47 protein-coding genes and 1 riboswitch (2 of these 48 cut by a window edge) are annotated in these 57,671 nt (G+C 53.5%); of the genes, 37 read left to right on the top strand and 10 right to left on the bottom strand.

The features are described from left to right. The 4 genes from MKY12_RS25550 to MKY12_RS25535 all read left to right on the top strand — a co-directional run. Window positions 1–667: the 3' portion of an SDR family oxidoreductase gene (locus MKY12_RS25550; protein ID WP_036727097.1), read on the top strand. It extends 110 nt beyond the left edge of the window; the window shows 667 of its 777 coding nt (coding positions 111–777); its start codon lies off the left edge, out of view; it ends in the stop codon at window positions 665–667. 185 nt (window positions 668–852) lie between these two features. Further along, window positions 853–2,340 (top strand): DEAD/DEAH box helicase, encoded by a 1,488-nt coding sequence (locus MKY12_RS25545; protein WP_209875967.1) that lies wholly within the window; start codon window positions 853–855, stop codon window positions 2,338–2,340. After that, window positions 2,337–3,083, top strand: coding sequence for an ABC transporter ATP-binding protein (locus MKY12_RS25540; RefSeq protein WP_036701580.1), 747 nt, complete (start codon window positions 2,337–2,339; stop codon window positions 3,081–3,083). The genes MKY12_RS25545 and MKY12_RS25540 overlap by 4 nt, the downstream gene beginning before the upstream one ends. A gap of 1 nt (window position 3,084) precedes the next feature. Next, the gene (locus MKY12_RS25535) at window positions 3,085–4,305 is read left to right on the top strand and encodes an ABC transporter permease (RefSeq protein ID WP_339250854.1); all 1,221 of its coding nucleotides are present in this window, start codon (window positions 3,085–3,087) and stop codon (window positions 4,303–4,305) included. 211 nt (window positions 4,306–4,516) lie between these two features. Here MKY12_RS25535 and MKY12_RS25530 read toward each other — a convergent pair whose 3' ends face one another. Next, window positions 4,517–4,630 carry a YjcZ family sporulation protein gene (locus tag MKY12_RS25530; RefSeq protein WP_209875980.1) on the bottom strand — a complete coding sequence of 38 codons (114 nt, stop codon included), beginning with the start codon at window positions 4,628–4,630 and terminating at the stop codon, window positions 4,517–4,519. Between the two features lie 153 nt (window positions 4,631–4,783). After that, window positions 4,784–6,085 (bottom strand): aminotransferase class I/II-fold pyridoxal phosphate-dependent enzyme, encoded by a 1,302-nt coding sequence (locus MKY12_RS25525; RefSeq protein ID WP_339250851.1) that lies wholly within the window; start codon window positions 6,083–6,085, stop codon window positions 4,784–4,786. Window positions 6,086–6,309: 224 nt separating this feature from the next. Between MKY12_RS25525 and MKY12_RS25520 the strand changes: the two genes are divergently transcribed. The 7 genes from MKY12_RS25520 (at window position 6,310) to MKY12_RS25490 (ending at window position 20,493) form a co-directional block, all read left to right on the top strand. After that, entirely contained in the window at window positions 6,310–7,095 is a 786-nt protein-coding gene (locus tag MKY12_RS25520; protein ID WP_036727103.1) for an AraC family transcriptional regulator, read from the top strand. A gap of 434 nt (window positions 7,096–7,529) precedes the next feature. Beyond that, window positions 7,530–8,279, top strand: coding sequence for a 2,3-diphosphoglycerate-dependent phosphoglycerate mutase (gpmA, locus tag MKY12_RS25515; protein ID WP_339250849.1), 750 nt, complete (start codon window positions 7,530–7,532; stop codon window positions 8,277–8,279). 315 nt (window positions 8,280–8,594) lie between these two features. Next, on the top strand, window positions 8,595–14,123 hold the full coding sequence (locus MKY12_RS25510; protein WP_339250847.1) for a S8 family serine peptidase: 5,529 nt from the start codon (window positions 8,595–8,597) through the stop codon (window positions 14,121–14,123). Window positions 14,124–14,132: 9 nt separating this feature from the next. Beyond that, window positions 14,133–14,954: a DUF1629 domain-containing protein gene (locus tag MKY12_RS25505; protein ID WP_339250845.1), complete on the top strand. Its 822-nt coding sequence runs from the start codon at window positions 14,133–14,135 to the stop codon at window positions 14,952–14,954. 19 nt (window positions 14,955–14,973) lie between these two features. Then, window positions 14,974–19,182: a fibronectin type III domain-containing protein gene (locus MKY12_RS25500; protein ID WP_339311421.1), complete on the top strand. Its 4,209-nt coding sequence runs from the start codon at window positions 14,974–14,976 to the stop codon at window positions 19,180–19,182. A 58-nt stretch (window positions 19,183–19,240) separates the two neighbouring features. Then, complete coding sequence (locus MKY12_RS25495; protein ID WP_339250841.1) at window positions 19,241–19,984, top strand: DsbA family protein; 744 nt, start codon at window positions 19,241–19,243, stop codon at window positions 19,982–19,984. Between the two features lie 2 nt (window positions 19,985–19,986). After that, on the top strand, window positions 19,987–20,493 hold the full coding sequence (locus MKY12_RS25490) for a DUF2569 domain-containing protein (protein WP_339250839.1): 507 nt from the start codon (window positions 19,987–19,989) through the stop codon (window positions 20,491–20,493). Window positions 20,494–20,666: 173 nt separating this feature from the next. On the opposite strand, the gene asd is transcribed toward MKY12_RS25490, so the two are convergent. Then, window positions 20,667–21,458 (bottom strand): archaetidylserine decarboxylase, encoded by a 792-nt coding sequence (asd, locus tag MKY12_RS25485; protein ID WP_339250837.1) that lies wholly within the window; start codon window positions 21,456–21,458, stop codon window positions 20,667–20,669. Window positions 21,459–21,548: 90 nt separating this feature from the next. Continuing rightward, the gene (locus MKY12_RS25480) at window positions 21,549–22,646 is read right to left on the bottom strand and encodes a YheC/YheD family protein (RefSeq protein WP_209875988.1); all 1,098 of its coding nucleotides are present in this window, start codon (window positions 22,644–22,646) and stop codon (window positions 21,549–21,551) included. Window positions 22,647–22,866: 220 nt separating this feature from the next. On the opposite strand from MKY12_RS25480, the gene MKY12_RS25475 reads away from it, so the two are divergent. From MKY12_RS25475 to MKY12_RS25455, 5 genes are all read left to right on the top strand, one after another. Beyond that, window positions 22,867–27,981 carry a WIAG-tail domain gene (locus tag MKY12_RS25475; protein WP_339311419.1) on the top strand — a complete coding sequence of 1,705 codons (5,115 nt, stop codon included), beginning with the start codon at window positions 22,867–22,869 and terminating at the stop codon, window positions 27,979–27,981. A 353-nt stretch (window positions 27,982–28,334) separates the two neighbouring features. Further along, window positions 28,335–29,180: a glycosyltransferase gene (locus tag MKY12_RS25470; protein ID WP_339250831.1), complete on the top strand. Its 846-nt coding sequence runs from the start codon at window positions 28,335–28,337 to the stop codon at window positions 29,178–29,180. Continuing rightward, entirely contained in the window at window positions 29,177–30,169 is a 993-nt protein-coding gene (locus tag MKY12_RS25465) for a glycosyltransferase family A protein (RefSeq protein WP_245368361.1), read from the top strand. The genes MKY12_RS25470 and MKY12_RS25465 overlap by 4 nt, the downstream gene beginning before the upstream one ends. Further along, window positions 30,166–30,903, top strand: a complete 738-nt coding sequence (locus MKY12_RS25460) for a glycosyltransferase family 2 protein (RefSeq protein WP_339250826.1) — start codon at window positions 30,166–30,168, stop codon at window positions 30,901–30,903. Before MKY12_RS25465 ends, MKY12_RS25460 begins: the two co-directional genes overlap by 4 nt. Window positions 30,904–30,950: 47 nt before the next feature. Continuing rightward, window positions 30,951–31,682, top strand: a complete 732-nt coding sequence (locus MKY12_RS25455; RefSeq protein WP_339250824.1) for a sugar phosphate nucleotidyltransferase — start codon at window positions 30,951–30,953, stop codon at window positions 31,680–31,682. Window positions 31,683–32,490: 808 nt separating this feature from the next. Here MKY12_RS25455 and MKY12_RS25450 read toward each other — a convergent pair. Next, complete coding sequence (locus MKY12_RS25450) at window positions 32,491–33,015, bottom strand: GNAT family N-acetyltransferase (protein ID WP_339311417.1); 525 nt, start codon at window positions 33,013–33,015, stop codon at window positions 32,491–32,493. A 185-nt stretch (window positions 33,016–33,200) separates the two neighbouring features. Between MKY12_RS25450 and MKY12_RS25445 the strand changes: the two genes are divergently transcribed. The 9 genes from MKY12_RS25445 (at window position 33,201) to MKY12_RS25405 (ending at window position 40,940) form a co-directional block, all read left to right on the top strand. Beyond that, the gene (locus MKY12_RS25445) at window positions 33,201–33,581 is read left to right on the top strand and encodes a nucleoside-diphosphate sugar epimerase (RefSeq protein WP_327196465.1); all 381 of its coding nucleotides are present in this window, start codon (window positions 33,201–33,203) and stop codon (window positions 33,579–33,581) included. 33 nt (window positions 33,582–33,614) lie between these two features. Beyond that, window positions 33,615–33,950: a hypothetical protein gene (locus MKY12_RS25440; RefSeq protein ID WP_036727122.1), complete on the top strand. Its 336-nt coding sequence runs from the start codon at window positions 33,615–33,617 to the stop codon at window positions 33,948–33,950. Beyond that, a complete protein-coding gene (locus MKY12_RS25435; protein WP_036701531.1) occupies window positions 33,947–34,234 on the top strand; it encodes a hypothetical protein in 288 nt (95 codons plus the stop codon). The genes MKY12_RS25440 and MKY12_RS25435 overlap by 4 nt, the downstream gene beginning before the upstream one ends. A 19-nt stretch (window positions 34,235–34,253) precedes the next feature. Beyond that, window positions 34,254–34,643 (top strand): hypothetical protein, encoded by a 390-nt coding sequence (locus MKY12_RS25430; RefSeq protein WP_036727124.1) that lies wholly within the window; start codon window positions 34,254–34,256, stop codon window positions 34,641–34,643. 189 nt (window positions 34,644–34,832) lie between these two features. Further along, a complete protein-coding gene (locus tag MKY12_RS25425) occupies window positions 34,833–35,360 on the top strand; it encodes a GNAT family N-acetyltransferase (RefSeq protein ID WP_235191942.1) in 528 nt (175 codons plus the stop codon). 156 nt (window positions 35,361–35,516) lie between these two features. Further along, window positions 35,517–35,615, top strand: a riboswitch (purine riboswitch). 61 nt (window positions 35,616–35,676) lie between these two features. Further along, complete coding sequence (locus MKY12_RS25420) at window positions 35,677–37,020, top strand: 5'-deoxyadenosine deaminase (protein WP_339311414.1); 1,344 nt, start codon at window positions 35,677–35,679, stop codon at window positions 37,018–37,020. A gap of 309 nt (window positions 37,021–37,329) precedes the next feature. Next, window positions 37,330–39,228 (top strand): LTA synthase family protein, encoded by a 1,899-nt coding sequence (locus MKY12_RS25415; RefSeq protein ID WP_339311413.1) that lies wholly within the window; start codon window positions 37,330–37,332, stop codon window positions 39,226–39,228. A 9-nt stretch (window positions 39,229–39,237) separates the two neighbouring features. Next, window positions 39,238–40,650, top strand: a complete 1,413-nt coding sequence (locus MKY12_RS25410; RefSeq protein WP_339311411.1) for a hypothetical protein — start codon at window positions 39,238–39,240, stop codon at window positions 40,648–40,650. 116 nt (window positions 40,651–40,766) lie between these two features. Then, on the top strand, window positions 40,767–40,940 hold the full coding sequence (locus MKY12_RS25405; protein ID WP_076082320.1) for an aspartyl-phosphate phosphatase Spo0E family protein: 174 nt from the start codon (window positions 40,767–40,769) through the stop codon (window positions 40,938–40,940). Window positions 40,941–41,094: 154 nt separating this feature from the next. On the opposite strand, the gene MKY12_RS25400 is transcribed toward MKY12_RS25405, so the two are convergent. Then, complete coding sequence (locus MKY12_RS25400; RefSeq protein ID WP_339311410.1) at window positions 41,095–41,871, bottom strand: AAA family ATPase; 777 nt, start codon at window positions 41,869–41,871, stop codon at window positions 41,095–41,097. Between the two features lie 262 nt (window positions 41,872–42,133). Between MKY12_RS25400 and MKY12_RS25395 the strand changes: the two genes are divergently transcribed. From MKY12_RS25395 to MKY12_RS25345, 11 genes are all read left to right on the top strand, one after another. Continuing rightward, the gene (locus tag MKY12_RS25395) at window positions 42,134–43,222 is read left to right on the top strand and encodes a DUF3880 domain-containing protein (protein ID WP_339250807.1); all 1,089 of its coding nucleotides are present in this window, start codon (window positions 42,134–42,136) and stop codon (window positions 43,220–43,222) included. Between the two features lie 32 nt (window positions 43,223–43,254). Beyond that, window positions 43,255–44,388, top strand: a complete 1,134-nt coding sequence (locus MKY12_RS25390; RefSeq protein WP_209876010.1) for a glycosyltransferase — start codon at window positions 43,255–43,257, stop codon at window positions 44,386–44,388. Window positions 44,389–44,585: 197 nt separating this feature from the next. Next, window positions 44,586–46,178, top strand: coding sequence for a glycosyltransferase family 4 protein (locus tag MKY12_RS25385; protein WP_339311409.1), 1,593 nt, complete (start codon window positions 44,586–44,588; stop codon window positions 46,176–46,178). After that, window positions 46,175–47,269 carry a UDP-N-acetylglucosamine 2-epimerase (non-hydrolyzing) gene (gene wecB, locus MKY12_RS25380; protein ID WP_036727134.1) on the top strand — a complete coding sequence of 365 codons (1,095 nt, stop codon included), beginning with the start codon at window positions 46,175–46,177 and terminating at the stop codon, window positions 47,267–47,269. The genes MKY12_RS25385 and wecB overlap by 4 nt, the downstream gene beginning before the upstream one ends. Then, window positions 47,259–48,245, top strand: a complete 987-nt coding sequence (locus tag MKY12_RS25375; RefSeq protein ID WP_036727136.1) for a polysaccharide biosynthesis protein — start codon at window positions 47,259–47,261, stop codon at window positions 48,243–48,245. Before wecB ends, MKY12_RS25375 begins: the two co-directional genes overlap by 11 nt. Then, window positions 48,242–49,081, top strand: a complete 840-nt coding sequence (locus MKY12_RS25370) for an SDR family oxidoreductase (protein WP_036727137.1) — start codon at window positions 48,242–48,244, stop codon at window positions 49,079–49,081. The genes MKY12_RS25375 and MKY12_RS25370 overlap by 4 nt, the downstream gene beginning before the upstream one ends. Continuing rightward, the gene (locus MKY12_RS25365; RefSeq protein WP_209876014.1) at window positions 49,078–50,073 is read left to right on the top strand and encodes an NAD-dependent epimerase/dehydratase family protein; all 996 of its coding nucleotides are present in this window, start codon (window positions 49,078–49,080) and stop codon (window positions 50,071–50,073) included. The genes MKY12_RS25370 and MKY12_RS25365 overlap by 4 nt, the downstream gene beginning before the upstream one ends. Further along, window positions 50,070–50,786: a glycosyltransferase gene (locus tag MKY12_RS25360; protein ID WP_036727141.1), complete on the top strand. Its 717-nt coding sequence runs from the start codon at window positions 50,070–50,072 to the stop codon at window positions 50,784–50,786. The genes MKY12_RS25365 and MKY12_RS25360 overlap by 4 nt, the downstream gene beginning before the upstream one ends. A gap of 73 nt (window positions 50,787–50,859) precedes the next feature. Continuing rightward, window positions 50,860–51,435: a class I SAM-dependent methyltransferase gene (locus MKY12_RS25355; protein ID WP_076082334.1), complete on the top strand. Its 576-nt coding sequence runs from the start codon at window positions 50,860–50,862 to the stop codon at window positions 51,433–51,435. A gap of 25 nt (window positions 51,436–51,460) precedes the next feature. Beyond that, window positions 51,461–52,183, top strand: coding sequence for a glycosyltransferase (locus MKY12_RS25350; RefSeq protein WP_339250800.1), 723 nt, complete (start codon window positions 51,461–51,463; stop codon window positions 52,181–52,183). Then, window positions 52,180–53,223, top strand: coding sequence for a glycosyltransferase family 4 protein (locus MKY12_RS25345; protein WP_339250799.1), 1,044 nt, complete (start codon window positions 52,180–52,182; stop codon window positions 53,221–53,223). The genes MKY12_RS25350 and MKY12_RS25345 overlap by 4 nt, the downstream gene beginning before the upstream one ends. Before the next feature lie 112 nt (window positions 53,224–53,335). Here MKY12_RS25345 and MKY12_RS25340 read toward each other — a convergent pair whose 3' ends face one another. Continuing rightward, entirely contained in the window at window positions 53,336–54,406 is a 1,071-nt protein-coding gene (locus tag MKY12_RS25340) for a glycosyltransferase family 4 protein (RefSeq protein ID WP_209876019.1), read from the bottom strand. 189 nt (window positions 54,407–54,595) lie between these two features. Between MKY12_RS25340 and MKY12_RS25335 the strand changes: the two genes are divergently transcribed. After that, a complete protein-coding gene (locus tag MKY12_RS25335) occupies window positions 54,596–55,339 on the top strand; it encodes a YhcN/YlaJ family sporulation lipoprotein (protein ID WP_339311408.1) in 744 nt (247 codons plus the stop codon). Window positions 55,340–55,567: 228 nt separating this feature from the next. On the opposite strand, the gene nagA is transcribed toward MKY12_RS25335, so the two are convergent. The 3 genes in view from nagA to MKY12_RS25320 are tightly spaced (each overlapping or abutting the next) and all read right to left on the bottom strand, a layout consistent with a single transcriptional unit that may run on beyond the window. Beyond that, window positions 55,568–56,761 (bottom strand): N-acetylglucosamine-6-phosphate deacetylase, encoded by a 1,194-nt coding sequence (gene nagA / locus MKY12_RS25330; protein WP_339250796.1) that lies wholly within the window; start codon window positions 56,759–56,761, stop codon window positions 55,568–55,570. Then, complete coding sequence (gene nagB / locus MKY12_RS25325) at window positions 56,749–57,477, bottom strand: glucosamine-6-phosphate deaminase (RefSeq protein ID WP_036727151.1); 729 nt, start codon at window positions 57,475–57,477, stop codon at window positions 56,749–56,751. The genes nagA and nagB overlap by 13 nt, the downstream gene beginning before the upstream one ends. Next, window positions 57,477–57,671, bottom strand: partial view of a MurR/RpiR family transcriptional regulator gene (locus tag MKY12_RS25320; RefSeq protein ID WP_036727152.1) — the 3' end only. It continues 684 nt past the right edge of the window; the window shows 195 of its 879 coding nt (coding positions 685–879); the start codon falls outside the window, past its right edge; its stop codon occupies window positions 57,477–57,479. Before MKY12_RS25320 ends, nagB begins: the two co-directional genes overlap by 1 nt.

The raw sequence follows: 57,671 nt of genomic DNA, 5'->3' as shown, positions 1-57,671 counted from the left end.
GTCCAGGGACAAGCTGCAGGCTGTTGCGGCGGGCATTCAGGGGGAGCATGGGCTGTTCGTCTGTGATGTGACCGATGAAACGGCAGTTAAGCATACCTTTGCGGAGATCCTGAAGCAATACGGCAGAATTGACATTCTGCTCAATAATGCCGGTTACGGCAAGTTTGCGGCTTTTACAGAGATGGAGTCTGAAGAGTTCGCCGACATGATGGATGTTAACTATATGGGAATTGTGCGCTGCACCAAGGCTGTCGTTCCTCATATGCTTACACGCGGCAGCGGTCAGATCGTGAATGTGGCTTCCATGGCCGGCAAAATCGGAACCGCACGCTCAGTGTCCTACACGGCCACCAAGCATGCCGTTCTCGGCTTCACCAATGCGCTCCGCCAGGAGCTTCGCAAGAGCGGTATTATTGTCTCGGCTGTGAACCCTGGACCTATCGCCACCGAATTCTTCAAGACCGCCGACCCTTCAGGCAATTATGAACGAAGCGTAAGCCGGATCATGATGACGCCGCAGCATGTGTCCGCGAAGATCGTCAAGCTGATGGACAAGGGCAAGGAGGAAGTGGATCTGCCCGGTCTGGCAGGCTTCGGCATCCGGCTCTATGGCCTGTTCCCGCGGCTGGCAGACAAGCTGACCTATAACCTGATGAACAGAAAATGACCAGAGAAGTATAGATCATAGTTACCGTCTGTGGCGTGAACGGCTTGTCCCCCTTTGGTATACAGGATGGTATGACCGTGTTAAATACGGCCCCAACTTAGATTTTATGGCCTTCCATTTGGTGGAGAGGCCTTTTTGGCATATAATGAACATATTATCTTAAGTGAAAAGGATGAAACCCTATTATGAATAAAGCTTCTTTTGCGGCTATCGGCATCCAGGAAGACCTTGCTGCCCGATTGTCTGAATTCGGCATCACTGAACCATCCCCTGTACAGGAGCAGACGATTCCGCTTCTGCTGGAAGGAAGAGATGTTCTGGCCGCATCCCAGACAGGAACAGGCAAGACACTGGCTTATCTGCTGCCGCTGCTGCAAGGGATTAACCCGGACTCGAAATCGGTGCAAAAGCTGGTGCTGGCCCCAACCCAGGAGCTGGCGATGCAAATTCTCCGTGAAGCGGAGCGCTACGGGGCACACCGGGGCATCCGGGCCATGGGGCTGATCGGCGGGGCGGCGATCAAGCGCCAGATTGACAAGCTGCGGGAGCATCCGCATCTGGTGGTAGGCACCCCGGGACGCATACGTGAGCTGATCGGGCTGCGCAAGCTCAAGATGCACGAGGTGAGCACAATTATTCTCGATGAGGCAGATCAGATGTTCCAGCTTAGCGGTGCAGGCGAAGTGACGAAGATCGTCAGCAGTGCGCTGCGTACGCGGCAGCTGGTCATGCTGTCAGCCACCATTGGACCGGAGACCCGTCTGCTGGCGAACCGGGAAATGAAGAATCCGGCGGAGGTGGGCATTGATCCGGAGATGATGACCGCAGCGAGCCTGGAGCATCACTATGTGGTGTGCGAGGAGCGGAACAAGATCGATATGCTGCGCCGGGTCATCCGCCACTACAAGCCGGAGCGGGCGATTGTGTTCGTGAACGCTACAGACGATATCGCAGAGGTGACCGCGAAGCTGAACCATCTGGGGCTTCCGGCTGCTGCGCTCTATGGAGATGCGGACAAGGTGACGCGCGCAAACGTGCTGACCCGCTTCCGGGACGGCAAGCTCAAGGTGCTGGTCGCCAGTGACGTAGCGGCACGGGGCCTGGACATTGAGAATCTGACGCTTGTCGTCAGCTTCGATCCGGCCTTTGACTCCGAGCACTATGTCCACCGTGCCGGACGGACCGGGCGCATGGGCAAACGCGGCTTATCCGTAACGATCGTTACGGAGCAGCAGACGTTCATCATGCGCAAATTCGCCCGCGAGCTGGATATCCAGCTGGACGAGCGGGCCATGGCCTTCGGCAAGGCGCTGGCGGAAGGCGAGCGCAGTGATTTAGGCGGCGGGGGCGGGAACGCCCGCCGCGAAAGCGTTGCCCCGCGCGGCGGCATTGCAGCGCGCACCGGCAAGCCGCAGGTGCGGACCTCGGCGGCTGGAACAGCAGCCGGAGGGACGGGCGGCGACGCGCCGGCAGGCCAGCCGGGCGCAGCGGCTGGCGGCAGTGGCGTTACGGCGCGGCGCGAGCAGCACCGGCCGGGAGTGAGCGCCGGCACGCGCAGCGCGGCGGGGCCCGGGGGCAAGGCCCGCAGCCAGGCGGAGCGGGATAAGAACCGCAAGAATAAGGGAGCCCCGAAATGGCTCAAGAACAAAACCCCGAGAGGTGACGGTCAATGAATACAGCTCCCGTATTGGAAATTACGGGCCTCAGCGGAGGCTACAGCCTGAATAAGCCGGTGCTGCATGACATCGGCCTGCAGGTGCAGCCCGGTGAGATGGTTGGGTTAATCGGACTGAACGGTGCAGGCAAGAGCACTACGATGAAGCATATCCTGGGACTGATGTCCCCGCATAAGGGTGAGATTACGGTACAGGGGAAGACGCGCAGCAGCGATCCTGAGAGCTACCACAGTGCGCTGTCCTTCGTGCCGGAGTCCCCCCTGCTCTATGAGGAAATGACGGTTCGTGAGCATGTAGAATTCACTGCCAGAGCGTATGGCGTGGAGCGCAGTGATTATGAATCACGCACCAGCCAGCTGGCTGCACTCTTCAATATGGAGGACAAGATGGATACCTTGTCCTCCCATCTGTCCAAAGGCATGAAGCAGAAGGTGATGATTATGTGCGCGTTCGTAGCGCGCCCGGCCCTGTATGTCATCGATGAGCCGTTCCTCGGCCTCGATCCGCTGGGTATCCGCTCCCTGCTGGATTTCATGCTGGACCTGAAGAAGTCCGGAGCTTCAATTCTGCTCAGCTCGCATATTCTCTCTACGATTGAGAACTATTGTGACCGGTTCATTGTGCTGCACGGCGGTAAGGTGATAGCGGAGGGAACCCTCGCCGAGATGACCGCGAAGGCCGGGCGGCAGGGCTTGAATTTGGAGCAGCTGTTCTACGAGCTGGTTCAGGGAGGGAAATGATATGGATTTGAAGGAGCTGCGCCGGCAGCGGCGCAGCCGGTTCACAGGAAGCCTTGTCCCTTATGTGGGATATATCATACAGAGCGGTGTCGCCATGGTGTTCCTGCTGGTGCTGATTATTTTCTCCGCCTGGTACACAGCGCTGCTGCGCGATATTCCGCCTGGCATACCGATCCGCTGGATTATGTTCGTCCTGCTGGTGCCCGCGGCGGTACACAGCAGCTTCCGGACGTATCTGCAGACCCCGGATACGATCTTCCTGCTGCCGCAGGGCCACCGGATGAGAGAGTATTTCGCCCCGTCCTGGGTCAGCGGCAATGTGTGGAAGATTCTGCGCCTGGCCTTTATCCTCATTACATTATGGCCGCTGTACATACGCACCGAGGAGTCACCCCGGGGGCTGCTGGCTACCCTGCTGGTGCTCATTCTGGTCAAGCTGTTATCCAGCTACGGGTTATGGCGGGAGACGGCGATGCTCTCCCGCCCCGCTGCCGCAGGCTATAACCTGCTGCGCTGGGCAGTCGGCGGTCTAATGGTCGGGGCATGGCTATGGCAGCCGTCCATGCGCGCCCTGATCTTCATCCTGATTCTGGCCGCAACCTATGCGGCCGCGCTGGCCGTTCCCGGCCGGCACGCTGTTCCGTGGGAACGCCTGATCACCATGGAGAAGAACCAGGGGACCCGGGCGCTGATGGTCCTCGGCTGGTTCGTCGATGTTCCGGGACGCGAGCAGCGGGTCTATGCCCGCCGTTATCTGTCACGTTGGGGCAGCGGCCTGAGTTGGCAGCGGGATTCAGCCTACCGGTTCCTCTTGACCAAAAGCTTCGCCCGGGGTGACGTCTTCGGCATCGTCCTGCGGATGGCTGTGCTGGATCTGTTCCTGGTGTGGATGATGAAGGACAGCTATCTCGGCAGCGGCATCTATGTATTCTTCCTCTTCCTGATGGGCATTCAGCTGACGGCGCTGCGCAAGCTGCACAGCGAATCGTTCTGGCTGACCGTCTACCCGCTGCCGGAGGGCAGCAAGGGCAAGGGAACGATCCAGTTTGTATTCCGGGCCCATCTGGTCCTGGCGCTGCTGACCGGATTGCCGCTCCTGCTTCAGTTAGGGCAGCGCCCGCTGGAAGTGCTGGCGACCTTCGCCTGCGGATTCCTGCTGGCGTATCTGTTCAAGGCCAACTCCACCCGCAAGGAAGCGCGTATGGATGAAGACGACCTGTAGAACAGATTGCAGCAGCCGACAAGGCGTGCCCGCAAGCGGGTGTGCTTATCACAAATGGCCTCAGACTCTCGCGGATGCGGAGTCTGGGGCCATTTTTAGAAGATAAGAATGTATAAAAGGGAATTCCCTCTTCATATCAGGTGGAGCAGGGAATGCTATAACACGTGGATCGGAGAGAGCACGCAGCTCCCTCCAGGGGACTCACTCCCTGTTAGACAAAGAGTGAACGGCTGATGATGACCAGCAGGATAAAGAGAACCAGGATCGCTCCAGTGCTTGTGAACCCGCCGCCGTATCCGTATCCGCCTCTAACTTCTTCGCTCATGTTCATTCCCCTTTCGCGTGTGAGTTGTTGTACTTGAGTACATCGTATTGTATGTGCGGAGGGCAGAACGTGTATAGGCCAATGCCGTAGCACCGGGCAAAAAAAATCAGCCCCGGCCTTCCGGGGCTGACGCAGGTATGCACAGGCGGATGATCAGGCCTTCTCCAAATCACGGATGCCCGCATAGACCAAATCGAACAGATCTTCCAGCTGATCCTCCTCGATACAGGAGAAGGCAATGCGCAGGTCGCTCTCGCCAAGGGCGATGGTGCCCAGGCCGTAGGTGTGAATCAGGTGAAGCCGCAGATTCTCCGCAGAGACGGTAAAGAGCTTCAGGCACATGAAGTACCCGGAGTTGAACGGATAATACGTCCATACATCATCGCCGTATTTACCGCTGTCCAGCAGTGCCTTCACTTTGTTGGCCCGGCCTTTCATGATGAGGAATTTCTCTTCCTTCTGGGCTGAGAATTCCGGCGCCTTCAGCGCGTCCAGCACGAAGGTCTGCGACGGATGCGCGCCGCTGGAGATGGTGGCCCGGATAATGCCCAGGGTTTTTTGTTCCAGCGCAGCCAGCAGCTCCTTGTTCTCCGAAGCGTAGGTGATGAAGCCGACGCGGAAGCCCCAGACGAATTCTTCTTTGGTGGCTCCGTCAATCTTGACCGCCAGCACGCGCGGATGCAGATTCGCCAGCTTGCCGAACAGGGATTCCTTGAGTGAATCCTCGAAAAAAAGTCCGAAATAAGCGTCATCGCTGACCACTACCACATTAACGCCTTCTTCGGCAGCACGCAGGATAGCGGCAACAATGGCCTCGCCTTCTGCAAGGCCTGGCGTATATCCGGTTGGATTATTCGGGAAGTTAAGGAGGACGATGGCTTTGCCGCGGTCCTTCTGGGCCAGCAGGGCATCCAGCAGCCCTTCGCTGTTGAAGCTCATGTCCTCCGTGAAGAGCGGGTAATTCACGGTTTCAGTCTGGCGGCGGATGCCAAAGGTCAGCTCGTAGTTCTCCCAGTTTTTGTCCGGATAAATGACGGCATCCCCTTGCTCTGCGAACAGATCGGCAACGATGCTAAGCCCGTGGGTCAGCGCATTCGTGACGATTGGATTACTGAAGGACTTGCCTTCAAGCGACGGATTCTCCCGCAGCATCTTCTCCCGCCAGACAGAGCGAAGCTCAGGCTTGCCTGCTGGAGGTGCATAGCCGTACAGGTCCTTGGGGCTGAAGGCGGAGAGCTTATCCTGGATTACGCCAAGGTGCATCGGCAACCCGTTCTCGGTAGCAATCCCGATGGTGGCGTTATACTTTTTAGCATGAGCCGTTGCCTCTGCGGATTGGCTCAGAATCCCCTCTTTGGGAAAATAGATCGCTTTACCGAGACCAGAGAGCATATTGTACACATGTTCATTGCCTGCCTTGATGCTGTCATTCAATTGTCCAGCCAGTGGATTCATCAGTTTCATCCTTCCGGTATTCTTCTGGGATATATACGCTAACATTGCCTAACATTATAACACCGCGGATTGCCCCCGTCACTTAGGAATGCTGCGTTTTCATAAATAGTTTTGGAAACGAAGCGGCGTCCCGTCCCCATGCGCAGCCCAGAAGATGTACAAATGGGAACCGGACAAGGTATTATGAAAAGTAAGCTTACGCTATATCTATAGGAGGGAATCATATGCTGCATGCATCGCCATCCTCTTTTGTAATCCTCCCGGCCCTGGCGAAGATTGTCTGTGAACCGGGCTGGAAGTGGCAAAAAAGAGAGAAGCCGCTGCAAAATTACGATTTATTCTACGTCTGGAGCGGGGAGGGGACTGTTGTGCGCGGAGGAGTGCCCTATCAGGTAGGGAAGGGAAGCTGCTTCCTGTTCCGTCCGGGGGATTATACCAGCGCCACACATAATCCGCAAAAGCCGCTTGTGCTTACATATATTCATTTCGATGTTGCCGAAGAGGTGACCGAGGTGCCGGCGTTCTACCACGAGCTAAGTGAGACGGTGGAGTTCGAGCATCTGCTGGCCCGTTATGTCCGGCTGTTCCTGGTGCAGACCTACGCTGCGGAGGAGGAGGGCCGTCTGATTCTGAAGCAGCTCATGATTCATCTGCTGCGGCAGGATCAGGCAAGGCCGGTCGAGCGCCATGTCAGCAACCAGCTGGCGGAGGTGATCCACGAGGTCGCCAACTATGTCAGCCAGCATCCCGGGGCGGCGCACCGGGTAGAGGATCTGGCCGCCCGTGCAGGGCTGTCCCCTCGCTATTTCTCGATCAAGTTCAAGGAGATCACCGGCTCCTCGGTCCAGTCCTATGTGATTCGCGCACGGATCGAACGGGCTCAGCATCTGCTGCTGTATGCGGGCATGAACGTCACGGAGGTGGCGGATGCGCTCGGCTACAGGGACATCTTCTTTTTCAGCCGCCAGTTCAAGCAGCATACCGGGAAGAGCCCATCGGAGATTCGCTGAAGCGGCGGGGGAGTATTGTGCTGAGTGTTATAGGTGCTTCGGGTGCTTGATGTGCTGTATGTGCTATGTGCGCCATCCGTGCTATGTGTGCTGTTATGCTACGGGTGCTTGATGTGCTATGCGTGCCATGTGTGCTGTGTGTGCTATGCATGCCATCCGTGCTATGCGGACCGTGAGGACCTTAATTTGCGAAAAAGGCACTTATTCCGCCCGCTGCGGACTCAGGGGCCGTTATTATGCAGATTGGGGCCGAAATGGAGGCGTATGGGCTAACTTAAGAGCATCTGAGTCCGCTTGCCCTGCGTGATCTGGCAGAATCACTGAAATAGCGGCTCTCCAGTCCGCAAGGCAGGCCTGAAGTTGAAGCGGACACTGCGCTGTGACAAAATAAAGGAAAGCACAGCCAAAATATACACGGGAGAAGGAGAATACTTATGTACGAAATAGTCCTGATACGGCATGGAGAGAGTGAATACAACCGGCAGAATCTGTTTACGGGCTGGAATGATCCTGATCTGACGGAGAAGGGTGTTGAAGAGGCGAAGAAGGCGGGCAAGCTGCTGAAGGATGCCGGATATACCTTCGATCTGGCATTTGCCTCGGTGCTGAAGCGTTCGATCAAGACGCTGAACTACATCCTGGATGAGATGGATCTGCTGTGGATTCCCGTGCAGAAATCCTGGAAGCTCAATGAGCGCCATTACGGTGCATTGCAGGGCCTCAGCAAAAGTGAAACCGCACTTCAATACGGTGAGGAGCAGCTCCATATCTGGCGGCGCAGCCTCTCGGTCCGCCCTCCGATGCTGGAGCCGGATGATCCGCGTTATGCCAGACATGATATCCGCTACAAGGAAGTGCGTCCGGGTGACATCCCGCGCGGCGAGAGCCTGGAGGATACCGTCCACCGGGTCGGGGATTTCTGGACCAACCGGATTGTGCCGCTCATCCGCAAGAAGGAGCGGGTTCTGATCTCGGCGCACGGCAACACGCTGCGGGCCCTGATCAAGTATATGGAGGATATCGACGAGACCGCACTGCTGGATCTCAATATCCCGACCGGCGTTCCGCTGGTCTACAAGCTCGACGACGATGTGAAGCCAATCAGCCGCTTCTACCTCGGCGAACCGGAAGAGGTGCAGCAGAAAGCCCGCGAGGTGGCGAATCAGAGTAAGGTTACGGAGTAAGGGGGCGGCGCTGCGCCCAGCTTAGCATAGAGGATGATAAAGGGAGTATTCCAGCCATTTAATGGCGTTGGGATACTCCCTTTTTTGACATTTGTGTGACAAACGTTTGTTAATAAATAGGGATAAGGGTCCGATAAATTACAATAGCCAGCAGCTAATGACACGTGTCTAAAGTAGTATCTTTTAACATATGTCATTATTCGACATCAATATACAAAAAAGAACAAAAATTATTATTGTTGAAATTATAGTAAAAGAATACTCTGTTTAAGTATGTAATCCAGATGGAAATTTATTTAATAGGAGGAAATTTTTTTGAAGAGGATAGCCATATTATTTTTAGTTTTATCTATCTTGACTGGAAATGTGAGCCAGATGTCTAGCTATGCTACTGCTAGCGGGGCTACTAAAGGTGGCGTTCTCACAGAGAATAAGCCAGCGCTCGAAACTGGTGATTTGATATCTTCGGTATCGAAGGAAACTAAGGACGCAGTGGGTGAAATATTATCGTCGATGACAGTAACACAGGATACTTACAGTAAAAATATGAGAGGGAAATACATAGTCAGCTTGAAGGAGAATTACCAGGTAAATGTATCTAGCGTAGTTTACAGTGTATATGAAGAGAAATACGAGTTAGGTCTGAAGAATAGTGCACTAGACCTGAGTCCCTTAGCGGAGATGAGAAAACAGCAATACGATCAAGATCTTGCGCAAAAAGTTAATTTATATCATGTGAAGGATCTGGAAAGTGCTAATGCTCTGTATATGGAGTTGCATCCCGAGGAAGTCAATCAGCTGCTTGCAAATCCAATGGTTGCTGCAGTAGAAGAAGATAAACCAATACAAATTGCAGAACAGAGAACACTCACCAAGGTAGAAGAGCAGCCAATTAAAGAATCTTCACAAACCATTCCTTGGGGAATTCACTCGTCAGGTTCATATATAACCAGACAAGCAGTAGGTTCAGGTGATGGCCAGATCAAAGTGGCAGTCTTTGATACGGGAATATCTAACCATCCGGACCTGAATCTTGCTGGCGGGGTTAGTTATGTAGAATCTGCGGATAGTTATGAGGATGATAAGGGGCATGGAACACATATTGCAGGTACAATTGCCGCCTCGGATAATTCCTTCGGAGTAGTAGGTATGGCACCGAATGCTGAGCTATATGCAGTAAAGGTAGCCGACTCTTCTGGCGACGGATATACAAGCTCGGTTATTCAGGGTATTGAATGGGCGATCAATCATAAGATTAATATCATTAATATGAGTTTTGTATCTGCGCAGTATAGTGAAATGCTGCACAAAGCCATTCAGAAGGCGACATCCGCTGGTATTATTATTGTTGCTGCAGCAGGAAATAATGGTTCCGGGGAAGACACCGTGCAATATCCTGCTAGATACCCTGAGGTTATTGCTGTTGGTGCGATAGAATCATCACACCACCGTACGGACTTCTCAGCTACAGGCGATGAACTGGATATTTTAGCACCGGGTTTTGGCGTGATAAGTACAACAATGAATGGAGAGTATGGTGTTTCCTCGGGAACATCCAACGCCGCAGCGCATGTCACGGGTGCTGTGGCATTATTGTGGTCTCACCATCCATCGCTGAACGGGCAGGAAGTTATTGATAAGTTATATGAAGCGGCAACCCCGCTCGAAACATCACATGAAGCCGGTCACGGAATTGTTAATATTGCCAAAGCAGAAGGGGTTATTACAGGGTCAATTGCCCCATTATCGGAAGAAAATCTATCAGGACTTAATACGATCATTCCTTCTATTCCAGATAGTGAAATAGGAATCGCCTCTTACGACCCTAAGAATGACGGTGCCTCTATCCATCCTGGGGATTCGGTTACAGTCTCCCTAAAGCTGGAAGGAGATGAGCATGGAGAGAACCCGCATCAAAAAGTTGAGGTGGAAGTTACTTCTGCCTCCAATCCGCTTCAGGTCATTGCAAGTAAAACGATAACTGGAGTGGCACTGGATAAGGATATTCCCTACACTTGGCAGACTTCTTCATCCACGCCTACCGGTACGTATAAAATAAAATACAAATTTCCTGCCGTACCTTCAGGATTATATGACTACCAGTTTACAGTTTATGTAACTGAAGCAGGTATAGGGCAAGATACTTTTGAACCTAATGATACCTTTATAACTGCAAAAAATGTATTTCCTAAAAACAGTTATATCTCTTACATTTCTTCAGCCAGTGATGTGGATTATTACAAACTGACAGCTGAAGAGACAGGACAAATCCCTATCGGATTAACCATTCCATCTAAAGTTGACTATGAACTTGATATTTATACTGCGTCCGGACTTCCCGTATGGAGCTCCTCCAATGGCACTGGCGTGGCAGAGCATGTAGATTTACAAATTACCAAAAATGAAGTGTATTACCTTAAGATCACTGGCTTCAGCGGCCAATTTAGCAACTCACCGTATACGTTGACTTTGGGATCTATTGAGACTCAACCGTTTGCAGTTCCTACTGGTCTGAAAACGGCAGCCTATGCTAATAGTATAAAGCTTACCTGGGATTCGATGCCTGAGGCAACGCTCTATAAACTCCGGATTAACGGTGTGGAGAAAGGTACCTCTAACGTTAATTCATATACATTTTTAAACTTGGTGTCTTCACAGGGGTATCTCTTGGAAGTAGCCGCAGTTTATCCTAAAGGCAGCAGCGCCTATGCCTCCGTTCAGGCTTCAACTACCTTGCCAGAACTAATTGTGTATCAGCCGCAGGATGTAAACCAGGCCTCTCTCAGCACACAGCTGTTCAGCTTTAAGCCAGCTACAACCGGAGTGTACCGGATTTTCACTAGTCCGTATCAAGGTAACGGTTCTGTAGTGGATACTGAACTCTCAATATATAACAATTTACAACTCAATAAGCAGCTTGCAGTGAATGATGATACGAATGATACGGTCTTCTCAGAGATCCGAATCAGCCTCATTGGCGGACAGACCTACTATGTCAAAGTAAATGGTTTTGATACAACTGCTTTGCGTACTAGAGTTACTGCAGATGTCATCAGCTCAAGCATTCCTTACATTCAGCAAGATCATCCTGTTGATATTAACGAACAGGCCGGGAACAGTAATGTATATGTCTTCGTTCCTGGAAATACTGGTAGATTCCGAATAAACACTAACCGTTACGGAGGAAGCGCTAGTTCAAAGGCTAACGATACGGATCTCTCTGTATATGCGAGTGTAGATATGGAAGAACCTATCACCGGTGGTCATAACGATGATAAAGCAGACTCCGTGTTCTCGGAGGTGACTGTGAATCTCAGTGCTGGTGTTCCATACTATATTCGTGTAAATGAAGCAAATGGCGGTAAAACTTATGCACGGTTGCTGGTAACGTCAGCTGGACAAACCGCGTTTACAGTACTGAAAAGCAGGACACCCATTGATTTATCCAAGGCAAGCGGGGAAGAAGCCTATCTGCAGTTTACACCTGCATCAACAGGCAAATATCGTTTCTTTACTTCCAATTATCAGGCGACTTCACAGTTAAATGATACCGAAATAGCTCTGTATTCGGATTCTGATTTAACGACATTGCTGGATGCTAATGACGATGCTACAGATTACAGGCCCTACGGAGAGCATTTCTCTAAGCTAGAAATGAATCTAACTGCCGGCGTCACCTACTACGTTGCTATAAGCAGCTTTGGTTCGGTAAATGGATTGCAGACAAGGTTTACAGTCGAGAATATGGAGCATAGCAGCCCAGGTACTGCAGCAAGTCTTCCATTTGGGGAAATTGTGACTACAGATTCAGATGGTGCTCCGCTCGCAATTTCATCTTTATATGATATGGATTACTACAAAATAGATTTGACTGCCCCAGATCAGGTCAGCTTATATCTGTCTCAGGGTGACGGCACCATTGAGGATTCCTACGGAAATATCAGGGGATACTTCAGTGCCGAGGGGCAGATGTCATTTGACCTGGATGCAGGGACATATTATCTGAAGATTCAAAGTGGTTGGGAAGGCCCGGCTTGGAGCTTCTCCAAGTTTGAATATGAACTGTCAGCAGATATTAATATTATTGAGTACACAAAGGGCGAAAGTGAGTTCTTGTCTACCTTGCGTGCTCTGAAAGCAAGCGCAGTGAAAAGCTTCGATGCTACGCCTGGCAGTAAAGGTTCTGTCAAAGTTCAGTATAAAAACAAGGTGAATAATACTAGCCTTAAAGTAGAGATTAAAACAGCCAATCTAGCAAATGGGTTAAGTGTTTATGAATATACCACGGGAGGAAGCTTCAACAAGGATACACTGACCGATATTATCTGGAATGGATCGGTTGATTCTAAATCACCTGATAAATATTGGTATGCAAATTATACAGACTCAATCTCAGGACCGCCTCAATACTGGGCAAAGGATGGTTTATATAAAATATTTGTATCACGTTTGGAAGGGAGTAAAAAGAAACAAACTCAGGAATTCCTAGTACAGGTAATCAACGATCCATTAAATGGATTAAATATTATTCCGCTGCCTCCAACTATTGAAAAAGGGAAAAAGATCACTTCGAAAACCAGTAATTGTAAGTCGTGTAAAAACTATTTTGAGCGTTATATTTTGCATCCAAATGATCATGCCTATGAATTGACATATGGAACATGGTTTGCTGAGGTTTACGGGATGACAGGTATCCAGCAATTTTCTGCTGGCGCATTAGCTTTAGCTACTTGTAGTGAAGGTAATGCAAAAGAGCGATTACAGTGTACCTTAAGTAATATCGGGATGATACCGATATTGGGTGAAGGTGCTGATGCCATTAATGGCGTGATTTACTTTGTAAATGGTGATTACCTTGATGCTTTATTATCAGCCGGAGCGGTTGTTCCATTCATAGGGAACTTTGTAACAGCAGGAAAGAAAATATCATATACCGCGACTAAACGTGTTGAATTAGTCTTTAAATTGAACCCTTGCGGGTGCGTTCCTGAAGGAACTGAGATCATTACCAAAGATGGGCCAAAGCCGATAGAACAGATTCAGATTGGAGATCTTGTATTAGCGAAGGATACAGATACCGGCAAGCAAGCGTATAAACCTGTCGTCAATTTATTTAGCAGAGAAAATACTGAGATTTATAATCTTGGAGTTCAAGGTAAAACAATTCAAAGCACAGGTAACCATCCATTCTGGGTGATAGGAAAAGGCTGGGTAACCGCTGATGAGTTAGCTCCAGGGGATTTATTAGAGACGCAAATAGGCGATACAGTTGTTTTGGAGTCTGTTGCATTAAGTGATACTTTATCCAAGGTATATAATTTTGAGGTAGAAGAGTTCCACACCTATTATCTCTCAGAGTTTGCTTTATTGACTCATAATTCAGCGGAAGCTTGTCAACTTTCTAATTATAGTAAAATTGTACCTAAAAGGTTAACAGCCAGAACCACGGGTGCACAATCTACTATTCTGGCTGGAGAAATTACAAAGGCAACAGGATTAGCCAAGCCTTTCAATTGGGCGGCACATCACATTATTCCGTATAAGCCTTCAAATGTTTGGGCTGTTAAATTGCATGCTATTATGAAAAAATATAATATTGATCTTAATTCATCAGCAAACGGAGTGTTTTTGCCCCCAGCTGGTAATAAAGCAGATGTATTAGTTATTGACGAATTTACAATTTCCACTCACACAGGTTCACATGGAATAAGCTATTATGAGGATTTATACAAAATGCTAAGCGTTGTTGAAGATGATGGTGTTGATGCAGTACTAGATACAATCAATGTGATGAGAGAAAAGTTGCTTACTGGTGAGTATAAACTATACAGAGCAAAGAATTAGGAGGAGAAAATGAGAGTATATAGTTTAAGATCCATTGAAGATTCCAGTGATTTAATGCTGGACAAGTCTGTGAGTGCAGAGCATCCTATAGAGTTGAAATTTAAAGGGCAATCTAAAATGCCGATGTGGACGCCACCGCTCTTGTACACTAATAATAAAAGGAAATACAATGATTTTCCAAGATACTTATCTGGACAACCAATTGTATCAGAGAAGGTAAAGGATATTTTATTTCCAATTCTTGCGGAAGAAGTTGAAATTCTTCCTTTAGCTCATCCTGAATTAAACTTGTTTATGCTTAACATCACCAATGTCATCGATTGTGTTGACTATAACCGCTCAGAAATTAAGCTTACTGGGAAAGGAAACTTTGCACGATTTATTAAATTTGTTTTTGACTTTTCAAAAATACCTGAAAAAACCTATATGTTTAAAATCAAGGAAACAGCTGTCGTCCAAGTTTTCGTAACTGAAGCATTTAAAGACCTTGTAGAACTCCACGGCCTTAAGGGCTTGGATTTCTCGGAGGTTTACGATTCAGCTTTTACTGCAGAAAAAGAAGAAGAACAGAAACAGAATTATCAAGCAGCTCTTGATTCTATTGAGCACAGCAAAGGGACTGAGTTTTCTTATGATGAGGCTCGTATTCTTATGGAGCAGGGAAAAGCGGTTGCCAGCGGAAAATGGAGAATGCAACTAGATGAGAATGGGGAATTGTGGATAGCAGATCTGACTCCAGCTTTGGTGTATGACTGGGGACAGCCGATTTATATTCCTCCAGTGTTGATGCTGTTACAATGGCACGAAGTAGAAAAGTACGATATTAAATAATAGAGTTCGGAGGAATGAAATGTACTCATTAAAGCGGCCTTTTACATTTATCATAAGTTTAATTCTTGTTTTTACACTTCTTATCCCCGGTATTGGAACAGGAACACTTTCGGCGGCAGCCGCTGAGGGTGTTCCTGTAACCGTACATCAACTCAAAGGCAGTCTAAATGTTAATGGCATTTATTACGGGACAGTAGAACTTGGGCTCACCATTCAGAATCCGGGCTCTGGCGTTTCTTCAACCCGCTATAGTTTGGATGATGGAGGATCTTGGCTAACCTACAGTCAACCGATATCTTTCTCAGATAAAAAAGTATACCATATTCTTTATCAGTCCATTGGACTAAATAACAATAATGAAGCACCTAAAGAAGTTTCCTTCACCATAAAAAAAGATAATTTCCCTCCAGAGACATCTGTTTCAGTGAATGGAACGTTAGGACAAAATTCTTATTACAACAGCAATGTTACAGTTTCTCTTAATGCAACCGATGCGCATTCAGGAATACAATATTCTGAGTATAGTTTCAATGCGGGACAGACATGGAATAAGTACACCACTCCTTTTACTGTGGAAGGGCCTAGTACAATCATCTACTACCGTTCAACGGATGTTGACGGGAACGTGGAAAAAGCAAAAAAAACGAAGATCAGTGTGGATAAGGAGCCACCGTCTTCTCCTGACTTCAATATTAGTCCGGATGTGTGGAGTAACTCTTCGTTCACCGTTACTATAACGGATGGTGTTGACAGTCAGAGCGGTACTTTAAAATCACAGTATCGTGTAGGAAATTCTGGTCAGTGGCTTGATTATTCCCAACCTGTAGAAGTAAGCGGGAATGGACTGATGAATATATATGCCCGGACACTGGACTATGCCGGAAACAGCAGTGTGATAGCCGAACATACATTGCAGTTTGATGAAACAGCTCCTACTGTGCCATTAATTGGTCTTAGTACTTCCGATTGGACTAATGAACCAGTCTATATCAATCTGGATGGTGGTACAGATGCTGAAAGTCAAGTTCGAGGCTACGATTATAAAGTAGGTACGGCTACGGAGTGGATTGAATATGTTAATTCATTTCCTGTCCGTAGCGAGGGACTTACCAAGGTGTATGCCCGGACGATTGACATGGCGGGAAATCTAAGTGCAATTGCAGAAGGCACTGTTAAGATCGATTTAACTCCGCCGGTTGCACCTGCGAATATTTTTAAAATTAATCAGTTTGGAACTTCAGCCCTGATTCGCTGGTCAGCAGGTTCGGATAGCCTATCAGGAGTGAACGAATATGAAATTTTAAATGGAGAAGAATTGCTTGGAATCACCAAGAATCAGCAGATTAAGCTGGAAAATCTTCGTCCGAATGAGAAATATTCAATTACTGTAGTAACTATAGACAATGCCGGAAACGTTTCCGAAGAAACTATTCCACTGGTTTTCTTCACCAGCAGTATTGCGGTATCGGGATACCGTGATCATAACTTTGCCCTGAATAATAAGGGACAGGTCTGGGGCTGGGGGCTTAACAATAAGGGACAATTGGGAGATGGAACCCTCACAACCCGCAATATTGCGACAAGAATCTCGGCACTCGATAGTTTCTCTATGATCTCCTCCGGATTGACACAAAATATTGGGCTATGTGCCGATGGGAGTGTGTGGACCTGGGGACAAAGTAGTTACGGTAATAATTTATCCTTGCAGCCTGTAACCGGACTTGATCATATCGTATCTATCTCCTCTGGCCTCGGACACTTCGTGGCCCTGAAAGAGGATGGAACGGTCTGGACCTGGGGGAATAACGGTTTTGGACAACTGGGCATTGGAACGATCAATAGTTCAGCTACTCCTGTGCAAGTCAGCGGGTTGTACTCGGTTGTCTCAATTGCTGGCGGATATTACAACACTATGGCATTGAAAGAAGATGGCACAGTGTGGATCTGGGGGGATGGCTCCAGGGGGATTCTTGGATATCTCCCAACTGCTGAATATAAGCAGCTTACTCCTTTGCAGGTTCAGGGGCTGGAAAATATTATTCAAATTGATTTCTCTTATATGCATGGGGCGGCTCTAAAGAAGGATGGAACCGTATGGACCTGGGGCTTCAACGCATATGGACAGCTAGGCAACGGATCAACTTATGATGCCCCGGTCCCGGCCAAGGTTCAGAATCTGAGCAATATTATCAAAATATCTTCCTCTTATGCCCATAATCTCGCGTTAACGGGTGAAGGTAAGGTCTGGAGCTGGGGTGACAATGCTCATGGTGAATTGGGAGATGGTACAGTTGTACAAAATAGACTAGTACCTGTTCGAGCTGCGCACTTGGATGGAATTGCCGATATTGAGGCTGCTGAGTTTTACAGCTTTGCTGTTAAAATGGACGGCTCACTGTGGGCATGGGGAGTTAATGGTGATAGCCAATTGGGAACAGGAAATATGATTTTGCAGCGTACTCGTACCTTGGTAAGCGGGATAGATTATCCGGTGGACACTGTGGTTCCCGCTGCGCTCCATTTGACGACAACTGGTAAAACAGCAACAACAGCTGTACTTTCCTGGAATGAGGCTTCCGATAACCATGGCATTAAAGAGTATCTGGTTTATCGCGGAACAAATCTGATTCAGGCACTCCCTGTTGACGGGAACTCCATTGATTCGGTAACCGGGTACACGGCTACAGGTCTTGCACCTGGAACAACATATACCTTTTCGGTTAAGGCAAGGGACTATGCTAACAATATTTCGGCTGCAAGCAATGAGGTTTCGGTAACGATGGAGGCTTCCGCACCAATGGCGGTCTCGGCAGGATCCGATCAAACCTATGCCTTGAAGAGTGACGGTTCTGTCTGGGCATGGGGGAATAACTACCAAGGGCAATTAGGGAATGGGACAGCAACTTCGTCTAATAAGGCGATCCAGACTGTGAACCTTACCTCAATAACTGCAGTCTCTGCCGGCGGGTCTTACGGATTAGCCCTTAAAAGTGATGGTTCCGTATGGGGCTGGGGGGATAACTCTTTGGGGCAACTTGGATACCAGCCTGTTGCCTATCAGCAGTATAAGCCTACTAAAATTGAAAACTTCAACTCTGTTACAGGCATTTCGGCAGGTCAAACCCACTCTCTGGCGCTGAAGAGTGACGGAACGGTGTGGGCATGGGGATCGAATTATTATGGTGAATTAGGACTTGGAACTACAGGGAATAAATATGCTCCAACAAAGATCCCTTCACTAAGCGGAGTGAAAGCTATAAGTGCAGGTATGTTCTACAGTTTGGCTCTTAAGAATGACGGCAGTGTCTGGGCATGGGGAATGAATATGAACGGACAATTAGGAAACGGTTCTACAACAGATTCAATGATTCCAGTAAAAGTGAATTCATTGGTCAATGTGAGCAGTCTTTCAGCAGGGTTCTACCATGCGCTTGCTCTAAAGACAGATGGAACCGTCTGGGCCTGGGGAAGTAATTCGTATGGGCAACTTGGGGATAGGACTTATACGGACCGTTCCAACCCTGTAAATGTAACTTCTATTAGCGGAATTACGCAAATTTCTGCGGGTATGTACCATAGCATTGCAAAGAAGGATTCGGCTCTCTACAGTTGGGGCTATAATGCTTCTGGACAGTTAGGCAATAACAGCACTAGTCCTACATCTTCTCCTATTACTGTTTCCGCTTTAACTAATATTAAAGACATAGACGCGGGTGTTAGTCATAATGCAGCGATTGATGGAAATGTAGTGAAGACTTGGGGGGGCAACAGTAGCGGAGAGCTTGGGAATGGAAGCTCCAGCAATTCCAGAGTTCCGGTAACTGTTTTGGGGTTAACACCAAGTCAAACTACTTCTCTCAAGACTATAAGCAGCAGTACGCTTGTGACAAAAGATTTAATTGTAAGCGGAGAGGCCGGACAGAGTCTTTATAAGAACATAAAATTCCCTGAAGGGTTTGTAATGCCAGACCTCATTGCACCTACTGCTCCTACACATGTGGGGATTACGAAGAATTCAAGTGCAGCTACTTTGCAATGGGAAGAATCGAAAGATAACAAGGGTGTCAAAGAATACTGGGTATTCATTAACGAAAAACTTGTGCTAAAAACTACTGCACATGAAGGAATTGAATTACAGCTTCCTGAAAATGAGGTTATCTCAATTACGGTTATTGCTGTAGATGAGGCGGGAAATGTCTCGAACCCAAGTATGCCTGTATCTCCTTAACAACTACATGAGAAGGACCTTCAGATTATGAAGGTCCTTCAAAAGGAGCAAAATCAGTTTGTCAAATAATGTGAAGAAACAAAGAAAAGGTTCAAAGATAAACAGATCAATACTCATGGCTTCTGCTATTTTTGCAGTCATTTTGATTGGATTAATATCGATTGTAGCCATAGATCATACATCAGGCCAGTCCTATTCAGTGGAAGAAATGCCTAACTATACTCAAATTAAAGGTGAATATCAGACGGAAGGGCTGAAGTATGAAAAACAGCCTCATCTCGGTGACTCCAAGGCAAAAGTAAAGGTTGTTGAATTTGCTGATTTTAAATGCCCGGCCTGCAAAAAATGGAAAGATAAGAATATGCAACGATTCATAAGTGAGTTCATAGACACAGCAAAAGCTGAGTTTTTTTTCATCAACTACGCTTTCATAGACCGTGACTCTATTCTAGCCGCGAGTGCGGGGGAAGCGATTGCTAAGCAGGATAACAATAAGTTCTGGGAGTTTTATGACATTCTGTACAAACACCAAGGGGATGAAAGCAAGATATGGGCGACAGAGTCTTTTTTGCTTGATTTAGTGAAGGAAAATATGAAGGATATTGATTATGATTTGTTTGAAAAAGACTTAAAGAGCCATACCTATATGCTTGATGTAAAGGAGGATTACAAAACCGCAGGTCACTATGGAGTTAATGGTACACCGCAATTTATGGTAAACGGAGAATTATTGCCTGATTCATCTTATGAAGGTTTGGCTAATGCCATTAATAAACAATTGAAAGTCATATCGGGGGAATAAAGTTGGAAACAGAGGTTGAAAAAGAACCACATGTATATCCACCGCTACGGCCATCAGGTCTCGGAGGCTGGCTGGTGCTGGTGCAGATCGGATTAATCGCAACATTAATTCAAGTATCGTATCAGCTGTTGAACTACAATATTCCCAGCTTTAGCCAGGAGTATTGGGGGATTCTGGCATCCCCGCAAGGGGAAATGTACCATCCGCTCTGGGCGCCGGTGATTATATTTGAAGCGGCTGCGAACGGAGTGCTGCTGTTGCTTACTGTTTTTACTTTGATTTTGTTTTATCAAAAAAAGGCACTCCTGCCGCGTATGATGATTATCCTCTATTCCGTCAACCTGCTGATCGGGATCGTTGATTATGTGCTCGTGATGAATATTCCTGTTGCCAGTGAGCTGGAGGATGGAAGCAGTATGCGTGATCTGATTAGAGCGTTATTCACCTGTGTGATATGGACAGCCTACTTCCGGAAATCGGAGCGCGTAAGATACACCTTTATCCGGTAAAAAAGCCTGACGAACGCAACCTATGCGCTAACCCGGAAGCTTCATTTAGAGTTCAAAAAAACCCGTCCAAGGTACACGAATTCGTGTCCTTAGTCGGGTTTTGTGCTGTGCGGAAAGTGTAATCCTGTCCTATTATCAGTTGTGACGTTCGTGCAGGATCAGGTCCGGCAGAACTAGACCGGCCGCCGCATCTCTCCCAGCAGCTCGCCCATCTTCACCTTCGTATCCGGGGCCAGCCCGGGGCGCGGGGTGAAGGTGCCGCTCTCCATCAGCAGGACTACCGTGGAACCGAATTCGAAATATGCCAGGTCGTCGCCGCGCTGCCATTCTTTGGCCGTCTCATCAGTATAGCGGATACTGCTCACATTCATTGCGCCTACCTTGACCACGGCGGTCTCGCCATAGCTGCCGGCTATATAAGTAATCAGCCGTTCGTTACGGCTCAGGACACTCTTCATATGGCGCATGCCGAAATCATTCACGGGGTAAGCCCGTCCGCGGATATAATCGCTCTCCCTCAGCTGTCCGGTTAACGGGGAGTGAATCCGGTGATAATCGGTAGGGCTTAAGTAGAGGACGAAATAATAGCCTTTCTTGTACAGTTCGAGGTGTGGCGAGTGATTAAGCAAATCCTCCAGCGTATAATCCTGCCCCTTCACATTCATTATCGTGCCGCAGTTGATTTCGCCCATTGCCGTAATCATCGCGTCTACAGGACTGGCTACGGCATGCTCACCGCTGGCCACCGGGCGCATCCCCGGCTTCAGGCGGCGGCTGAAGAATTCATTCAGTGTACGGTATTCTCCGGCAGCCTTCTCCGCCTCGGCGGCAGGAATCTGATAGGAACGAATAAATACCGGAATCATAAGGCGGCTGAGTCTGCTGTGGGATAAAGCCCCCATCAACCTGGAAAGCCATCTGTGCGAGGATAGCTCGGTCATCAGCCGCAGCAATTGTTTAACCATGCCCATCTCCCTTCCATCATGCAGCAGTGTTATCCTGTGCCAAGGGACTCCACCCGCTCTGCATTATATTGACATAGAATAGGAGACAAATCAATAAGAGTTCATTCTTAATGCTTCTTCGTACAGATATCTGGCATAGCCCATAGGCTGGCGGTAGCTGTCTTTCCATACCCCGCGCAGTCCGGCCTTCTGGAAGCCGTAACGCTGGTCGCGCCCGTTGCATTCAATGAAATACAGCTGTCCGTGCTTCGTGACACCGATGTCCAGACCGATATCGGCCAGCCCCGGCAGACTCTTCTCCAGCTCACGGGCGAGGGCGAGACTGAGTGAGAGGACGGACATACGGATTCTGGCCGCCTCTTCTCCAGGGAATGCCTGCTCCAGGGCAAAAGAGGATTTCAGGGCTTCGCCTCCTCTGGCAATGTTCGATACAAAGCCACCTGGAGCGGCGAGCTTGGCGAACAGGCCGGTGACCTGCCACGCTCCGCCCCAGCCCCGCTGTACCGTAACACGCAGGTCAAAGGGGCGTCCGTTAATCTCGGCCAGCGGAATCCGTTCCTGGACCAGATAGGGCACAGAAGAGAGCCGGGCGCGGAGGACGCGGGGAAGGGCGTCCGGGTTAACGGATCTGCTAACCTTGCGTCTTGAGCCAGAGAGAGAGTAGCTCCAGAGCCAGCGCCCTTCGCCGCTGCGGGTGAGCCGCATCACGCCGTTACCCACGCTGCCCCGGCAAGGCTTGAGGATCAGATCCGGGTAGCGGTTCATCATCTCCCTCAGGCCGGAGAGTCCGCTTGCAGTGACCGGCAGATAAGCTTGCAGTTCGCGGCTGCGCTCCAGCAGGCCGTGAATCTGATCCTTGCCGTAGCGGTTGCAGCTGTTATAGACCTGAATTCCCTGCCGGAGCAGGCGCTCGACTCCAGTGCTGCGGGGATCATAGATTGCCCGGTTGTGGATGACCTCCGGCGTAGGGACGATTTGTCTGCGGTAGCCTTGCAGACCTTTCTTCATATAGACACTGCTGAAGCCGGACGCTACGTCGATGTCGGACAGCTTCACAAAGCAAGGGGTTAATCCGTATGCAGCAGCGGCCTCTTCATAGTTGGCCAGAGATTCCTGTCCGGTTTTTAACCGGGGAACGCCCCCGTGCATAGCGGCATTTAGCAGTATCCCAACGAGCTTTTGCCCCATGTTCGTTCCTCCTGTTATCTTGAAGTACTTCCCGGCTGTTTTTATGTCTCCTGTCATTGTATGTATGTACGTGCCCGTAAGGGTTGGACGGATGCGCGGCGGCAGATGCCCTTTTTTGAAAGGAGAAGATTGGATTACCGGCTAGGGGAAGGGTGTCATCCGCCCATGCTGCTGCATATGATGCCTAGAAGATACAATAGATGGAAGGAGGAGACTGCTTGTGAAGAGTCCCAAACGAAAACAGCAGCGAAGTTCCAAAAGACCGCTCTATTACGTGGATAATCCCGATACGACTGAACTTAGCATGTTGGACAGCAGTCCCAAAACACAACAGAACCAGGAATTGGAATGGGTGGAAGTGGCAGAGGGGGAAGACCTTGCCCTGCAGGTGAGCGGGGTGGAGATGCTGGAAGTGACCGCACCGCTCCAGCAGACTGTGCCTGCACCGGAGGGGAATCAGGGAACGGTGACGGAAGAGGGGCGCCAGCAGGAAGGCCCTGCTGCCCTGCTAGAAGCGGAGGTAACAGCTCCGCCGGAAAAAGAACGCCTGCAGCCCGTATACACCGATGATCTGTCCGATGGCGCCGTCACCGGTGCCAAGATTGCTCCACGGACCATTGACGGGTCCAGGCTAAAGCATGGCATCATCGGCACACCCTGGCTGCAGGACTATGCAGTGCAGAGCATCAACCTTGCGGACCGGGCGGTTACCTCCTCGAAGATAGCGCCGGAGTCCGTTACCGGTGAGCATCTGGCGGAGAGCAGTGTCAGCGGGGGCAAGCTGCTGGATCACTCCATCGGCGGCGAGAAGCTGAAGGATGGCAGCGTCGGTCCGGAGAAGCTGGCAGACCGGATGATCAGCGGAGGACATATTGCCGATGGTGCCATCAGCAGCCGGCATCTCAGTGAGTTCATTATCACAGCGGAGCTGCTGGATGATGGGGCAGTGACTGGTGAGAAGATTCTCAGCAGCAGTATTGACAGCCGCCATCTCAGTAACGGCAGTATTGACCGCTCTAAGCTTGCTGACGAAGCGGTGTCCGCCGACAAAATCGCCGATGGCGAGATCAGCGGTGTCAAGCTGGGTGATGCAGTGATCGAGAGCCGTCATGTGGGGGAAGGCGTCATTACCGCGAGGCATCTGGCCCCGGGTGCCATTGGACGGGAACAGCTGGCGGCGCGCCTGATCGGCAAGGAGCAGCTTCAGCCCGGTATTATTGAGAGCGGGCATCTCGCAGATGGGGCAACCGGGTCCCGGCAGATCGCGGCGAAAGCTATCCGCAGCCAGCACATTAACCCGGAGAGCATCCATGCCGACCATATTGCCGAAGGTGAAGTTGGCAGCCGTCATCTGGCGGACCGCAGCATTTCTTTTGTGAAGCTGGCGGACGGCGCGGTAGGAACTGCACAGCTGATAGAGCAGGCGGTCACCTCTTCCAAAATTGCGGATCAGAGCATTCTCGCTCATAAGCTGGCTGACGAAGCCGTGATGACGCGCCATATTGCGAAATCTGCCGTGCGCAGTGCGCAGATTGCCGCGCAGGCTGTCACTTCGGCTCATCTGCAGCGCGAAGCTGTGGATAATTCTCATCTGGCTGCAGAATCTGTAGGCTCTGCCCAGCTGCAGGAGCAATCCGTCCTGACCGGCCATCTGGCCAAAGGGGCAGTTACGGAAGAACAACTGGGGTATGAATCCGTTACAGGAGAGCATATTAGCCCCCAGAGTATTACCGCAGCCAAGCTGGCGGACGGCAGCATCATTACCGCCAAGCTGGCCATGGGCGCGGTCGGGAGTACGATTCTGGCAAAAGAAGCGGTCAGCGGTGAGCATATTGCGGTCTGCGCCGTGGAGGAGAAGCACCTGGCGGATGGCAGCATCAGCGGGCGGGTGCTGCAGGAGGAGGCTGTAGACGCCAGTCATCTGGCATCCGGCGCCATCGAACGCCGGCATTTGGGAGACAGCAGTGTGACTTCATCCGCGCTGCAATCCGGTTCGGTAACGGCAGATAAGCTGTCCTCCGGTGCCGTCAAGGAGGCCCATCTCACTGCTGCGATTGTACAGCCGCATCATTTGGCCGACTATGCCGTCACTTCGCTGAAGCTATCGCCGGAGAGTGTCTCAACGGATAAACTCGGTGATCTGACCGTCACTTCAATTAAGCTGGCGGACGGCAGTGTAAGCGCGGAGAAGCTGGCAGCCTCAGCAGTGCAGACTGAGCATCTGTCGGCAGGCGCGGTCGGCCCGGATTCGCTTAAGGATACGTCTGTGCAAGGCAGACATTTGGCGGCTGGCAGCGTGGGCGGAGCACATATCCGGCCGATGTCGATCGGCAACGGACATCTTATTCCAAGCTCTGTCTCATCGATCCAGATTCAGGATGGCAGCATCAGCGGCACTAAGCTGGCCGAGGGGGCGATAGCTTCCCGTCATCTCACTCCTGGCAGTGTAGGCGGAAGCGAGCTGGCTGAGGCTTCAGTGGAAGGGCGGCATCTCGCGGATGGTGGCATTAGCCTGGCGCATCTGGCAGATGAGGTCCGCAGTGCGGACCTGCTGCCCGACGGAAGCATTGGCGCAGAGAAGCTGGCAGCGGGTGCTGTAGAGTCGGTTCACTTGGCTGGAGCGAGTGTTCAGGCCGTTCATTTGGCGCAGGCAGCGGTGGAAGCCCGGCATATCGGTGCCGGAGAGATTACGCTGGCCCATCTGGCCAAAGAGACGCGCAGCGCGGATCTTCTGCCGGATGGCAGCATCGCAGGCAGCAAGCTGGGGGCAGGTGTGGTAGGGGCCTTCCATTTGGCTGCAGGCAGTGTGTATGGCGGCCACCTGGCTGCGGATGCAGTAAGCAGCCGGCATATCCGCGCCGGCAGCATTCAGCTCAGTCATCTGGCTTCCGATACGCGGGGCGCGGACCTGCTGCCGGATGGCTGCATAGGCGGAAGCAAGCTGGCTGAAGGCGCAGTGGATTCGCAGCATCTCCAGCCGCAGAGTGTGGACGCAGAGCATCTTGCTGGCGGAGTAATTCAGGAGCGTCATCTCGGGGCGGGGATTATCCGGCTGACGCATTTGGCTGAGGAAACGAGGAGTGCGGAGCTGCTGCCGGATGGCAGTATAGGTGGAAGCAAGCTGGCTGAAGGCGCAGTGGATTCGCAGCATCTCCAGCCGCAGAGCGTGGACGCAGAGCATCTTGCAGACAGAGTAATTCAGGAGCGTCATTTGGGCTCAGGGATTATCCGGCTGGCGCATCTGGCTGAGGAGACGAAGAGTGCGGACCTGCTGCCGGATGGCAGTATAGGTGGAAGCAAGCTGGCCGAAGGCGCAGTGGATTCGCAGCATCTTCAGCCGCAGAGCGTGGACGCAGAGCATCTTGCCGGTAGAGCTATCCAGGAGCATCACTTGGGCTCAGGAATTATCCGGCTGGCGCATCTCGCGGAGGAAACCAGAAGTGCAGAGCTGCTGCCGGATGGCAGTATAGGTGGAAGCAAGCTGGTTGAAGGCGCAGTGGGTTCGCAGCATCTCCAGCCGCAGAGCGTGAACGCAGAACATCTTGCAGGCGGAGTAATCCGGGATCGCCATTTGGGGCCGGGAATTATCCGGCTGGCGCATCTCGCGGAGGAAACTAGAAGTGCGGAGCTGCTGCCGGATGGCAGTATTAGTGGAAGCAAGCTGGCCGCAGGTTCTGTGGGCTCTATCCATTTGGCTTCCGGCAGCATCTACGGAGGTCACCTGGCGCCTGAAGCCGTGGATAGCTGTCATATCCGTCCCGGCAGCATCGGCCTGGAGCATCTGGCCCAGGATGCCCGGACCTCTGAGCTTTTGCAGGATGACAGTATTACAGGGGGGAAGGTTGCTCCTCACAGCATTGGAACCAGGCATCTGGCGGAAGGGGCAGTGGGAAGCTCAGAGCTTCAGGATGAGGCGGTGGATGGTTCTAAAATCTCTTCCTTTGCCATTCAGTCCCGGCATCTGGAAGAAGACAGCGTGCAGAGCTACCACATTGTTCAGAATGCGGTGAGCGGGGATCATCTGGCGCCTGATTCAGTGGATAGCAGCCATCTCCGCGCGGGCAGCATCCAGCGTGAGCATCTGGCCGAGAATACGCTGACCTCCGAGCTGCTGGGTGAGGGCAGCATAGACGGCAGTAAGCTGGCACCAGGAGCGGTGGGCTCTAATCATCTGGCTCCGGGCAGTATCTACGGAGGCCATCTGGCTCCCGGAATCGTTGACGGACGTCATATCCGTTCTGGTAGTATAGGCCTCGAGCATCTGGCCGGGGATGCGCTGACCTCCGAGCTGCTCCCGGACCATAGTGTTACCGGAGCGAAGCTTGCGATTCACAGCGTCGGCACCGGGCATCTGGCTGAAGGTGCGGTAGGCAGCACTGAGCTGCAGGACGAGGCGGTGAAGGCTTCCAAAATCGCTTCCTTTGCCGTCCAGTCCCGGCATCTGGAAGAAGACAGCATCCAGAGTCATCATATTGCTCAGGGTGTAGTGAACGGAGATCATCTGGCGCCTGATTCAGTGGATAGCAGCCATCTCCGCACGGGCAGCATCCGGCGTGAGCATCTGGCCGAGAACACGCTGACCTCCGAGCTGCTGGGTGAGGGCAGTATAGACAGCAGCAAGCTGGCGCCAGGAGCGGTGGGGCCTAATCATCTGGCTCCGGGCAGCATTTACGGAGGCCATCTGGCTCCCGGAATCGTTGACGGACGCCATATCCGTCCTGGTAGTATAGGCCTCGAGCATCTGGCCGGGGATGCGCTGACCTCCGAGCTGCTCCCGGACCATAGTGTGAACGGAGCGAAGCTTGCGATTCACAGCGTCGGCACCGGCCATCTGGCTGAAGGTGCGGTAGGAAGCACTGAACTGCAGGATGAGGCGGTGAAGGCTGCCAAAATCGCTCCCTTTGCCGTCCAGTCCCGGCATCTGGAAGAAGACAGTATCCAGAGCCATCATATTGCTCAGGGTGCAGTGAACGGGGATCATCTGGCGCCCGGATCAGTCAATGCGGAGCATCTGTCCTTCCATCCGGTGCAGAGTGTCGGGAACCGCGAGGTTTTGCAGCAGTTCGGGATGACGGCGTTCATGTTCAATGGTGAGGCGGAGAGTGTGGAGGTGACGGTTTCTTTTGACGAGAGCTTCGGCCATACCGGCTATGTGCTGGTTGCCATGGCTAACCAGCCGTACTTCCATGCCTCGCTTAAGAACAGAACGGGCGGAGGAGCGACGATTGAGGTGGTACGGCTGCGCGAGACCCAGCATTTCTATGGCGTGCTGTCGTGGATTGCGCTCGGTACTCCGCTGGTCAAACCTGCTGTGGAGCATCGTGCTTTTGATTGATTGAGGGCAGAATAGATTGTACATGAGGCGCAGCCGTGGGTTGCGCCTTTTGTGCATGATTACGCCAGCATTTATAGGCTTCACGCTATTCATTTCTGCTAATTGTACAAGCAGGGAGGCCGGGAGAAGTGTCGTAGCTGCTTTAATATACTCCTGTTGCTGATGATCGGAAGTGTTCCTCCTCCTGTAAGCGCTCTCCTGTGGTGGCCTATTGCCGGGTGGAGGCGCATAGCGGCATTTGTCCAATTATCTGCGCTCAGGGAGACACTTGCCGTTACCGGGGGTGGCGGGATACATAGACTATGGTGTAACCCTCAGCCCGGGAGCAGCCCTGTGAAGGAAGGTGGATGAGCATGAAAAGAAAAGGAGCATCTGCCCGCCGCACGGGGCGGCGGGCAACCCGGACAACACGGCGGCCGGTGGCAAGGCCGGTACGGCCTGCTGTACTGCCGCCTGCGGTGAATCATCCGCAGCCTGAGGTGTCGGTTATTATTCCGGCCATGAATGAGGCGGCGACGATTGCCGCAGTGATTGCCGGAGCCAGAGGCGTTCATCCCCGCTGTGAGGTTATTGTGATTGTTAACGGTTCTGCGGATCAGACCGCAGATATTGCGCGCTCCTGCGGAGCTAACGTAATTGTGTATGAACAGCCGCTCGGACACGATGTCGGGCGAAGCGTAGGCGCGGAGGCGGCGAAGGGAGCGGTTCTGCTGTTCACTGATGGGGATCTGGTGATCCCCGCCTCGCGTCTGCGTCCCTTCGTGAACGCGGTCAGCGGCGGAGCGGATCTGGCCTTGAATGATTATTCCGGCCCGGTCCGCAGCAGATTTCCGCATCCGGTGGTGTTATCCAAGCATGTGCTGAATCTTCTGCTCGGAAGGTCTGAGCTGAAGGGCTGCTCCTTGACCGCCGTTCCTCATGCGATTAGCCGCAGGGCGCTAGATGTTCTGGGCAGCGGTCTGCTGTCGAGGCCGCCGCTCGCACATGCGCAGGCAGTACTGGAGGGTCTGGTTGTGACGGCGGTGTATAACGTGCCTGTGGGCAGGATGAATGCGGTCCGCCGGAAGCACAGCGGCAGTGATCTTCTGCAGGAGGCTATCCTCAGAGACCACCTGGATGCTGTAGCAATGGTGCTGGAACGCAAGGGCGGCCGGGCTGGCTTCGGGGACGGCATCCGGCGAAGGGAGATGGTGAGATGATGGGAGCGCGGGAAGTATCCGTCAGCGGCCGGTCTTCAGCGGGGCGTACTGCTCCTGGAAGCAGCGGCTCTACAGGCCGCTCCGCCAGACGCAGCGCAGTAGTGCGTGGAGGCGCAGCTAAGCGGCGGTCCGCGAAGCGCCGCAACAAGCCTGCGGCGGCGGGCCCTGGCCTCTCCCGGTCCAAGCGGAAGCCCGCTTCCGGGCGTAGGGGCCTGTCCCTGCCGGCATCTCAGGGTTCGCTGTCGGTCATTATCTCGGCCAGGAATGAGGAGCAGACGTTGCCGAAGCTGTTGGAGCAGGTGGAACGCCTGAAGCCGCAAGAAATTATTGTTGTGCTCAATGGATGTAATGACCGCAGCTTTCAGCGGACCCGGCTATGCGCTCAGGCAAGTATAGTGTACATTCCGGAATCTGCCGGACATGATGTGGGACGTTCTCTTGGCGCCAAGCTTAGCCGGGGAGATATCCTGTTGTTTCTGGACGGCGATATGGTGATCTCCGCCGGGCAGCTGTCCTCTTTTGTGGCTGCGGTGGACCGGGGGGTGGATGTGGCGCTCAATGACCTTGATCCGCTGCTGCCGCCCTTCGGGCTAAGTGATGCGGTTACCCGCTGCAAGCTCTACCTGAATCAGGTTCTGGGCCGCCCTGATCTTGGAGCAAGCTCCATGACGGCGGTTCCGCATGCCTTATCCCGCCGGGCGCTGGAGAGAATCGGCTACCGCGAGCTGATGGTGCCGCCTCGGGCGCTGGCGCTCTCCATTCTGGGCCGCCTGCGGGTGGAGAAGGCCGGAGGGGTGAATGTGATCAAGCAGAACCGGCTGCGCCAGGGCAACACGGGTGCCGGGAATGCTATGGAGCAGCTGATTGCCGGTGATCACGCGGAAGCCCTGGTCTGTGTGATTGCCCACCAGCAGAGCAGCGGGCAGCTGTCGGCCGATAATTTGCTGGAGCACCGCCGGCAGATTGCCGCCTGGAGGAACGCGTTATGACAATGACGAGCATTATTATTCCTACGTATAACAGGCTTGGGCTGCTGCGTTCCTGCGTCGAATCGATCAGAGCGCATACCCGGTCAGCCTATGAGATTATTGTAGTGGACAATGCCTCGGATGATGGTACCGAAGCCTATTGCCGTGCCAGCAAGCTGAAGTTCATTTCCCTCCCGGAGAACCGCGGTTTTCCGCTGGCCTGCAATATTGGGCTTCAGCTGGCTGCGGGGGAGGAGCTGCTGCTGCTGAACAATGACGTCATTGTGTCGCAAGGCTGGCTGGATAATCTGAAGAGCGCTTTGTACAGTGCCTCCGATATAGGGATTGTCGGACCGGTGACGAATTATGCCAGCGGACAGCAGCAGGTACAGACCGGCTATACCGATATTGCAGGGTTCCATGCCGAGGCACTCCGGGCCAATATTCCTGATGCAGCGAAGTGGGTGGAGACCCGAAGGCTTGTAGGTCTGTGCTTTTTATTCAAAAGACAGCTTATGGACGCGATCGGCCTGCTCGATGAACGATTCTCGCCGGGCCATTATGAGGATGACGATTACTGCTACCGTGCCCGGCTGCAGGGATACCGGCTGCTGATTGCCGGAGATTGCCTGGTTCATCATGAAGGCAGCGCCAGCTTCAAGGAGGTCTATTCCGCCTCATTGCAGGAGCTGGTGGAGCGCAACCGCAGGTTTTTTATAGAGAAATGGCAAGTGGACCCGGCGCAGTTCATCTGAGGCCGCTGGCCGAAGGCAAAAGACGTAGAGAAAGAGGAGGAACGTAAGTGAAAGGAGTCATACTGGCAGGCGGAACAGGAACAAGGCTATACCCGCTCACCCGGCTGATGAACAAACATTTGCTTCCGGTCGGCAAGTACCCTATGGTGTGCTACGGGATCGAGCGGCTGCGCCAGGGGGGGATCACCGATATTCTCCTGGTCATCAGCAAACAGTCCGCAGGACAGTACACTGACTTTTTGGGCAGCGGCGCTGAATTTGGCGTATCCCTGACTTACAAAATCCAGGAGGCGGCAGGCGGCATCGCGGAAGCGCTGGAGCTGGCGGAAGGATTCATCCTGCCGGGGGAACGGTTTGTCGTGCTGCTGGGGGATAATCTGTTCAAGGATAGTCTGGAGCCTTACGTGAAGAGTTATCTGCAACAGCCGGCGGGTACCGCGAAGGTGCTCCTGAAGCCTGTCGAGGATGCGCGCAGATACGGAGTTCCGGTGTTTGACAGCGCCGATGCCTCCCTGATTGCTTACATTGAAGAGAAGCCGGAGCAGCCGAAGACGAAATTCTGTGTTACAGGCATATATATGTACGATGAAGCTGTATTCGATATCATCCGCCGGATTTCGCCTTCCAGAAGGGGCGAGCTGGAGATTACTGATGTGAACAACCTGTATGCTGCCGAGCGCAAGCTAAGCTATGATGTGCTGCAAGGCTGGTGGAGCGACGCGGGAACCTTCCAGTCTCTGCGCGAAGCCGGAGATAAGCTGAGAGATACGCTGCCCTGAGGGGCGGCGTTTTTTTTGGTAGGTGAGGGCGATTATTGAACGGGGTGGAAGGGGGGAGAGCGGGTGAGAGGGAGAGGGAAGAGTAATTAGTTGGTCTACATAGGAAGAGGAAGAGGAAGAGGAAGAGGAAGAGGAAGAGGAAGAGGAAGAGGAAGAGGATTGAAGGAAACTTGAGTGGTAAAAGGTAACTAAAGGGATAAATCCCATAGAATTCGCCGGAAGTGGGCTGGCGGCTGGAAGGAGAGGGATAAATCCCTCTGAATTCACCAAAAGTCGGCGCTGGGCTAAAATGAAGAGCACAAATGCCCCTGAATCGGGCAAAAGTTGGCGTTCGGCTGAAATGAAGAGCACAAATGCCCCTGAATCGGGCAAAAGTCGGCGCTGGGCTAAAATGAAGAGCACAAATGCCCCTGAATCGGGCAAAAGTTGGCGTTCGACAGAAATGAAGAGCACAAATGCCCCTGAATCCGGCGAAAGTTGGCGTTCGGCGGAAATGAAGAGCACAAATGCCCCTGAATCCGGTGAAAGTCAGCGTTCGGCAGAAATGAAGAGCACAAATGCCCCTGAATCCGCCGAAAGCGGGCGCAGGGGTCGAAAGTCGGTTCTAACTCCCCCGGCGGGCAGTGCAGCCGTTTCAGCATGCAGCCTTTTACTTAACCCCCGTAGCATACAGCCCTGGGTTTATAGTCTCCAGCTTGCAGCCTTCAACTTATCGCCCGTAGTCCGCAGCTTATCGCCTCAGCATGAGCCCCAGCATATCGCCCTTAGCATGCAGCCCCCAGCTTGGTAGCCACCCAACTCATCACGATCAGTCACTGGCTGGCCGAGCGATTCTCCACCAGAACAAATCCTCGGTCTCGCGGTACAGCTCCGCACCCAGGTGCTGCAGGACACGGTGGGAGGCGAGGTTGTCCTTCTCGGTATCTGCAATGACCCAGCGTGCGCCGGGATGGCTGAAGATCCAGGCGGTGATCTGCCGCAGCGCTTCTGTGGCATAGCCCTGGCCCCAGTATCTCTCGTCCAGGACATAACCAACGATGACCTCTCCTTGCTCGTTCGGGCGGCCTTTGAGAATCAGGAAGCCGATGAGCTGCCGCTGCTCCCGGTGGATGATGGCCCACATGGTCAGCCAGCAGTAATTCTCTTCATCCTGTAGTACCTTCGCATGCCTGACCCGCATCGCATAGCGCATCTCTTCATCGTCCATGAGGGTTGCGGTTGCCGTCACGTTCAGGCCCAGCGCCTGCTCCAGCCCGGCGTAATCCGCTAAGGCTAACGCCAGCTCGGGTGCGCTCAGAGGAGATAGGTCCAGGTGTTCACCTGTAAGTTTCATAGATTGCCTCCAGTTCTAATCCGGGTACATAGATGCGGACATACACCATTAGGATGTGTTTTCAGCCAAGCATAGTCTGCCGTCCTGTTCCTTGTCAATATGCTCCAGCTTGCAGCCTTCTCCGTACCTTGAAGCGGAAGTTGACACGGGGATTCGAACGTTGAAATTAATGGTCATCTTGCGGCATGTCCCAGCCCAACTTGCGGCGCTTCTCCGGCACCGTCAAGGCGGATGCCGCATATGCTGTAGCAGGGCGTTTGAGCAAAGGAGACATGAAGGTGCAGAGTAAAATTACAAAAGTCCTGCAGCACATGGCCCATACGCACGAACAAATGGCACGGATTCTCGACGCCGAACGCCACGTAGCCGTCCGTATGTCGCAAATAGTTCACGATCTGCCGGATGCGGACCCTGATTTCGGCGGATTCAGTGGGCTGGTGGAAAGCTCAGGCCAAGTCAACAAAAATATCATTGCTTATCTCAATGCACTTGCTGATCTTGAAGAGGCGATGGCTGAGGGAGTAGGCAGGGTCATCAAGGAATTAAACGGTCAGGAAGAAGAGTAAGGGTAACGTGTAACCTGAGCAAGGAGGCGGAGGATGAGCAGAGAAAAGGCATATCTGCAAATGCTGGAGTCGACCGCTGCCATCCAGTGGAACATCGCGATGATTCTCGAGGCCAAAGCGGTGGAAGCGGAAAAAGTGAAGCAGTGGACCCATCATCATATCCACGCTAGAGCGTTCGACTCCCACGAAGACCAGTTGAAGGAATCCATCTCTATTCACGAGGTAATCGTGGAAATGGTAGAGGGGCTGACGAAGCTGGAGAACGGGCTGTACAGCAATCTGAAGGCGGTGCTGGGCAGCGGGGAAGACGAGGGCGGCGATTTCGGCGGGGATGGCGAGGGCTTCAGCTTCGGGGACGACAGCAAATGAGCGGCGGGCTGCTCTCCGAACACGCCGTCAAGCTGGAGATGATCCGCTCGATCGCCCGCAGCCAGGCAGCGCTTGCAGCCATCCTCGAGAGTATTGCTGAAGTGACGGGGCAATCGGAGCTGACAGCCCGCAAGCTGAGCGACAATATCAGGATTCTTAGCGGGTACCAGAGTTCGATGTGCCGGATGATATCCGGTATTTCGCTGCATGAGCCCAAAGAAGGAGTGCCTGCAGCCCCCTGGCTGAGCAAGGTCTGCTCAGAGGGGACCGCCAGAAGTAGATGAAGTACAGGAGGCGTAGATGATGAAGAGAAAGAGACTGGGCAAGCTTGGTTCCACGGGCAAGGGCAAGAGACGCAGACCGCTGCTGTCGCGGAAGACACGGATACGCAAAGGTCCCGGACGCAAATCGCGCAAGGGTCTGCCCGGTAAGCCGGGGAAGAAATCCCTGCAGCTGCGCAAAAAAAGAAGGCTCCGCCGCCGGTTACGCAGGGTGCGCGCTGTGCAGGTCATACCGGCAATCGAAACACCATTGGTGCCGCAGGTGATTCCGCTCCCCCCGGAGCTGGGCGTCCCGCCGGAACTGCCGCCGGGAGACGCCTATCAGCAGGGCTACACCGAAGCATACAACGTGGGGTTCGACGCCGGTTTCGCCAAGGGCTTCGAGGACGGGCATAAGCTGGAGCTTGGCTGACAGAGCCGCAGGAACAGCAGCGGACCAGGGCTGCGGTTATATAGGGGCTGGCGCATATTGCGCCGCCCCTATAGCACATGGGGAACTTTGGGATAAGGCGGGCTCTCGGAATTTCCGGCCGGATATGGTAGACTTCTTAACAGAATCTTTACCGGGGTCACTATTCAGGCAGGAAAGCGGGGAACACACATGATGGGTAATGAGATACGAAGAGCGCGGAGTGAGGAAATCCAGGAGATTATGAATCTGATTGCCGAATGTGTACAAGTTATGCAGGCAGGCGGAAGCGATCAATGGGATGAAGGGTACCCTAACCGGGAAGTCATTAGTGAAGATATCGGTAAGGGAACCTTATTTGTCTGCCTGGAGCATGAGGCGATTGCCGGGATTCTTGTGCTGGATGAGAACCAGGCGGAGCAATATGCAGGCATTGAATGGGAACAGCAGCAGGGGCCGCATCTGATCATGCACCGGCTCGCAGTACATCCCGAGATTCAGGGCAGAGGGATTGCCCGGCGGCTGATCGCCTTTGCCGAGGAATTCGCCCGCAGCAGCGGGTATAGAAGCATCCGGCTTGATACATATGCGAAGAATGACAGGGTGCTTAAGCTGTATCCTTCGCTCGGGTATTCGCAGAGAGGCGAGATTTGTTTTCCCGGCCGTACCGCTGCTTTTCCGGTGTTTGAGAAGGTGCTGCCAGATAATATGGAGAGATAATTTCTGCTAAAGTCAGTTAACATCACATTGAAGTCTGATTTTCTATTGTGAAAATGTTGATTCATGCCCTAAACTCACTTTATCGAATAATAATGTTAGCTTTAATAACTCTTATTGACATGAAAGTTGTCTTTGAATTATGATGGGATTATTCATAAGTAATTGAATAGTCCTTTTCGTATATCCTTAATAATTGGTTTAAGGGTCTCTACCGGGAACCGTAAATTTCTGGCTACGAAAATATGCTGAGGCATATTTTTGTGGCCTTTTTGTGTTACAGGCAGCCGGATATCAACAAGACTAGGGGGAGAAGACAATGGCGAATATCCTGATCAAGCATGCGGAGATTATTACGATGAACAAGCAGGAGGACATTATATACGGTGATATCCGCATCAAGGGCGATCTGATTGTGGAGATTGGCACCGGCCTTGAAGTGAATGGGGATGAGGATGAGCTAGTCATAGACGCCAAGAACCGGACGGTCATCCCCGGCTTCATCCAGACGCATATTCATCTGTGCCAGACGCTGTTTCGCGGCAAAGGGGATGATCTGGAGCTGATGGACTGGCTGCGCAAGCGGATCTGGCCGCTGGAGGCGGCGCATGACGAGGAGTCACTGTACTATTCTGCCATGCTGGGCATTGGGGAATTAATCACCAGCGGCACAACGACCATCGTGGATATGGAGACGGTACATCATACGGATTATGCTTTCCAGGCGATTGCGAAGAGCGGTATCCGCGCCTTGTCAGGGAAGGTCATGATGGACCGGAAGAACCCCGATGCACCGGCGGCCCTGCAGGAGGAGACGGCGGCTTCGCTGCAGGAGAGTGTGGATCTGCTGGAGAAATGGAACGGATACGCGAACGGCCGGATTCAGTATGCTTTTTCCCCGCGGTTTGTCATTTCCTGTACGGAGCCGCTGCTGCGGGAGGTGCAGAGCCTCTCGGCCCGTTACGGGGTGAAGGTGCATACCCATGCTTCCGAGAATTTGGGAGAGATCGAGCTTGTGCAGGCGATGACCGGTATGCGCAATGTCGTTTACCTGGATCACCTGGGGCTGGCTAATGAACGTCTGATTCTGGCTCACTGTGTCTGGCTGGATGAGCAGGAAAAGCGGATTCTGCGGGACCGCGGTGTTCATGTCAGCCACTGTCCGGGCTCGAACCTCAAGCTGGCCTCCGGCATTGCTGATACGCCTGGTATGTTACATGACCATATTCACCTCAGCCTGGGTGCAGACGGCGCGCCCTGCAACAATAACCTGGATATGTTCAACGAGATGCGTCTGGCAGCAGTCATCCAGAAGCCCGCGCATGGCCCGACTACGATGGATGCCCGGAGCGTCTTTCGGATGGCGACCATCGGGGGGGCGAAGGCGGTCGGGATGGAGGATCAGATCGGCAGTATCGAGGTCGGCAAGAAGGCAGATCTGGCTATCCTTAATCTCTATAATTTCCATACCTTCCCCTCCTATGATGTAGACCCGATCTCGCGGATTGTCTACTCGGGCACCCGTGCCGATGTGGAGACAACGATGGTTGACGGTGAGATTCTTATGCACACAGGGCGGCTGAAGACCATCGACAAAGAAGTCGTGCTCCATGAAGCGAACCTTTCGATTAAAAGATTACTGGGCAGCGCGCGGCTATCCTGAGCGGTAGGGGCTCCACGCCAGTTGTTCCAGACAAACTGACTATAGTGACCGGAGGCATGATTGCAGCCTGGACCAGAAGCATCTCAGATTCAAACTGTAGCCATGCAGGGGACTTTGCGCCTCTGCTTTTTTTGTCCGGATAATGATAATGACCTTAATGAACCTTTTCTCCCGCTCAGTTGTTTAATAGGGTGGCCCTCTTTTGATTCCCTTTACAAGTATTGCTATACTAGAGCAACGTGAGCTTTTTACAGAAATAAGGAATTAATTTTACACCACTATTAATGAAGAGAGTAAGAGGGGATGGCAATGAGAGAGGGCAAACCTGCGTCTGCGCAGGTGCATTTCTATATCGTGGCGGGACTGCTGTGGCTGAAGCTGCTGCTGTTGAGAGGGCTGTTCTTTGACCGGATTGCCTGGGAGTGGATCGCTGCGGATCTGGCGCCGGTGCTCCTGCTGCTAGGTGTGCTGGCTGTAATTACGCCTCGGCGGATGAGAAAAGGGGTCTTCTGGACCTTCAATGGCTTATTGTCGCTGCTGCTCTTCGCGGCCAGTGTGTACTTCAATCACTTCGGCTCGGTGCCTACCTATCTGGCGCTCTATGAGCTGAACCAGGTCTTTCAGGTAAAAGAGAGTGTGGAATCTACGATTGAGTGGGTCGATTATCTGTTTTTTGCCGATCTGCTGATAGTGATAATTTATTCGCTCTTCCGTAGATGGAAAAGAGGCCCTATGCGCTGGCAGCGGGGCAGTCAGCCTGCAAGCAGAACCCGGAGCATCTATCTGGTGGTGCTGCTGGTGGCAATCATAGGGGGCGGCTCGCTGTCGGCGTATTCGATTCATTCGGCCAGGGAAATTACCAATGAGCTGGTTCAGGCGGAGACGGCCGGATTCCTGAATTATGAGGTGGTGGCAGCGATCAAGGCCCGGGAGGATAACGGCCTCATCGGGACCGGTGATCTTCAGGAGACGATAGCCAAGGTGAAGTCACTGGAGGCTACCTATCCATACAAGGCTGTGACAGGCGGTCTGCCTGAGCATTTCGGATCGCAAAAAGGGAAAAACGTCATCATCATCCAACTGGAGGCGTTCCAGAATTTCCCGCTGCATCAGTCACTGGAGGGTCAGGAGCTGACCCCGGTGCTGAATGGTCTGGCCGGAGAGGGCTTCTATTTCCCGCATGTGTATCAGCAGGTAGGTCCGGGCAATACATCGGATGCGGAATTTATGAGCAACACCTCGATTTATCCGATCGCTTCGCTGGCCATGTCCACAGGCTTCGGGGACCGGCAGCTGCCGGGACTGCCGCGGCTTTTGCGGGATAAGGGGTATGAGGCGTACACGTTCCATGTGAATAAGGTCGGCTTCTGGAACCGGAATGAGCTGTATCCGGCGCTTGGCTTCAACGGCTACTATGACAAAGGCTCCTTCAAGAATGACCATTTCAATTCGTTCGGGGCTTCCGATGAGCAGCTCTATGCTACTGCCGTGGAGAAGCTGGCGGTGCTGCATCAGAAGGGTACGCCTTTCTACGCCCAGCTGGTGACGGCCTCCAGCCATCATCCGTTCAAGGTGCCGGACAGCTTACGCCGCATTCAGGTGCCGGACAAGCTCCAGGGTACGATGCTTGGCGATTATCTGAGCGCGGTGAACTATACGGATTATGCGATAGGCACACTGATTGACGGATTGAAGCAGCAGGGCATGTGGGAGGATACCGTGCTGGTGCTGTACGGTGACCATTTCGGCCTGCAGCCGAAGGACGTCCCGGCGGAGCAGGTGGAGGACGCGCTGGGCATCAAGTATGATGACCGGATCAGCCGGTTCAACATTCCGCTCGTGATCCACGTGCCCGGTATGAAGCAGGGACAGGTTGTGGAGCGGACCGGCGGACAGCTGGATGTGCTGCCGACGGTAGCCAATCTGCTCGGGGTATCGCTGAAGGACGAAGGGTTCACGGCGTTCGGGCATGATTTGCTGAATGTGGACCGTAATGTGGTGGGCATGCGCTATTATTTGCCGACAGGCTCGTTTTTTAATGATGAAGTATTGTTTGTGCCCGGTAAGAGCTTCTCGGACGGTGAGGCGGTCTCGCTGGATACGCATGAGCCGGTGAAGGATTTCAGTGCCTATCAGAGCGATTACGACTATATCCTGAAGCTGATGGGCTTATCTGACGAATATGTGAAGCTGCTTCCGCAGCGTTAGGAGAATGTTATGAAAAGACTATGGAAACCCGAATACCTCATCTCGCTGGCCGGCGCTGTGCTGGTCCTCTATCTGTTGTTCGTGCGGCCCTTCACAGGCGTTGCCGATAACGGCGATTTTTTGCGGATGATGAATACGGTCGGGCTGAATTATTTTGATGCCGGGGAGGACTATGCCGACCGCTTCTTCAGCTACAGTCATTCTAAGTTTGCTTATGATGATCTGTTCAAGGGCTTCTACCCGTCCTCGCAAATTTTGCTGGTGCTGGTGCCAAGGCTGCTTGCGGGCTTATTTCACGGCAGCTACTTCGATATCCGTCTTCTGGCAGTTGTATATGCAGTGCTGCTGCTGGCTGCCACGTGGATGATCGTCAAGCTGGGTGCGAAGAGCTCCTATGCCACGGGCCTGCTGCTGGGTGCGGGAATGCTGTTTGTGTTCTACGATATCGGCTATCTGGCTTATTTCAACTCTCTGTTCGGCGAACCCGTGTCGATGGTCTTCATGCTGCTTACGTTCGCGCTGGGTCTGAGGCTTACCGGGCAGGAGCAGCCGTCCTCCAAAGGACTTACGCTGTTCTTCATTGCCGTACTGTTCCTGATCTGCTCCAAAATCCAGAATGCCCCGGTCGGCCTCGCCTTCGCGCTGATCTTCCTGCGCCTGCGGACGCTGAATGGAACAGGCAGCTGGCGCAAGCTGGCGCTAAGTCTTGCGGTAGCTACGGCGCTGGTATCGGTGATTATGTATGTGGCGGCGCCGAAGGAGCTTAAGCATATCAACCTGTATCAGACGGTGTTCTTCGGCATACTGAACGAATCGCCAGATGTGCGCGGCGATCTGCGCGACCTGGGGCTGCCGGAGCGCCTCGAGGTGCTGGCGGGGACGAATTATTTCCAGGGGGATACGGCGATCAAGCAGGATGATCCATCGCTGGGTCCGGATTTCTATGACCGTGTCTCGCATAAGGATGTGCTTTTCTTTTATATGAAGCATCCCGGCCGGTTAATAGAGAATATGAAATATGCGGCTGCTAACAGCATGTCCATCCGTCCCTACTATCTCGGAAGCTATGAGAAAAGCGAAGGCAAGCCTGCGGGCGCGGTAGCAGGAATGTACAGCGGGTGGAGCGAGCTCAAGAACAAGCATCTGCCCCATTCCCTCGGATTCCTGGTTATTTTCTATCTGGTGTATTATGCTGGAGTGTTCTATCAATACTTCCGTACGCGGGAGGCGGCAGGGCGGATTGCCGGAGAATTGATGATGCTGCTGGGACTGATCGGCCTGTTCTCGTTCCTGGTTCCGATCCTCGGTGACGGGCGCGCGGATATCGGCAAGCATCTGTTCCTGTTCAATGTCTGCTTCGATATGATGGCGGTAGCGATGCTGGGCTGGACGCTGCATAAGCTGACGAAGCTGCTGAAATAACTTATCATGTCAAACCCTTAATTGACCCCTAGCGGATTATAGAATACAATGTGTTTGGAACTTTAGTAAAAGAGTGGAAATGGCTTGATACAGCCTCATCCTATAAGGGGGCCGCTATGGGGAATGACGAATACAAGGATAAGATCGAACAGGCAAGACAGGAACTGAACAAACTGGCCTTGGAGTACGGGATGCAGGATGTCCGGGTACTCCGCCAATCGGTGAAGCTGGATGCGCTCCTGAATGAATACAGTGATTGTAATACGGAGAAGGATGATCAGCTTTATTAGAGAAATACAGAGCAGCTATGCAAATACAAGAGACACTTTGACGGTTAACGCCGCAGAGTGTCTTTTTTTAAAATTTAAGCGTTTATATGTTTCAATCCTAACGTTCTCGCTGAAACGAATGCCGTTCTTAACAGGACGGCCGAGCCGTTTCTGCTTATAAGGGATCAGGCTCATCGCCCAGCAGCTCGCGGAGCATCTTCTCCCGGTTCGTCATGAAGGCGCGGGTGACCGTATAATGATCCGTGTCTTCCAGCGCAACAGGCGTGATGCTCTCTCCCTGCAGCAGAAGAATCTCTGCACCCGGATAGGACATCAGAATCGGGGAGTGGGTGGCGATGATGAACTGGGAATTCTGCGCAGCCAGCTCATGCATCCGCGCCAGCAGTGACATCTGCCGCAGGGGAGACAAAGCGGCTTCGGGCTCGTCCAGAATATAGATGCCCTGTCCGCCAAAGCGGTGAACGAACGTGGAGAAGAAGGATTCTCCATGCGACTGCTCATGCAGCGAGCTCCCTCCATAGGAGGATTTAATGGGTCTTCCCGCCTCGGGGTCCTCATCCAGCTCATCGATGTAAGTAGCCACATTGTAGTAGCTCTCCGCACGCAGGAAAAAGCCGTCCTTCGGCCGCTTCACCCCTTTGGCAATCCGCAAATATTCGTAGAGACTGGAATGCGAGGCGCGGGTATTAAACGAGAAATTCAGCGTCCCGCCTTCCGGATTGAACCCCCAGGCAGCAGCAACGCCCTCCAGCAAGGTAGACTTCCCGCTACCGTTCTCCCCTACAAGAAAAGTGACCTGCTTCTGAAAAGCAAGCCGTTCCAAGGTTCTTACCACCGGCAGATTAAACGGATAGCTTCCGAAGGAAGGGACCGCATCGCGCAGCAGCTCGACATGGCGCAGATACAGCATAGGGTCATAGATTGAACTCATATCTTAGTGCCTCCTCAGTAGGTGTTTCCCTAATTGTAGATGATTCCCGTTGTCCCCGCAAAGTACTTGAACAAGCATCGGAGTACAGAGCATGCACTCATGGACAAGAGTGGATGAATTCTGTAGAGGTTCGGGCCAAGCGGGCGAAAGACCGGGGGCATATGCCAATTTCGGTGTGATACAGACAGATGTCCATGAGGCGGATGCTGACTCCGCATATAGTACTACTGTCTTGAGAATATAACGGGGCAGGGTGAAGGCCGTGAAAACAAAAAAGAGAGGCGGGCTTCCACAGGATTACCGGGATGGCTATCTGCAAGGGTACCATCTCGGCCTGTGCGAAGCCGTGAAGCGCCTGAATACCCTTGAAGTGGGGGAATGTCAGCCGTTAAAACTGATGTATGTTCCCCAGGGGTTTCAGGCCATCGATGCGGGAGTCGCAGAAGCGCTGCGGCTGCTGGTAAGCGAGCTGATTATCTGTCCTCCGGAAACTATGCTGGAGGTGGCATCGCGCGAATTGCCTGAGGCGGTGCTGGTGATGAACGGGCTGCATGTTTTTCCGGAGAATCATCTGGAACAAATTACGGCAATAAGACAGCTGGGTATCCCGGCGGCGATCTGGTTTGTGGATGATCCTTATTTCACCGAGGACACATCCGTCATCTGCCGGCATTACGATTATGTGTTCACGCATGAGCTGGGCTGTGTGGAATTCTACCGTTCGCTGGGGACGGCGTCTGTGCATTACCTTCCGCTGTGCGTCAACCCCCAGATGTTCTACCCGCGCCACACCGGACCGCAATATCACTATGATGTCGTGTTCATCGGCAACGCCTTCCGCAACCGTACGGAGCTGTTCGATGAACTGGTCCCCTTCCTGCGGGGAAAGAAGGTGCTCATCGCCGGCGGATTCTGGGAGCGGCTGGCCCACTTCGAGGAGCTGTCTCCGTACATCCGAGAGGGCTTCATCCCGCCGGAGGAGACCGCCAATTATTACAGCGGCGCGAAGCTGGTCATTAATATCCACCGGCCCTGGGAGGGAGGGATGGACAACCGGAATACGTTCCAGCTTCCGTCCCTCTCCATTAATCCCCGGACCTATGAGATCAGCGCCTGCGGGACGATGCAGCTGACCGATATCCGGCAGGATCTGGATATCCACTACAAGCCGGGCCGGGATCTGGAGACCTTCGCTTCTGCCGATGAGCTGAAGCGCAAAATTGATTATTACCTGAAGCACGACAAGGAGCGCCGGCAGTATGCGCTGCGGGGACTGCAGACCACGCTGCGCCGGCATACCTTTACTTCGCGTCTGCCTCATTTACTGGGTGTTCTTACTTCAAGAGGGTGAATTTCATTATGGATCAAAAGGAGCGAATACTCATGAACAACGAATTTATTATGCCTGCCCCGCCGTTGCCGAGAACCCCTGCGGAGGAAGAGAAGCTGCGGGGACGTCTGACCGGCTTCAAGGGAGGCTATGACGAAGGATATCTGCGGGGACGTCTGGCTGTTCTGGACGGACGCCCGGAGGAGCCGCAGCCGGTAAGGAATATCCATGTGATGTACGTGGCTTCAGGCAAAGGGTATCCGTACTCTCCGATTGATGATGCTGTGCTCTTCGCGCTGCAAAGACTGACCACTCACGTGACGATTACCGATGTGCGCCAGAATCTGGTAGAGCTGGCTTCTGCCCAGCGTCCCGACCTCGTGCTTGTGCTGGATGGCCTGGATTTGCCCCTGGAGCAGGTGGCTATTCTGCGCGGTCAGGGCATCAAGACCGCGATCTGGCTGACCGATGATCCGTATTACACCGATTTCACAATGAAGATTGTGCCTCACTATGACTATGTATTCACACTGGAGCGTAATTGCGTAGAGATCTACCGCGGCCTTGGCTGCACGGAGGTCCACTATCTGCCCTTTGCCGCACACCGTGAGCATTACCGTCCGACTACCGGACGCTCGCCGGTCAGCCGGGATGTCAGCTTCATCGGGTCTGCCTACTGGAACCGGATTAATTTCTTCCGCGATATTATGCCGGAGCTGATGAGCTATAACACGGTCATTAACGGAATCTGGTGGGACCGGTTGCCGGAAGCACCGCTCTATGGCGACCGGATTGAGATCGGCAAATGGATGTCCCCCCAGGAGACGGCTGTAGCTTACAGCGGCTCGAAGATTGTGATCAACCTTCACCGCTCGCATATCGACGATGCCGTCAACAATAACACGCTGTATATTCCGGCTGTATCGCCGAATCCGCGCACGTTCGAGATTGCTGCCAGCGGCACGCTGCAGCTCTGCGATGCCCGTGATGATCTCGGCTCCTTCTACAAGGTGGGCGAAGAGATCGACACCTTCTCCGGCCCCCGCGAGCTGATGGACAAAATCCAGTACTATCTGACGCACGAGGAAGAGCGCCGGGAGATGTCCCTCCGCGCCTTCGAACGGACACTGAGGGATCATACGTATACCAGACGTCTGAGCCAGCTGCTTAGGGTTATTTACGGGTAAGCCAGCAGGGCAATCGTAGAACAGGCTGTCAGCAAAATGTGCGTATCACAGGGGACAGGTGTCGTGCCGGCATCTGTGCCTCCTCAATATACTGGAGTACCGGGCAGAGATGTTAGCCTGTCAGCTAATATACCCGTCCCAAGCAGGAGCACTGCTGAGTGATAACAGATTGTGTGCATTCAAAATTTAGGAGGTGAATGGCTGCTCCACAGCCCTTCGCAGGGGAGCGCCGAGACACCATGGCCGACAAAGCGACGATCGTCCTCTTTTCCCATGTCTCCAACACGCGCAGTATTACGGGTGCGGAGAAGCTGCTGTTATTCTTCAGCCGGGAGCTGTCTCCTTACTTCAATTGTATCCTCGTAGCCCCGCAGGACGGGAAGCTGACACAGCTGGCCCGGAGCTACGGCCTTCAAGTCCGGCTGATGTCTATTCCGCTGGTCTATGGAGTATACACTCCCTATGCCGGTCTTCCGGCAGATATCCGCAAGCTGCAGGAGGGCCGGGAATATCATGAGCTGACTCACTGGCTTGCGGAGCTCCGTCCGTCCTTCGTGATCACCAGCACCTGTGTGCATGCCCTGCCGCCCATCGCGGCGAAGTCACTGGGCATACCGGTGATCTGGAAGATCTCGGAGACCATTACAGACAACGAGTTCACCCCGATCAGCGTAGAGCTGATCCACAACAACAGCGATGAGATTCTGGCGATTTCACAGACAGCGGCAGCGTGCTTCCCCGAGGAGATCCGCGATAGTAAGGTGACCCAGCTTCCTCCGTCATGGAGTGACGCGGATTTGATGTTCGAGGCCTGGAGCAAGCTGCGCGGGGAACGGCGGAGTGAGCTGAAGATCGCCCCGGGGGACCCGCTGATCGGCTATGTCTCTTCCTTCATTAATAAGGAGAAGGGACTGGAGCATTTCGTCAAGATGGCGGTTCTGGTGCATGAGCAGCATCCGGCTGCCCGCTACCTCGTAGTGGGGACTCCCGGGGATAAAAGCTACTATGAGCGCTGTGTCCGCAAGGTGAAGCTGGAGGGTCTGACCTCACGCTTCCGGTTTGTCGGGTACGAAGAATGTCTGCCGGCCGCTTACTGCGCGATGGATCTGCTTGTTGTCCCCAGCCTGATCCGGGAAGGCTTCGGCATGACGGCCCTGGAGGGCTATGCCTTCAGCAAGCCGGTTGTCGCTTATGATTCCGGCGGCCTGCGGGAGATTCTGGACGCCGCAGGCTGCGGCGAGCTGCTAGTGCCTGCGGGAGACATGGATGCGCTGGCCGGGCGGGTGAACGCGCTGCTGGCCGACCAGGCGATGGCGGCCGGCATTGGCCGGCAGGCGCGGGAGCGCATCGAGGCCGTCTACGGCCCGGCGGCTTACCGCGTCCGGCTGCAAGGCTTAGCGGAGAGGTGGCATCTCCGCTACTGCCTCCAGCCGCCGCAGCTCATCGGCGGCCCGGAAGCCCCGCCCGCTGCTGCGCCGGCGGGCGGAAAGAGCGCCCCCGCGGCACAGCCGACGGGGGCAAGACCGGGCGCCGCGCCGCACGGCTGCGGGCCGCGAAGCTGCGGCGCGGCAGGCTGCGCCGCGCCAAGTCCCGGAGCGGCGCGGCGGGAACGCGCCCGCGCCGTAAGAAGCGCGCGGCAGGCTCCGCGCGCCGGCGGGCCAGCGGCGGCGGCAAGAAGCGCCGCGCGGGCCAGGCCGGAAGCCGCCGGAGCAAGCGGCGGCGTAAGGCATCCTGAGCAGCCTGCCCGGTTCCTAAGGGCAGGCCATAATCAAAGGGGAGTGAACCCATGAAGATCATGACGATTTTGGGCACGCGGCCCGAGATCATCCGCCTTAGCGTTATCATTCCGCTGCTGGACCGGTATGCGGAGCGGCATGTGCTGGTGCATACGGGACAGAATTTCACGGCCAGCCTCAGCGGGGTATTCTTCGCTGAGCTGGGACTCCGCGCACCGGACTACGTGCTGCAGGATAAGCAGGCAGGACTCGGGGGTCAGCTGGCCGCCATGTTCGGCAGTCTGGAGAGCATTCTGCTTCAAGAGCAGCCGGACCGCGTGCTGCTGCTGGGGGATACCAACAGTGCGCTATGTGCCATTCTGGCCGAGCGGATGGGCATCCCTGTGGTGCATATGGAAGCAGGCAACCGCTGTTACGATCTGAAAGTGCCGGAGGAGAAAAACCGCCGTGTCATAGATGCCGTCTCCACCATAAATATGCCGTATACCCAGCAGAGTAAGAGACATCTGCTCAGCGAAGGGTTCCCCAGCCAGCGTATCGTGTTAACCGGCAACCCCATCCATGAGGTGATTACGCATTACGAAGAGCAGATCGCGGCCAGTGACATCCTGTCCCGGCTGAAGCTTGAAGCCGGCCGGTATCTGCTGGTAACAGCCCACCGGGCCGAGAATGTCGATGATCCGGAGTCGCTGCTCCAGATTATGTCCGGGCTGAACCTGGTGGCTGAGCATTTGGGACTCCGCCTGATCTGCAGCATCCATCCCCGTACACGCTCCAAGCTTACGGAGCAGTTCCCGCTGAGTATGAACCCGCTGGTGGAGTTTCACGAACCTTTCGGATTTTTTGACTTTGTTCATCTGGAACGTTATGCCCTGTGCGCCATTACCGACAGCGGCACCGTTCAAGAAGAATGTTGCCTGATGGGAGTGCCTACGGTGACCATACGCCGGACGACAGAACGCCCGGAAACTATCGATTGCGGAAGTAATGTAGTGTCCGGGGTAGAACAGAACAGCATTCTGCGCTGCACCGTGCTGATGACGTCGCTTAAGCCCGATTGGGAGGCGCCGGAAGGGTATCTTGCCCAAGGTGTCTCGGTAAAGGTAGTTAAATTTCTGCTTGGAGGGAACCTGCATGTTCAATAATAAACGGATTCTGGTTACAGGCGGTACCGGTTCCTGGGGGCATGAGCTGATCCGGCAGCTGCTGCCGCAGCATCCCAAAGAAATCATCGTATTCTCCCGCAGTGAGTCTGCACAGGTAGCCATGAGCCGTGAATTTGAAGATAAGCATCTCAGCTTCATCATCGGCGATATCCGTGACAAGGATGCGCTGGTGGCTGCCTGCCGCGGTGTGGATTATGTCTTCCATCTGGCCGCGCTCAAGCATGTACCCGTCTGCGAGGACCAGCCGTACGAGGCGCTCAAGACGAATGTGGTCGGCACACAAAATGTCATCGAAGCCGCGATTGCCAACAATGTGGAGAAGGCGATTTACATTTCTACCGACAAGGCGGCCAATCCGTCGAACTTCTACGGTATGACCAAGGCCATCGGTGAGAAGCTGTTCGTCTATGCCAATCTGATCGGCTCAGGCACCAAGTTTGTTACGGTGCGCGGAGGCAATGTGCTGGGTACGAACGGCAGCGTGGTCCATCTGTTCATGAAGCAGATCAAGGACAAGGGACAGGTAAAGATTACGGATATGAACATGACCCGGTTTTTTTTCACCCTGCGCGATGCCATTACCCTGCTGTTCAAGGCTTCCGATGTCAGTATCGGCGGAGAGATCTTTGTCATGACCATGCCGACCTGCCGGATCGTGGATTTGGCCGATGTGCTGATTGAAGCTTCCGGCCGGACGGATGTCAGTATGATCGAGACCGGCATCCGCCCGGGTGAGAAAATCCATGAGATCCTGATGAGCGATTTCGAGAGCCTGACTACGGTGGTCTACGATGAGCAGTACCTGGTTATTCTGCCCACACTCGATATGCCGGAGCTGAAGGAGCATTACCGTCATTTCCCTCATGTGTCCTTCAGCAGCTTCAGCTCGGAGAATCATTTGATGGAGCAGGCTGAAATCAAAGATATCCTGATCCGGGGAGGGTTCCTCCAGTGAAGCTCCTGATTCTCGGCGGAAATGGTATGGCAGGTCATATGCTGGCGGAGTATTTTCGCCGCCAGGGCAAGCACCACATCTTCCATACAACCCGGGATAAGAAGGATCTTGGAGGGTTGTATGTAGACGCCGACGACATCGCCGGTGTAGAGAAGCTGGTTGAAATCGTCTCCCCCCATTGCATTATTAATGCGATGGGGGTACTCAATCAATTCGCCGAACGGGACCGGATCGGCGCGTATCATGTCAACGGATTTCTGCCCCACCGCCTGCGGCGGGCAGCGGACCAGATTCATGCCCGGCTCATCCATATCAGCTCCGACTGCGTGTTCGAAGGAACACGCGGCGGTTATACGGAGGAGGATGCCGCGGATGGAACCTCGGTCTACGCCCTCACCAAGAGTCTTGGAGAAGTGCGGGATCCCGGACATCTCACGATCCGTACCTCCATTATCGGGCCCGAGATCCGCTCCGGCGGAATCGGCCTCATGGAATGGTTTCTGGCCCAGAAAGGCCGGGTAACCGGATATGAATGCGTGATGTGGAATGGAGTCACCACCCTGGAGCTGGCCAAAGCCATCGATTCCCTGCTGGACTCGGATCTCTCCGGGCTGATTCATCTGGCCCACCCGCAGCCCGTAAGCAAATATCAGCTGCTGCAGATGATGCAGACCGCATTTCATAAAGAGGATGTTGAGATCATCCCGCAGCAGACGCCGGTTCAGGACCGGACGCTGATCAGCACGAGAAGCGATGTCACGATTGAGCTGCCTTCCTATCCCCGGATGCTTAGCGAGCTTGCCGACTTTATGCGCAGCTCAGAGCTGCTGACATGAGCGGGCGGCGTCTCCTTATTACCGGAGCTTCCGGCTTTACCGGCAGGCATGCCGTGGCCTACTTTGCCGCCGGAGGAGCGGAGGTGACTGCTGTAGTCCGCCGCAAGCCAGCTGCGGAGTTGTTCCCGGACGGCGTTCAGCAGTATGTCTGTGACCTGGGGGACCGCAGGGCTGTGGCGGCAATGATTGGAGCGGTGAAGCCGGATCAGGTGCTGCACCTGGCAGGCAAGAATTCGGTCCCGGAGTCCTGGAGGGACCCGCTGCTCTACATGGAGACCAATGTAATGGCTACTCTTTATTTGCTTGAGGCGCTGCGTGTCCAGCCGGCCAGCCGTATTCTGGTGGCCGGCTCCCGGCTTAAGTATAGACCGGGTGCGGCAGACCCGCCCCATCCCTATAGCCTTAGCAAGACGCTGGAGGAGCTGGTATCGCTGGCCTGGGCAACGCTGTTTGCACAGCCGGTGCTGATGGCGGAGCCCTCGAACCTGATTGGTCCGGGTCCGTCCACCGGCTTCTGTTCCCTGCTGGCACAGCATATTGTGCGCAGTGAAGCAGCCGCTGTAACCGGATCGGCTGCACCTGCTGCGTTTCGGCTCTCCTCGCGCCATGCGCTGCGTGACTTTCTGGATGTGCGTGATGCGGTCAGGGCCTATGGCTTCATTCTGGATTCGGGCGAGACAGGAAGGATCTACCGCATTGATTCCGGGACAGAGCGGGAGCTGGGGGAGGTTGCGGCGAAGCTGCTGGCCCATGCGGCAGCTCCGGTTGCGATGGACTGGGGCCCGCAGGAGGAGCACAGTCGGGGCAATCCTTCCCCGACACCTGCCGTTCCGGCGAAGCCTCCAATTGAATCTGCTGATAGTAAGGTACCGCCTGAAGAATCGGGGGACTATGCTGTTATTTCCGGCTGGATGCCGGAGATTGCGCTGGACCGTTCGCTGGCGGATATTATCGGCTATACAAGGGCCGGTAAGGAAGGAAGGTTGTTATGAAGCCCAGAGTATCCGTAGTTATTCCTTTTTACAATTGCCCTTATATTGAGCAGGCGCTGCAGAGCGCCATAAGCCAATCCTGGCAGCCTTATGAGATTATCGTAGTGGATGACGGTTCAACTCTGCATGCAGAGCGGATTACCCCTTACCTGCCCTACATTCACTATCTGGGCAAGGCCAACGGCGGCACCGCTTCGGCACTTAACCACGGTATTGCGCATGCCACGGGAGATTATGTAGTCTGGCTCAGCTCGGATGATATGTTCTATCGTGACAAGATCAATAATCAGGTTCTGTTCATGGAACAGAACCGTTTGCTGATCTCGTACACCAACTTCAATTACATTAATGGAAACTCGCAGGCTATGGAGCTGAATGCTGCGGCCGTATTCCCGAATCAGCTTGAATATCTGCGCTGCTTCCTGTACGGCAATCCTATCAACGGCTGTACGGTGATGTTCAAGCGGGAGATCTTCGGAGCCATCGGAATGTTCGATGAAGCACTGCCGTATACCCATGATTATGATCTGTGGTACCGGGCGATTCTGAACGGTTATGCACCGGTGATGCTGAACCAGTCCTTGACGGCTTACCGCCGGCATGAGGGAATGGGCACGCTCAGACACTACGATGTCATTATGGCCGAGGCTGCAGCAACCAGTGCCCGTTATCACGCTCCCTTAAGCGCCCTGATTGCTTCCATGGGCGGCTAGCTGCCGGAGCGCGCATAGCCGGCACTGCAGCACAGCCCAAGACCAAGCAACTAACGCTTAGGAGGGAGAGCATATGTACCGGGAAATTGAAGTGAAAGACTTCCTGCCGGTCCTGCTGGAGCAGCTGAAATTCTCCGAGAGTATTCTGGATATCGGCAGCGGTACCGGTACGCTGCTGGAGCGGTATGAGGCCGCTGTAGTGCTGGGGCTGGATATCCACAGGCCTTATCTGCTGCACCGCAAATACAAGTCCCCTCATATCATTCCGGTTCATGCCGATGCCGGCCATATCGATAAGCTGTTCCTGCCGGGAACCTTCTCTGCGGTCACTCTGATCGATTCTCTGGAGCATTTTTCGATGAGTGAAGGCATAGAGCTGCTACGTAAGGCGGAGCTTATCGCTGCGAACCGTGTCATCGTATTTACACCACGGGGCTTCTTCCCGCAGGAGGGGAAGGACCATTTCAATCTGCATGGGGAGTATTACCAGAAGCACTGGAGCGGCTGGGAGCCTGAGGACTTCCTGAAGCTGGGCTACGCTGTAACCGTACTGAAGGGATTTCACCATGCGGAGAATCCTTCATTCCGGGAAGCCTTCGGTGAGAATCACGCGCCGCTGGACGCCCTGCTCGCCTGCAAAACAGTATAAATGAACTCAGGGAGGAGGCCGGGCCATGAATCAGAAGACCAAGGTCTCGGTGGTGATTCCGTTCTATAATTGTCCCTACGTGCATCTGGCGGTTGAGAGCGTGCTGGCCCAGAGCTACGCGGATATCGAGCTGATCGTGGTGGATGACGGTTCCACACTCCATACGGAGAAGCTTGAAGCCTATAAGAGCCGGATCGTGTATGTCCGCAAGACCAACGGAGGAACCGGCTCGGCGCTCAATAGGGGAATTGAGGTGGCAAACGGAGCTTATTTTGCCTGGTTAAGCGCGGACGATCTGTTCCATCCCGATAAAATCAGACGGCAAATAGAAGTCATCCGCAGCTCGGGAACCTCCTTCAATCATACGGCTTACTACTATATTAATGAGCACGGGCAACGGTTTCAGGACATCGTCCGAATGCCGGCCTGCAGCAGGCCGGCCCTCATTCAGACCATGATGTCCAGCTGTCCGGTTAACGGCAGCACGGTGCTGTTTGATATGGAGATCCTCTCCAGGGTGGGAGCATTTAATGAAAGCCTCCTGTATACACAGGATTATGATATGTGGCTGCGGATTCTTCCGCATTATGAGTGGTCTTATATAGAAGAGCCGCTGCTGGATTACCGTGTGCATAATGAGATGGGCTCGGTCCTGCACAGCGAGGCGCAGAACCGGGAGATTGCAAGGGTGCAGTTCATGCACAGGGGCAATTTGACGCAGCTGCTGAGAAAGGAGACAAGGAATTGAGACTGACCTTCCCGGTTCTGACCTTATCCAGAGGCGGCGCGCAGCGGATGATAACTGAGCTGGCTAACCGTCTGGCTGAAATTGGCCATGAGGTCGTTGTTCTTTTACCCAGCCATGGCTTTGTTGAATATGAGATGAAATGTCCGATTATCACTGCGCCCGCTCCGGTGCTTACCGAAGATGATTTTCCCTATGGGGATGTAATTATCTCCAATTATTATACAACCGTTCCGGTTGCCGAGCGGGCCAGCCGGCAGGGCAAAGGGCTGCATATCCGGCTGGCCTTATGCTATGAGCCGAATTTCTTGCCGGATAATAACCAGTCGTTCGCTTCCTACAGCATTACCCGCAACCTGCTTCTGCTGTCCCGCTGGCAGCAGGAGGTCATACGGATCAATCACGGCATTAAGGGCAGAATTGTTCCGGTCGGCGTTGCTCCGGATTTCAAGAATACGCATTTACGCGACAACGCAGACTGGCCGCTGATCGTCTCGGCCATCATGCGGCGTCCGGAGGGCGGATTCTCCGGCCACCGGGAACAGGAATACCTGATTCAGCAGCTCGATATGGTCAAGCGGCTTCATCCAGAGGTGGAGATCTATATCATGACTCCCCCTGCTGAATATGCCGCATCTGATAGTCTGCAGGCCTTGCTTAACACCGGGCGTTATCAGCTTCGGACACCCGGCAATGACAACGAGCTGGCTTTTCATTACAATGAGACAGATATTTTTGTCAGCGCAAGTACTAATGATGCCGGTTCGTTGCCGGGGCTGGAGGCGATGCGCTGCGGTGCTGCACTGGTTACCGTATATTCGGGGGGGAATCTTGAATACTGCGCACACGGGCAGAACTGTCTGATGTCATACCGTCATGAGAACCGTCTTGCTGCGGATATAGTGACGCTGATAGAGGACCGAGAGCTTCGACAGCGTCTGGCCGCCAGGGGAGAGCAGGATTCACTGCAGTTTACCTGGGAGAGAAGCGTGCAGATTTTCCAGGCCGAGTTGTTCGAGATGGTGTCCAGACAAGGCGTGTGATGCCTCCAGGCAGAACGCCAAACACAGAGAAACCTTCAACCCCCGGCTGGCGCTGGGGATTGAAGGTTTTTTTTGGCCTGCAGATAGGATATATGAAGCTTGCTTGCAATAGTTAGAAGATAGAGAAGGAGTTCATCATCTCGCGGAAGGAATGTGCGTATTGATCGAATCCGAAATGCGTAACCATATGCTGACGGCCCTGATAGCAGATGGCTTCACGCAGCGCAGTGTTATTCATCAGCTCAAGTCCTTCGTTCACGGCAGCCTCCACATTGCCAAGCGGATAGAATTTGCCGGTAATATTATGGGTGATGAAGGATCTGACTCCGTCGGAATCCGTGCTGAGTACCGGACAGGAGCAGCAGACAGCCTCAGCTACAGCATATCCGAAGCCTTCTGTGACTGAGCTGGACAGCAGGAAGCCTCCTGAAGCGGCAATCGATGAATAATAGACAGGCATCATCTGGTTAGGCATGTTTGTGAACACATTCAGCCGGTCATTCAGGCCAAGGGCATGCAGCTCTTCATTGAATGCCGCCTTCTGGTCATCTGAGGCCAAGCTCGGATCATGGAACATCCAGAGATGAAGGTTAGGCCTCTGTTTGCGGATATGATAGGCAATCTTCAGATACTCGCTCCAGTTCTTGTTGGGCTCCAGCCGCCCTACCCAGGCGATAACAGGATCAACGGGCGCTTCGGCTGGGATATAGCGGAATCCTTGTACATCCACGAGGTTCGGAATAACATAGCGCTGTAGCCAGGGGCAGATCTCGATAAACAGCTCCAGTAAATGATCGGTGGGGGGAATCAGCACGGCATTGCAGAAGGCTTGGAGATAAGGCACGGACTCTATAATCACGTTACGTGCTTCGCTTCGTGTTCCCAGACCCTGGGACTCGTAGATCAGGATGCCGCCATACCCCAGCCGGCGCAGGCGTTCAAGCAGCAGATAATCGGAGGTTACGATAATGGCGTCATAATGATGGGTATTCAGTACCGTTCTGATCTCTTCATCCTGGTTCGTGACAAATACCGGGAAGCTTACACTATTGTGGGTGCCGGACCCCGGCATGAGATAGAGCACATGGCATTCGATGCCGTTCTTCTGAAGGCTCTCACACCGCAGTCTGTTCAGGGTCTCAACCCCGCCGCTCGGTACATAAAACGTAAATAGAATTCTCAAGCTTACCCCTCCTGATCTGGACTCTCGCGGAGAAACACAGTCTGCTGTTATATAAGATACGCCGGAGTTCTCTTACATGTGACTGTGGAGGCAGCTCTGCCAAATCCTTTCTGGATAACCGGGCAGAGGAGGAGCCATGCTAAGGGTTGTCACACTACACTATATTATTCTGTGATGGGGGATGAAGGAATGTTGCGATCGAAATTAGGCTTGTCCGTGTCTGCAGCCTTGCTGCTCGGCACCATAAGTATGACCGGCTGCGGTGCCGGCCATTCGGCAGATAGCGGCAATATGCAGACGAAAAGTGTACGGGGGACAGACGGGCGCATCCACGTGAACTCCGCACGGGACATGAACCGTGACGATGACTTCGGCAGCATGGAGATGAGCAAAGAATTGGCTGACCGTGTTGCGGCGATGCGGGAAGTCCGTTCAGCTAACGTTATTATGGTTGGCAGAAGCGCTTATGTCGCTGTAATGCTGGAGGATGCTTCGGGCAAGGTTCACACCCGGAGTACCACCCGCGAGAAAGCTACGGGAAGAGGAACTGCTGCGGGGGTGCCGGGAATGACGGGAACAGGCGGCTCCATGGCCGGCATTCCGGGAAGTCTGACAGGCACTGGAACCATTGGCGGTACAGGTATGGCAGCTCCCGAAGATTATCCGGGGAACGGCAATAACGGGCTGATGTCCAGAAGCAGTATAGGGGAGGATAAAGACACGCTTCCTGGGGAGATCAAGAACAAAATCGCCGCAGAGGTTAAAAAAGGCAACACATACGTCGGCAATGTCTATGTCTCGGCGAACCCGGATTTCGTGGAACGGGCCGATTATTATGCCCGGGAATTCCGTGCCGGACATCCGCTCAGAGGCTTCGCGAATGAATTCCGCATCATGGCGGAACGGATTTTCCCTGCGCGCAGCGGACAGTGAGCAGGCGCTACAGCATAGTGCCTTGAATGAAGATAGTATTCCAGAGGGATATGAGGCTTATTCAAATGACGGCACAGCAGGGCAAAAGTGAATGACGACAGACACAAACAATGCAGCCCTCTCACCCGGAAAGCCGGGTGAGAGGGCTGCATTGTTGTGTTTATACGAATACGAATACGAATACGAATACGAATACGAATACGAATACGAAGCTGTGTCTTATCCGGATCAGGCCTCCAGCTTACGTCCGCCGATCCATACGCCCCGCAGGTTCAGGTCTTGATCCAGCTGCAGAATATCGCCGCGCTTCCCTGCCTCAAGCGTTCCGATAGACCGCTGCATGCCGAGCGACAGCGCCGGATTAAGGCTGGCAGCCTGTGAGGCTTCCAGCAGACTGAGACCAACCTCCTGAACCAGATAACGGAACCCGCTAATCATCGTCAGTGTGCTGCCGGCCAGCGCTTCGGGGTGCTCCTTCAGCGTGGCTATGCCGTCCTTGACGATCACAGGCAGATCACCGATGGCATATTCTCCGTCGCTGAGTCCGGTTGCTGACATGGCATCTGTGATCAGCAGCAGATTATGATTGTTTTTGAGCCGGGTAATGAGGCTGATGGCTGCCGGATGAACATGGATGCCGTCGGCAATCACCTCAGCTCTGATCCGGGTATCAAACAGGACGGCACCGGCTGTTCCCGGCTTGCGGTGATGCAGCGGTGTCATGGCATTGAACATGTGCACCGCATGGTTCAGCCCGGCATCTGCAGCGGTAATCACCTGCTCGAATGTGGCATCTGTGTGGCCGAGCGCAGCCGTAATGCCATGCTTGCGCAGCCACTGGATAGCTTCCAGGGCAGCTTCACGCTCAGGAGCCAGGGTGACCTGACGGATCATTCCCGGATACTTTTCCTCCCATTCCTCCAGCCATTCTATATTAGCCGGAACAATGTGCTCAGGATTCTGCGCTCCTGGCCATCTCACGCTGATGAACGGCCCCTCCAGATGTACACCTGCCAGCCTTGCATAAGGCATGCCGCCCTCACGGGAACGATAAGCATCTACCTCAGCTAACACCTGATCGATGTCTGCCTTGGCAGCCGTCATGGTTGTAGCAAGCATAGAGGTCGTCCCGTGTGAGGCATGGAACCGTGTGATATCGTCAAGCGCATCTGCATCGCTGTACATGAAGTCATGTCCGGCTCCGCCGTGCACATGCACATCGACGAATCCGGGGATCAGCAGACCTTGCGGCTCCCGGGTGACTGTCTGCCAGCTCTCATAGGCTGCGGGCAGCCAGGAGGCTTCTCCGGCATATTGAATCAAGCCATCCGCTACGGCAATTACACCCTGCTCGGTGATTCCGTCAGGAGTCAGCACCTTGCCGTACAACAATTCTCCGTGCGCACCGTTTATTTCAGCCATTTCGCAGCTCCTTCATCCAGCAGGACGACCACATTTGGATGGCTCTGCAGCAGCGAGGCGGGACACTGGGTAGTGATTGGGCCCTCCAGCGCATTTTTAACTGCTTCCGCCTTCTCTTCCCCGCGGACAAGCAGTACAATCTGCTTCGCCTTAAGAATTCCGCCGATGCCCATTGTTACCGCCTGACGCGGCACATCCTCTACACGCTCGAAGAAGCGTGCATTGGCTTCCAGGGTCTCTTCCAGCAGATCGACCACATGTGTTCCGCTGCTCAGGCTGGCATCCGGCTCGTTGAAGCCGATATGGCCATTGCTGCCGATGCCGAGGATCTGCAGATCCACCGGACCGTTATCCTCCAGCAGCTTGTCATACGCACGGCATTCGGCCGCAAGGTCCGGAGCATTTCCGTTAGGCACATGGGTGCGTGCCAGGTCGATATCAATGTGATTGAACAGATGCTCATTCATGAAGCTCCGGTAGCTCTGTGGATGATCCACAGGCAGTCCGACATATTCGTCCAGATTGTAGGATGATGCCTTGGCGAAGCTGACATTGCCCTTGCGGTGCATCTCCACCAGCTTCTCGTATACCCCGACAGGGGAGCTTCCGGTAGCCAGTCCGAGAACGGCTCTGGGATTGCTCTGCAGCAGACTGGCGATCAGGTTAGCTCCTGTGGCTGCGAAATCTTCTTCATGCTGAAATTTCAAAATGTTCATTAGATTTGACCTCCCCGTTTATGACGGTAATGTTGGACGTTCAGATAAGATTGCTCCAGCTTGGGGATGAAATCTCCAAACCGGGTACTGACCATGCCGGTGAACAGAATATCGATAATGTGCAGCTGTGCGATCCGTGAGGCCATATCACCGCGCCGCATGCCCTGCTCAAGAGACGAGGAGAACAGCGGAAT

Source organism: Paenibacillus sp. FSL M7-0896 (genome assembly GCF_037975415.1).
In the GTDB taxonomy this organism is placed as follows: domain Bacteria; phylum Bacillota; class Bacilli; order Paenibacillales; family Paenibacillaceae; genus Paenibacillus_AQ; species Paenibacillus_AQ silagei.
The sequence above is the reverse complement of the archived record's forward strand: the minus strand, read 5'-3'. Positions and strand labels throughout refer to the sequence as shown.

Excerpts from the sequence above, each read along its gene's own strand:
- MKY12_RS25545 (WP_209875967.1), top strand. The coding sequence starts at position 853 with ATGAATAAAGCTTCTTTTGCGGCTATCGGCATCCAGGAAGACCTTGCT.
- MKY12_RS25540 (WP_036701580.1), top strand. The coding sequence starts at position 2,337 with ATGAATACAGCTCCCGTATTGGAAATTACGGGCCTCAGCGGAGGCTAC.
- MKY12_RS25535 (WP_339250854.1), top strand. The coding sequence starts at position 3,085 with ATGGATTTGAAGGAGCTGCGCCGGCAGCGGCGCAGCCGGTTCACAGGA.
- MKY12_RS25530 (WP_209875980.1), bottom strand. The coding sequence starts at position 4,630 with ATGAGCGAAGAAGTTAGAGGCGGATACGGATACGGCGGCGGGTTCACA.
- MKY12_RS25525 (WP_339250851.1), bottom strand. The coding sequence starts at position 6,085 with ATGAATCCACTGGCTGGACAATTGAATGACAGCATCAAGGCAGGCAAT.
- MKY12_RS25520 (WP_036727103.1), top strand. The coding sequence starts at position 6,310 with ATGCTGCATGCATCGCCATCCTCTTTTGTAATCCTCCCGGCCCTGGCG.
- gpmA (WP_339250849.1), top strand. The coding sequence starts at position 7,530 with ATGTACGAAATAGTCCTGATACGGCATGGAGAGAGTGAATACAACCGG.
- MKY12_RS25505 (WP_339250845.1), top strand. The coding sequence starts at position 14,133 with ATGAGAGTATATAGTTTAAGATCCATTGAAGATTCCAGTGATTTAATG.
- MKY12_RS25500 (WP_339311421.1), top strand. The coding sequence starts at position 14,974 with ATGTACTCATTAAAGCGGCCTTTTACATTTATCATAAGTTTAATTCTT.
- asd (WP_339250837.1), bottom strand. The coding sequence starts at position 21,458 with ATGGTTAAACAATTGCTGCGGCTGATGACCGAGCTATCCTCGCACAGA.
- MKY12_RS25480 (WP_209875988.1), bottom strand. The coding sequence starts at position 22,646 with ATGGGGCAAAAGCTCGTTGGGATACTGCTAAATGCCGCTATGCACGGG.
- MKY12_RS25470 (WP_339250831.1), top strand. The coding sequence starts at position 28,335 with ATGAAAAGAAAAGGAGCATCTGCCCGCCGCACGGGGCGGCGGGCAACC.
- MKY12_RS25465 (WP_245368361.1), top strand. The coding sequence starts at position 29,177 with ATGATGGGAGCGCGGGAAGTATCCGTCAGCGGCCGGTCTTCAGCGGGG.
- MKY12_RS25460 (WP_339250826.1), top strand. The coding sequence starts at position 30,166 with ATGACAATGACGAGCATTATTATTCCTACGTATAACAGGCTTGGGCTG.
- MKY12_RS25450 (WP_339311417.1), bottom strand. The coding sequence starts at position 33,015 with ATGAAACTTACAGGTGAACACCTGGACCTATCTCCTCTGAGCGCACCC.
- MKY12_RS25445 (WP_327196465.1), top strand. The coding sequence starts at position 33,201 with ATGTCCCAGCCCAACTTGCGGCGCTTCTCCGGCACCGTCAAGGCGGAT.
- MKY12_RS25440 (WP_036727122.1), top strand. The coding sequence starts at position 33,615 with ATGAGCAGAGAAAAGGCATATCTGCAAATGCTGGAGTCGACCGCTGCC.
- MKY12_RS25435 (WP_036701531.1), top strand. The coding sequence starts at position 33,947 with ATGAGCGGCGGGCTGCTCTCCGAACACGCCGTCAAGCTGGAGATGATC.
- MKY12_RS25430 (WP_036727124.1), top strand. The coding sequence starts at position 34,254 with ATGAAGAGAAAGAGACTGGGCAAGCTTGGTTCCACGGGCAAGGGCAAG.
- MKY12_RS25425 (WP_235191942.1), top strand. The coding sequence starts at position 34,833 with ATGATGGGTAATGAGATACGAAGAGCGCGGAGTGAGGAAATCCAGGAG.
- MKY12_RS25420 (WP_339311414.1), top strand. The coding sequence starts at position 35,677 with ATGGCGAATATCCTGATCAAGCATGCGGAGATTATTACGATGAACAAG.
- MKY12_RS25415 (WP_339311413.1), top strand. The coding sequence starts at position 37,330 with ATGAGAGAGGGCAAACCTGCGTCTGCGCAGGTGCATTTCTATATCGTG.
- MKY12_RS25410 (WP_339311411.1), top strand. The coding sequence starts at position 39,238 with ATGAAAAGACTATGGAAACCCGAATACCTCATCTCGCTGGCCGGCGCT.
- MKY12_RS25405 (WP_076082320.1), top strand. The coding sequence starts at position 40,767 with ATGGGGAATGACGAATACAAGGATAAGATCGAACAGGCAAGACAGGAA.
- MKY12_RS25400 (WP_339311410.1), bottom strand. The coding sequence starts at position 41,871 with ATGAGTTCAATCTATGACCCTATGCTGTATCTGCGCCATGTCGAGCTG.
- MKY12_RS25390 (WP_209876010.1), top strand. The coding sequence starts at position 43,255 with ATGAACAACGAATTTATTATGCCTGCCCCGCCGTTGCCGAGAACCCCT.
- MKY12_RS25385 (WP_339311409.1), top strand. The coding sequence starts at position 44,586 with ATGGCTGCTCCACAGCCCTTCGCAGGGGAGCGCCGAGACACCATGGCC.
- wecB (WP_036727134.1), top strand. The coding sequence starts at position 46,175 with ATGAAGATCATGACGATTTTGGGCACGCGGCCCGAGATCATCCGCCTT.
- MKY12_RS25375 (WP_036727136.1), top strand. The coding sequence starts at position 47,259 with ATGTTCAATAATAAACGGATTCTGGTTACAGGCGGTACCGGTTCCTGG.
- MKY12_RS25365 (WP_209876014.1), top strand. The coding sequence starts at position 49,078 with ATGAGCGGGCGGCGTCTCCTTATTACCGGAGCTTCCGGCTTTACCGGC.
- MKY12_RS25360 (WP_036727141.1), top strand. The coding sequence starts at position 50,070 with ATGAAGCCCAGAGTATCCGTAGTTATTCCTTTTTACAATTGCCCTTAT.
- MKY12_RS25355 (WP_076082334.1), top strand. The coding sequence starts at position 50,860 with ATGTACCGGGAAATTGAAGTGAAAGACTTCCTGCCGGTCCTGCTGGAG.
- MKY12_RS25350 (WP_339250800.1), top strand. The coding sequence starts at position 51,461 with ATGAATCAGAAGACCAAGGTCTCGGTGGTGATTCCGTTCTATAATTGT.
- MKY12_RS25335 (WP_339311408.1), top strand. The coding sequence starts at position 54,596 with ATGTTGCGATCGAAATTAGGCTTGTCCGTGTCTGCAGCCTTGCTGCTC.
- nagA (WP_339250796.1), bottom strand. The coding sequence starts at position 56,761 with ATGGCTGAAATAAACGGTGCGCACGGAGAATTGTTGTACGGCAAGGTG.
- nagB (WP_036727151.1), bottom strand. The coding sequence starts at position 57,477 with ATGAACATTTTGAAATTTCAGCATGAAGAAGATTTCGCAGCCACAGGA.